The following is a 57671-nucleotide window of genomic DNA, read 5'->3' on the forward strand; positions in this document are numbered from 1 at the left end:
TGTAATGCGTCCGGCCCCGATCAGGGCGGTTGGTAGATATTGGCCAACCGAAACTGCGAATCCAATTGCCAGTGCGATTAACAGCGGGGTGAGCAACAGGGGCAGGCGAACGGACCAGAAGATCCGCCAATTGGAAACGCCAAGAGACGCTGCGACTTGCCCATATCTTGGGTCCAGATGATGCCATGGTCGGAGAAAGCTAGAAAGACATAAGGCAGCACGAAAACCAAGTGAGCCAGTGTGACGGCCAAGTACGTTCCACCAATGCCTAGCCATACGAACAGGACGTGGAGGCCGAATAGAAAACTGATTTGTGGAACGAGTAAAGGCACAAACAAAAGTCCCTTTACCGCCTTGCCTGTTGACCTTCGGCATCTGGTTTGGGCCTCCAGAAGCCAGAGCACCAGGGCAAGACAAGGAAGACTTGCGCCTAAGCCGACGGCTGCCGTTATCCATATGGTCATTGCGTTGTCTTCAATCGCCATACGCCAGTGAAAAAGTGTGAAAGTGTTGGGCAATGTGTCCGGGAACCACCAACCTCGGGCAACGGACCAGATCGCAAGGACCGTAAATCCGAACAAAAGTGCCACAAGAATGGTACCGATGAAGCCAAGGGTGAGCCAGCGCAAGCTGAAGTCCTGAACGGCCCTGTCACCGGTTGTAACCTGCCACCGATAGACCAAGCGCATGACGGTTTCAGCGCAGACCCAAAACAGCATGGCACTTGCTGTTACCACCACTTGCAAAAGTGCGGCTGCCGAAGCTTGCAGCCACATGGCGGGCGCAGGCTCAAAGAACCACTCCAGGATACGTGGTGCCAAGGGGGCAGGCGTTGTCGGCCCGAGGATGATAGCGACGTCCACAACGGAAGTTGAATAGGCAAGAACGGCAAATACAGGCAGGCGAATTTGAGGATAGAGCTGGGGAATAATGACGGCGAAAAAGCCCCTGATTGATCCATATCCAAGGTTGGCGGCAACGCGGGTCATCTCTCGCGCTTTGGTTTGCGGCATGGCTGCAAGGACCACGAGAAGAAGAAACGGAACCTCTTTCGCGACCAACCCCAGAACCATGGCAAGGCCAAGTGGGTCGTTGAGAATGAGCAGATCTGGAGGGCGGTCGTAACCTGTAGCCCAAGGCGATATCAGCCGCATCAGGAACCCGGAGGGCGCAACCAGAAACGCCAATCCGAAGGCTGCAGCTGCGTGTGGAACAGCAAGGAGTGGAGAGAGGACCCGGCTGACGGTCTGAAAAAGGGAAGTCCCGTACCAACTTGCGGTAAAAAACAGAACCAGCAGCAGCGAAAGTGCGGTGGCTGCCAGTCCGGTCCCGAAGCTCAGAAGAATTGATGTGCTCATGCCTGGCGCAGCAAGCGCATCCTGAAACGGCTTGAACGAAAGGTCAGTATGTCCAAGGGCTGGCAGATACCCAAGAGCAGGAAACAGGGTGCCGGCCAGACCAACGACAACGGGGATGCCGACAAAAAAGGCAATCATTGTCGTTGGCCATAAAATCAGGCGGGATGTTTGGGAAGCAGCCACATTTCCCTCTGACGCATCAGTTGCCGCCGTAACGCTCAACCCAGGCCTTTTCCAATGCGGTTACCCAACTGGGATGCGGCTCTGGCAAGGTGTTGCCTAATTGCTCTGGCGTCAAAGTGGCAATGCCCAGATCGAGTCTGTCGAATGCGGCTCGGTCATCTGCATCAAGGGACTTTAAATTCAACACAGTCGGGTCGCCCCAGTATGTCGGATCTTGCTTGCGGGCTTGCGCTTCCGGAGAAAGCAGGAAATTGGCGAGCACCATGGCACCTTCTTTGGCAGAACTGTTGTAAGGGATGGCAAGAAAGTGGGTGTTGCCGATAGTGCCCCCGTCAAACACAAACGTCCGGATCGTGTTGGGCAGTTCGTTGTTGGCAATGGCTGCAGAGGCGTCGCTTGGATTGAAGGAAAAAGCCACATCCAACTCGCCATCGGCCAATAAAAGGCGCAGCTGTGCGGCGTTCTTCGGGAAAACCTCGCCGCCACGCCACAGGTTTTTGTGCAGCTCGTCGAGATATGCGAACAACGGGCGTGTTTCGGCTTCAAAGGTGTCCGCGTTGACCGGTTTGGACAATTTGTCCGGATCAACGATCAGATTGATCAGTGCTTGCTTGAGAAAAGTTGTTCCATAAAAGCTGGGCGGTTGTGGGTAGGTGAACCGGCCTGGTTGGCGCTCTGTCAGGGCAGCAAGAGCTTCAAGACTGCGCGGCGGTTCACTCAAAACGCGTGTGTCATACATAAAGACCAGCTGCGCCATGCCCCAGGGGCTTTCTTGCCCATCGGTTGGAACCGTGAAGTCATTGAGGACTGTCGGCTTGCCCTCCGCATCCACATATTTCCAGTTTGGGAGTGACTGTGCCCAACCGGGTGCTGACAGCAGCCCCTGTGATTTTAGGGTGGCGAAGTTCTCACCGTTGATCCACACCAGATCAACGCTGCCGCCTTTATCCCTACCTGCGGTTTTCTCGCCTACGACTTGACTGACCACAGCACCGGTCTCGCTGACTTTTACGTGTTCTACCGTCACGCCGTATCGCTGTTCTATTTCCTTCGCTGCCCAATCAATATAGGCGTTGATCCGCTGTTCTCCGCCCCATGCATGAAAATACACCGTTTGTCCGCGCGCGGCGTCCAGTGTGTCATCGGTCCAAGCGTCAGCATTTGCAGAGCCGAGGCTTGTTGCAAATGAAAAACAAAGTGCTGCTGATGCGAGCAAGGACTTGAGCGAAGTAGGTCTCATGAGGGCCTCGGTAAAGTGAAACACTGGAATCGTTAGGCGTCAGAACAACCGTAAGGTCAAGACAAGCCTTTGTGAATTATTGTCATCTTTGTCACGGTGACAGTTTGCATAGGGGGGCTGACCCTGGGGCCTTTTACCCTGTCAAACAGGCAGGATGTGAGTTTCCTTTAGCTCTTCCATGACTGGGTAGGTGTGTGTTTCTCGCACCCCGGGAAGCGTCAGAACTACGTCTGACAAAAATTTGCGGTATGTATCCATATCAGACACGCGCGCCTTGATCAGATAATCAAAGCCTCCTGCCACCATATGACATTCCAGAATGTCGCTTGAGCGCTCGATGGCACGTTTGAAGCCATCGAAGATCTCTGACGATGTTCTGTCCAGCTTGATCTCCACAAACACAAGCAATTCCCGCCCCACTTTTTCGGGGGAGAGCACAGCCGAGAAGTGTTGGATGTATCCTTCTCGGACAAGGCGTTTGAAACGCTCGCTGGTTGCATTGGCAGACAAGCCAATCTTGTCAGCAAGATCGGTGTTGCTGATCCGGCCATCCGCTTGAATGGCCTTGAGAATTTTGCGGTCTATGGCGTCAAGAGAGGTGGTGGACACGGAAATGGGCCTTTTGCACCGAAGGAATCCACCAAACATTGGCATAAATTTGGTGAAAAATCATCTTCAACTCAAGGCAAGATGCAAAATCTTTTGTGCCTGTTGGCCTCTTCCAGGGAGACGGGAATGCCCACTTCTGCAACTGCATATACCACAGCGCTTGATAAATCCACCCTGCCACCATTCCGCGCAGAATATGCGCTGGATGATACACAGCTTGTTCGAAAGCTTCTGGCGGAGGTCTCGTTAAGTGATGCGCAAGAAAGGCGGATCGACGAGCAGGCCTCCGGCTACATCCACGCCATGCGCAATGCACCGACAGGGCTTGGAGGTGTAGAAGACTTCATGCGGGAATTTGGTCTGACCACGCGAGAGGGTCTCGCGATGATGGTATTGGCCGAGGCTCTCTTGCGCGTTCCCGATGCCACGACTGCAGACAAGCTGATTGAAGACAAGTTGGCAGCAGCTCGTTTTGATGAGCCAAGCCAACCAAAGTCAGACACATGGCTGGTATCTGCATCGTCCTGGGCGCTGGGCATTACATCCCGCTTGCTTCACCCGGGTGATACGCCAACGTCCATTTTGTCATCCCTTGTGAAGCGTATGGGCATGCCTGCCGTAAGAACCGCGACCCGCAAGGCCATGCGTCTGCTCGGGCACCAGTTTGTATTGGGTGAAACCATCGGCAAGGCTCTGGACAGGGCAAAGGCGCAGGAAGCAAAAGGCTACCGCTATTCCTACGACATGCTGGGCGAAGGGGCCCGGACAATGGAAGACGCCGAGCGCTACTTCCAGTCGTATGCCAATGCCATTGAGGAAATAGGAAAGTCAGCCGGGACCAGAGAGCTGCCGGATCGCCCGGGCATTTCCGTCAAACTGTCAGCTTTGCATCCCCGCTATCAAGCCATGAACGGCGAACGTGTTCGGGGCGAAGTTGTTCCAAAACTGCTCAAACTTGTTGCGGCCGCTCGTAAGCATGAGTTGAATTTCACCGTTGATGCAGAAGAAGCGGACCGCCTCGAAATCTCACTCGATGTGATTGCAGCCGTATTGGCAGACCCTGTGACCGAAGGGTGGGATGGGTTCGGCCTTGCGGTGCAGGCCTATCAAAAACGCTCTATCCACGTCATAGACTGGCTGGTGGCGGCAGCGCGAAAACACGATCGCCGCTTGATGGTCCGCCTTGTGAAGGGCGCCTATTGGGACACGGAAATCAAACATGCACAGGAAATGGGAACGGAAGACTATCCGGTCTTTACCCGCAAGGCTGCAACCGACCTATCCTATCTGGCCTGTGCTCAACGCATGCTGGCGGCCCGTGATGTTCTTTATCCGCAATTTGCGACACACAATGCGCTGACGGTTGCCCAGATTGCCGAGCTGGCTGGTGACAAGAAAGGCTACGAGTTTCAGCGTTTGCATGGCATGGGCGAGAGCCTGTTCAAGGCAGTGAGTGAAACAGACAAATATCCTTGCCGGATTTATGCGCCGGTTGGCGGCCACAAGGATCTGCTCGCCTATCTGGTGCGCCGACTGTTGGAAAACGGTGCCAACTCCTCATTCGTGACAATCGTTGGGGACAGTTCGGTTCCTGTTGCACATTTGCTCAAACGTCCGGATGAAATCCTTAAAAATGGAGATCACTCTCGGAATAACTCGATCCCGTTGCCGCTGGACCTCTACGGGGAAAGCCGCAAAAACTCCAAGGGGTTGGAACTTGGGTGCGCGAAGGATCGCACCGAACTGGTGACCGCGATTGAGAATATCGAGTTTCCAGCTGTGGAGGCAAAGCCGCTTATTCCGGGAGCTAAAGCGTTCGGTGTCACCGAAGACGTTGTTTCCCCGGTCGACGGCAAAATCGTTGCCGGAAAGGTCACTCTGGCCTCTGTCCAGAATGTCGAAGACGCGATGACTGCCGGACGTGTCGGCTTTAAGAGCTGGTCACGGTGGCCCGTTGAAGACCGAGCAGCTGCCCTCGAAAAAATGGCTGATTTGATGGAGGCGGATTTCGATCGCCTGATGGCCATCTTGTGCGTTGAAGGCGGCAAGACCCTGACCGACGGAATCGCTGAAATCCGAGAGGCGGTCGATTTCTGCCGGTATTACGCGGCAGAGGCAAAGTCCTTGTTCGGGGCGGGGCGGTTGCTGCCGGGGCCAACAGGAGAAGAGGACCGGTATCGTTTCCGAGGCCGTGGCGTATTCGTCTGCATTTCACCTTGGAACTTCCCGTTGGCGATTTTCCTCGGCCAAGTGTCCGCGGCTTTGGTGGCGGGAAATGCCGTCATCGCAAAACCGGCAAAACAAACGCCTTTGATTGCTCATGAGGCGGTGCGGATGATGCATAAGGCCGGTGTGCCGGAGGATGCGCTTTTGTATGTACCGGGCGATGGTGAAATCGGTGCGGCGCTGACCAGCCATCCAAAGGTAGCCGGTGTGGCCTTTACAGGTTCCACGGAAACAGCCTGGGCGATCAACCGCACATTGGCTGCAAAGAACGGACCGATTGTCCCGCTGATCGCCGAGACCGGTGGACTAAACGCCATGTTGGTTGATGCAACGGCCTTGCCGGAACAGGTGTGTGATGATGTGGTCAACTCAGCCTTCCAGTCCGCAGGTCAACGCTGTTCCGCACTTCGGTTGTTGTTCCTGCAGGACGATATTGCAGACGCGCAGTTGAAGATGCTGGAAGGGGCCGCCAAGGAACTCAGCCTTGGTGACCCGAAAAAGCCGTCAACCGATATCGGACCGGTGATCGATACTGAGGCCCGTGATGGCATTTTGGCACATGTCGAAAAGATGAGATCCTCTCAAAAGGTCCGGTACGTAGGTGAAACGCCACAGGGCGAATATGCAAACGGCACATGGGTTGCGCCGCATATCATCGAGCTGGATCGACCAGAAGCGCTGGAGCGGGAAATCTTTGGCCCGATCCTTCACGTCGTTCGCTACAAGGCGCAGGAGCTCGACAAGGTGCTCGATGCTATTGAAGAGACTGGTTATGGCCTGACCCTTGGTGTTCACAGTCGGATTGACGCGCTGGTTGAGAAAGTCGTCGACCGTTTGGCGGTGGGTAATGTCTATGTGAACCGCAATACGATTGGCGCCGTTGTCGGCACGCAGCCCTTCGGCGGATCGGGCCTGTCCGGCACAGGACCGAAAGCAGGTGGCCCGAACTATCTCGTCCGTTTTGCTCTGGAACAGGTTGTCTCGATCAACACGGCTGCAGCTGGCGGAAACGCAAGCCTTGTCGCGGCGTCTGACGAGTAAATCTAATTTAAAAAACTCGCCCGGCGCTGCTGAGCTTGTGCCGGGTGGGAACCTAAGTTTTGGTTTAGTCTGATCGTTCAAGCGGGGCGTTTTCATTCCCTGCTTCGCCGAATGTATAGGCAGCGGCAGCGTCTTCTGCTGCTTTCATCAACAAGGTCTGCGAGACTGTTTCGCTGGTCCCAGGTGCAAGACGGGCGGCATTGTAGAAGTCGTATTTCAATTGCTCTGGTTCGCCAAAAGGAATGTACCCGGTCTTGCGCCGCCAAGTAGCGCTTTTGCGAAGGGATGGCGTGCTGTCGCGCAGTCTTTTCTGGAATTCCCGGTAGTCGGCTTCTGACAAGGCAAAAGGACCTCGCTCGATGCGCCCTTGATCGATGATCTCGGCAACAATCGGAGCGACGGCTGTAAGGCCGAGGTCTGCTATGATATTGAGCCAACTGATCCAAACCGGATCTTCTGGAGAGGTCGTCATCTGATCAGGCAACGCCTTGAGCGTCTTCGCAGCGGCTGATCGAGGCACAGTTCCATTGAGGACAAAATAAGCCCAAGCCTTGAAGAAGGCGTCTCGGATCAGCCAGTCAGCTGGGGCTGAAGCCGCAAACTGCCAAATCACGTCGGGATCATTGGCCCCAAGAGCCATCAGCATGCGGGGCAGGGTTTCGCCGATAGCGGCATCTCCCATCATCCGGTCGGCTTCCTCCCGGTGGTTTTCAAGCAAATGAATCAGGTCAGGGAGGGACGCATGGGCCTTCTGCGCGGCCAGCACATGCAAACCATAAAAAAGGGCCCGCTCTTCTTCCTCAGACAGCCGTGATCCAGAGCTTATCCGTTTGAGAAACGGGAGGAAGATCGCAGCTGTGCGAGCGGGATCATCCAGACATGCAGACAGTGCGTCCCATGGCAATCTGTTGCGGCCAGCCAGCTCGGATATGATGTGCGTGCGATCCATGCGCTAACACTAACCTATAATTGCGGTGACAACCAAGAGTACTGCCTGCGGGTTTCACGTTCGGTTGGAGGTTTTTGTTCGCCGCGTGGCTGCCGCTGTGGTGGGATCATCCGGCCAAGGGTGTTTCGGATATCGACCTCGCATATCCGCTTTTACATCCGCCCAGGACCCTGACCAAAAGCCCGGCAAATCCTTGGTGATCTGGATCGGGCGCTGGGCTGGGGAAAGCAGTTCAAGAGCGAGAGGCAGGCGTCCGCCGCACACACTTGGATGCGTGGTCAGGCCAAAAAGTTCTTGAACGCGAACCGATAAGGTCGGACCGATTTCACGATCATAATCAATTGGAAGACGCGAACCGGTTGGGGCGGTGAAGTGTGAGGGAGCAGCCTCTTCAATGCGTGTAGAAACATCATGCGGGATAAGCACCGCCAGCGCATTTCCAAGCACTTCAGTTGTTATGTCTCCATAACTGCTCGTCCCGGGGAGGAAGGGGATGAGCCAGTCCTCGAGCGTCTCTTGCAAATGTGCATCAGAAAGGTCTGGCATGTCCGGCTCGCCAGACCGCTGGACAAAGGCGACCCGGCCTCGAAGGCGAAGCTGGTCAGCGCTCCATGGCAGCCGATCAACTCCCTTGCGCCGGACTTCACCAATCAGCGCAGTCGTGATTACTTCAGGGGATGGGTTGGAGATAATCCGGCTGTCGAGCACCACACGCCCAAATTTCCGAAGTCGGCGCGCTTTCAGCTTTCCGTTCGGTTCGAGCGAGACTTCCTCAACTTCGGCAATGTGGTCTGCAAAGAGGTCTTCAATGTCAGCCTGTGTCAGTGGCGCGGCAAGTGCGACCCGTCCATTCGCGGCTTTTCCCTGAATATCGGCGATTGTCAGAAAGCGTTCGGCACTTAGTGGATGGCTGTCGTCCAGTTCAGCGCCCCGGCCATTGGCGAGCCGATATCGCCCCGCCTTTCCGCGCGCTTCGGCCACCCGGTCAGGGTAAGCCAAGGCGAGCAGGGCTCCGGACGTCTCTGGACGAATGTCTCGCTTCTTTCCGACTGCAAGCGATAACCAGCGTTCGGCAAGCTTTCGCGCATCCCGCGCTCGTGGGCTTCCATCGCTAACCAGTCGCGTGAGGCGAACCCTCAAGTCTGTATCCCGCCCTCCTAAGCCGGGCTCAGAGACGACAGCCCCAATAAGTGCGGCTGTCCAGCCTTCGCCTTGGTCTGAAGCTTTCAAAATCATATGAGCGAGTCGAGGGTGAAGAGGGAGGCGGGCAAGGTCTCGGCCCTGTTTGGTTATTCGGCCATTGTCGTCCAAAGCATCCAGCGATTTCAGCAATGACACAGCCTCGGCCCAAGCCGGTGCAGGCGGTGGATCGGGAAATGTAAGCTGGGACGGATCAAGGGTTCCCCAACTTGCAAGGTCCAGAACCAGCGAGCACAAATCCGCTTCCAGAATTTCTGGTGCCTCATTGGCAGGGAGCGAACTTGTTTGCACTTCGTCCCAAAGTCGATAACACACGCCGGGTTCGATTCGACCAGCTCGCCCACGCCGCTGGTCTGCCGAGGCTTTGGATACTCGAACAGTTTCAAGCCGGGTTAGCCCGGTCTGCGGCTCAAAGCGGGGAACGCGTGCAAGCCCGCTGTCAATGACGACACGAATGCCCTCAATTGTCAGAGAGGTTTGCGCAATGGCGCTGGCCAAAACCACTTTGCGCTCGCCTTCGCCTACCGGTTTGATCGCCTTGTCCTGCTGCTTTGGATCAAGCGCGCCATAAAGAGGCGCAAGACCTGTCTTAGTGGGAAGTTTGCTTTTCAAAAGGTCAGCGGTTCGTAAGATCTCTTTTTGCCCAGGCAAAAAGACCAAAACGGAACCGGTCTCATCTGAAAGCGCTGTCAGTACGGCCCGTGCTGTTACGTCTTCGATCCGATCCTTTGGGCGGCGGCCAAGATAACGCGTGTCGACCGGAAAACTGCGCCCTTTGCTCTCAATGATGGGGGCCCCGCCGAGGGCTTCCGACACCTTCGCCGCATCAAGTGTTGCAGACATGGGAACAAGGCGCAGGTCATCACGAAGCGCTGCTTGGACATCAAGCGAAAGCGCGAGGCCGAGATCGCCGTCCAATGACCGTTCGTGGAATTCGTCAAACAGGACAGCGGCAACACCGGTGAGTTCCGGGTCATCCAGGATCATGCGGGTGAAGACACCCTCAGTGACGACCTCAATGCGCGTAACTGCTGAGACCTTGCTGTCCATGCGCACGCGATACCCAACCCGCTCTCCAACCTTTTCGCCAAGCTCTAAGGCCATTCGCCGGGCTGCTGCACGTGCGGCTAATCGGCGGGGTTCCAGCAAGATGATTTTGCCATCGCCGCGCCAGGAGGCATTCAACAGCGCTAGTGGAACACGTGTAGTCTTACCTGCGCCCGGCTCAGCCACCAGAACAACGTTGTTGTGCGTTTCAAGACTGGCCGTCAGTTCGTCAAGGACAGCATCAATGGGAAGTGGGAACGGAAAAGCCGGGTGCGATGCCATGGGTTTAACCGGCCAGAGCTGTCCCTTCACGCCCTTGCGATACCCAGGATCGATCGGCAATATCGACGGCAAACCGGTCCGGGTGATGGGCGAAGGCAGAAAGCCCCTTAAGAGCTGGATTAGGGTGGCGGACGATGAAGGTTGGGATGGACTTCATCAGGTTTTCGTGTGGGGCCTTGGCTTCAAAAGCAGCGCGAAAATGGCCGTCCATCAAGAAGGCATCGATCCGGGGTGTGACACCGCCGGTCAGGTAGACGCCACCACGTGCAAGCAGGCTGAGTGCAAAATCACCTGCAACACGGCCAAGCGCCCGCGCAAAGACATGAAGGGTTTCCACAGCAATGGGATCATTGCTCGCCGCTGCGCCCGTTACATCCGCAGCGGTTTGAAACGTCGGCTCACTGCCACGGCTCTTCGCAACCGCTGCCGCAAGACGGGGCAGTCCACTGCCGCTCAAAATATTCTCTGCTCCAATTCGCCCGCCCAGCCGTTCAATATGTGGCCAGATGGCTTCGTCATCCGCGCTGACAGGCCCGATCTCCACATGCCCCCCTTCACCGGGGACCGGGATCCAGGTATTGGCTGCATTGATCATTGCAGCTGCGCCCAATCCGGTTCCTGGACCAAGCACAAACTTGCTGGAGGCGGGACGCACGGCGCCACCGCCGATTTGTTCGATCTCGTCCCCAGAAAGCTCCGGGAGCGCGAGCGCTTGTGCCTCAAAATCGTTGATAATAACGACCTGATCGAGCTTCAGCTCTGCAAGCACTTTTCTCGGTTCGATAATCCACGGAGCATTGGTCAACGGGATGACGTCACTGGTGACAGGGCCTGCAACAGCAGCAATCAGTGTTTTTGGCTCTGGGCCTTCAACGCCAGCAAGACTATCCTTTGCGGCTTCGATCAAACCGGTGTGGTTGCCAGTTCCCTGCGAGGGACAATGCACCGTGTCGGACACTGGACCATCAATCCGAGCGAAACGCGCATTGGTTCCACCGATGTCAGCGACAAGGACAGGGTACTCGAACCGATTGGCGGCGGATGAGACGAGAGAGTCAGGCACTTGTTACTTCCGGAATGTCAGACGTGGTCTTGAGCCCGGCGAGCCGAGCCGAGCGCAGCAATATTTCCGCTGTGGCAAGATTAAGTGCCATCGGGATATCATACACAACGGCGAGACGCATCAGGGCTTTGACATCAACATCGTGTGGCATCGGGCTAAGCGGATCGACAAAAAAGATCAGCGCGCTCATCTTCCGATCACACATCATCGCGCCAATCTGCTGGTCGCCGCCAAGCGGGCCACTTTTCAGACGGGTGATGGCAAGAGACGGACAGGCCTCCAATATGCGCCCACCGGTCGTGCCAGTTGCAACCAGACTGAAATCTTTGAGTTTCGCCTCATGACGTTCAACGAAGGAAACCATCATCTCCTTTTTCGCGTCATGGGCAACAAGGGCAAGTGTGAGGCGGTCGGTCATCAAACGGCATCCGCAATTGAGGCTTGACGTCACAGACTGACGCCGCGGTTGCGGGCAGATAAAACGCGATCCGATTTGAAGTCAATCAACAGAGCCGCTTATCAGCAACATATCGGCAGAGCGAGGCAAGAAACTCGCTCTGCTACGATGTGCCAGCCATTTTTCAGTCAAACATGTTGCAACGGATGGGTTCGCGCATCTTGACCTTATGAATGTGGCTTTGCGGGAAGGTCAAACCGGCAATCTCCATGACCAGCTTCATGCGGATGGCATCCGCAAACCCTTCCTTCGACCTCACTGGAATGGCAAATGAGCCGGGTCCGCCAATGACACAATCTTCGTAATAGTGGTCGAGATTGAGCATTGCCTGCCAGGTGTTGGTCTTGGCCTTCATCATGAGGGGCAGTCCATTGATCACGATGCCGGAGGTGAGCAAGTTGTCGCGGACCTCCGTGACAGAACCACCTTGATTGTTAGGACCGTCTCCGGAAATGTCTATGACCTGCCGAAGACCCATGTATTGGTTGTCCTGAACCATGGAAACAGACTTTTTCAGCGCGGAACTGATCGACGTGCGCTGAACTTGCCGGAGAGGGGCTTCTGCGATGATGCTTGCAAAAGATTCCGCGGATCGTTTGTCTTCAATAACGGTCCAATCGGCAACAATGAAGTGCTCTTCAACGCCGCCCCATTCCATGTAGGTGACGGCTATTCGGCCAATCGGCCCCATCTCAATGGCTTCAAGAAACTCTTTGGAAGTGAGGGCTGAGACATATCCCGCGCGCTGAACTTCCTGTTCCTCTGTGTCCATGGATTGTGAAATATCGACGGCCAAAACCAATTCCACGTCGACCTCGTTGGCCGGGTCATAGGAAAAGGCTGGCGCGGCAGCGCCGATGGGGTTGATGTTTGCGGCCTGTACAACGCTGGCTTGGATACTCAAACCGAAACTCAGACCGAACAGTGTTGTGCACAGTGTTTTGACTGCTCTGGTAGTGCCGAGACGCATTTTTTTCTCCTTCTAGGCCAGAAGGCCTGGTCAGAACGTCTCCCAAGCTGTTTTTTTATTATGTTAGACTCGAATTTATTATCTATTCGTTCCTCGTGAATTTAGACAACTACTCAATATTTACGTTTAGGATCTTACTCCAGTACATTGGGGCATCTTTAAATCATGCCTGATTCTTGAATCTACATCAAAATCAAAGTGCACGTAGTGCACACAATGTTGAAGGACGAAAAACGAGCGTTTGCCGTGAAAAAAGGTCTACCCCTCTTGACGATGCATATTCGAAGTGATCGAAATTAATGCTGAAATTGCATAGCCTTAGAGAATAGCAGTTTTAACTAGGTAGCCTAATTCTTCCGTGTTTGCCTTTTGAGTTCTTGACGTCTGTGCTCAGTTCGATAAAAAATGAAGAAAAAATCAGTGAGTGAATAAAATTTCACTTCCGGCGAAGTCGGGATGAGGGGCGCTTCAGTTTTGTACTGAAGGTCCGCGGCAAAGCTCATATTGGGCCATGCCGTATTGGGGAGCAGCAGAGCGTCATGCGTACGCGCGATGATGATTGGACCAAATATCTGGCTATTCGGGCGGCTTGGTTGTCGTTCGTCGGAGGGCGGACTCAAGGCGAAATTGCCGATCAGTTAGGCGTCTCCGCGGCCAAAGTTCATCGTTTGATTGCGCATGCCCAAAAAACTGGAATGGTGAAGTTCCGGATCGAAGGGCGGCCCCTTGAGTGTCTCGAGCTGGAGGATACTCTGACCCGTAACTTCGAGTTGGGCAGCTGCATTGTAGCGCCGGACTTGGGGGTGGCAGATCAGGAAACCTCTATCCGCGCAATTGCAGGCATTGCGGCTGAAGTTCTGACAAACTTTCTAACGTCCGAGGCGATTGGCCGTGTCGGGGTTGGTATGGGGCGAACTCTGAAAGCGGCTGTAGAAGAACTTCCAAAAATCTCGCGCCCGGAACTTGAAATTATCTCAATCAGTGGTTCTCTCACCCGGAACCTTGCAGCAAACCCTTATGACGTGGTTCAGAAGGTGCAGGAGCGTACCGGTGGGGTAGGCTATTACCTTCCAGTTCCCTATTTTGCTGAATCTCCGGCGGAAAAGTCTGTCTTTTTGGGGCAAAGCAGCGTGCAGGGTCTTCTGGATCGCGCGCGCGGCTCGGATCTCTTCGTGGTCGGCATTGGCTCGATTGAGAACGAAGGGCACCTGATTGAACGGGGCATTATCTCAAAGGATGAACAGGCCGATCTGATCAAGATCGGTGCAGTATCTGACCTGATGGGGCGCTTCCTCGACAAGAACGGGGTGCAGGCACCGGTTCAACTCGGTGACTGCGCGGTCGGGTTGCATTATGAAGATGTGCGCGGTGCGCGCATTCTCGCGTTGGCCGGCGGTGCAAGCAAAGCCAGCGCAACATTGGCCGCGCTCAGGACCGGGGTGATCACCGACCTGATCGTAGATGAAAATTTGGCCAGAGCAGTCGCCAATGAGGCTGGTCTGCAAACTCAGTGTTCTGCGGCGCGCCAAAGAACAGCCTGAGGGGAAATCCGAAGCGGATCGGCATGTTGCCGGTCGTTCAATGGAGGACAAGAGAGTGAAAAAACTACTCATGATTGGGGCCGCAGCAGCAACCATGCTGATGTCGGCGGGTGCAATGGCAGAGGACATCAAACCGGCTCTGCTCTATGATCTGGGCGGCAAGTTCGACAAGTCGTTCAATGAGGCGGCTCACACCGGCGCTGAAAAATTCACCAGCGACACCGGCATTGCATATCGTGACTTTGAAATCCAGAACGACAGCCAGCGCGAACAGGCTCTGCGCAATTTTGCAAAGCGCGGCATGAGCCCGATCGTTGCGATCGGTTTCTCGCAGGCAAACGCTGTCGAGAAGGTTGCCAAGGAGTTTCCAGATCTGAAATTCGCAATTGTCGATATGGTCGTTGACCTGCCGAACGTGCGTTCAATCGTCTTCAAGGAACATGAAGGTTCCTACATCGTTGGCAAGCTGGCAGCGATGGCTTCTGAAACCGGTAAAGTTGGTTTCGTGGGCGGTATGGACATTCCGCTGATTCGCAGATTCGCCTGTGGCTACAAGCAAGGTGCTTTGGCTGCAAACGAAAAAGTGGAAGTCTTTGAAAACATGACCGGCACCACAGGCGCTGCCTGGAACGACCCGGTTAAGGGCGGCGAGCTGGCCAAGTCCCAGTTCGATCGCGGTGCGGATGTTGTCTACCATGCTGCTGGCGGCACAGGCATCGGCGTTCTTCAGGCTGCTGCGGACGCTGACAAGCTCGGCATTGGTGTCGATTCCAACCAGAATGGCCTGCATCCGGGCAAGGTTCTGACCTCCATGCTGAAGCGCGTTGATGTTGCTGTTTACCAAGCCTTTGAAGACGCCAAGAATGACAACTGGAGCTCAGGCTTCTCCGTTCTTGGTCTTGCTGAAGGTGGCGTTGACTGGGCTCTGGATGACAACAACAAAGAGCTGATTACGGCTGGCATGCAAAAGGCTGTCGAAACAGCAACCGCAGACATCGTATCCGGCAAGGTGGTCGTTCATGACTACATGTCCGACGAAAGCTGCCCGTTCTAATCATATTCAAACCTGAAATTGGCGCCCCCGTTGCGATGGGGGCGCCGCCATTCGAAATTGAATTCCTTGCAAACTGTCGGATGGGGGACACCATGAAACGATGGATGATAGCGCCAGCCTTTGCGCTGCTGGTTATACAGGCGGCGGGGCTAAGTGCTGCGGCGGCACCGGCGATTGTCTATTCCGTCGGTGGAAAGTTTGATGGGTCTTTTAACGAAAGCGCATATGCTGGTGTAACTCGTTACAAAGAGGAAACCGGCAAGACAGTCCGAGAGTTTGAAATCGAACGCGCCGCGCAAAGCCTTCAGGCACTGAGAAACTTCGCTACGCGAAATCACGCTCCTATTGTCGCCATCGGCTTTAATCAGGCGTCAGCGGTTGGTGAAGCTGCAAAGGCGTTTCCGGATAAATCCTTTGCCATTATCGATATGGTGGTCGATGCGCCAAACGTCGCCTCCTACGTCTTCAAAGAACATGAAGGTGCCTATATCGCCGGAGTACTGGCGGCCAAAGCGAGTGAAAGCGGCGTCATCGGATTTGTCGGCGGCATGGATATCCCGATCATCCGACGGTTCCTGTGCGGTTATCAGGAAGGGGCGCTCGCGACCAATCCGGACATCAAAGTGCTTTACAATATGGCGGGCGACACGCCTGCCGCCTTTGCTGATCCGGTGCGCGGAGCCGAACTTGCGCGCGGTCAAATTGATGCTGGTGCCGATGTGATCATTCAGGCTGCAGGGGGAACGGGCATTGGAGTCCTGCAAGCGGCTGCAGATGCAGATGTTTTGGGGATAGGCACAGACTCCAACCAGAATGGCATGCATCCCGGAAAAGTTCTGACCTCCATTCGCAAACGGGTGGACAACGCTGTCTACGACAGCTTTACCGCTGCGGCCAATGGATCATTTGAACCGGGCGTGCGCGTTCTCGGTTTGGCTGAGGGCGGTATGGATTGGGTGTTGGATGATCATAATCGAGCGCTCATCTCCGATGATATGAAGTCTGCTGCCGCCAGCGCGGTCTCAGCTATCTCCGATGGTTCTCTGAAAGTGCATGACGTCCTGACAGACGGTCCGTGCCCGCATTCCTAAATCCGGTTTTCTTCGTAAAGGCGTGGTGCTGAAGTCATGAACAAGCCGAATATGTCCCAAGGGTTGGATACGTCCACCCAGCCAGCCATTGAGCTGCGCAAGATCAACAAGAGTTTCGGCCCCGTCCACGCCAACAAGGACATTGATCTCTTGGTCAAAAAGGGGTCAATCCACGGAATTATCGGCGAAAATGGTGCTGGCAAGTCGACATTGATGTCGATCCTCTACGGCTTCTATACGGCCGACGATGGTGATATTCTCGTTGATGGGAAGACTGTCACGATCCCGGACTCCAAAACGGCGATTTCTCTTGGAATTGGCATGGTCCACCAGCATTTTATGTTGGTCGACAATTTCTCGGTTCTGGAAAATGTGGTGCTCGGCGCTGAAGGTGGGGCTAGCCTGTCGGGCGGATTAGGTCGGGCGAAATCAGAACTCCAGCGTCTTGAAGACGAATACGAACTGAAAGTGGATCCGGATGCTCTGATCGAGGATTTGCCGGTCGGTCTTCAGCAGAGGGTCGAAATTCTGAAGGCGCTATTCCGGGGGGCAGAAATCCTCATTCTGGATGAGCCGACAGGTGTGTTGACTCCGTCGGAAGCGGACCATCTTTTCAAAATTCTCGATGTCCTGAAAAATCAGGGCAAGACCATCCTGCTCATCACACACAAACTGCGCGAAATCATGGCCATCACCGACACTGTCTCGGTGATGCGGCGTGGTGAAATGGTCGCCACCCGCAAAACGTCTGAAACAAGCATGTCTGAACTCGCCGAGCTGATGGTTGGGCGAAGCGTTCTGTTGAATGTCGATAAAAAACCGGCGGAGCCAAAAGAGCGCGTTCTGGAAGTGAATAATCTGAGCGTGGTCGACAGCCGGGGCGTGAAGGTCGTCAAGGACGTGTCCTTCAATGTTCGAGCGGGTGAAATTGTCGGCATTGCAGGTGTATCTGGAAACGGGCAGTCGGAACTTCTTGAGACAATTGCCGGCATTCGCCGCGCCGATCAGGGCACGCTCTGGATTGACGGTGATGAGATCGACCTGCGGGCCAAGCCGCTTGACCCAGCGGAAATGCGCGAAAAGAGCCTGGGGCATGTGCCGGAAGACCGCCACCGGATGGGGCTGGTGACCAAGTTTGCCGAGTATGAGAACTCCATCCTTGGCTATCACACGGACGCGATTTACTCCAAGGGCCCATTGCTGGATATCGCAAAGATCAAGCAGCTTGCGGAGGTCGAGATTGAAAAATACGATATTCGCCCCCCAAGTCCTCTTTTGAAAACCGCCAATTTTTCCGGCGGAAACCAGCAGAAAATCGTTCTTGCGCGAGAAATCGAGCGCGACCCAACCGTTCTTCTGGTCGGGCAGCCAACCCGGGGTGTGGACATTGGAGCCATCGAATTCATTCACAAGCGGATTGTTGAACTTCGTGATGCTGGCAAGGGCATTTTGCTTGTGTCGGTCGAGCTCGACGAAATCCGCTCTCTGGCGGACAGGATCCTTGTCATGTTCGATGGAAAGATTGTTGGTGAACGCACACCAGATGCGGACGAAGGCGAACTTGGTCTGCTGATGGCCGGTGTTGAGGGAGAAGCGAAATGAGTGCCGGACAACTCCCGCGCTGGGTCGACTATGGCCTGATCCCGGTTCTGAACTTGGCCGCCGCCTTTCTCGTTTCCGGTCTTGTTGTGATCCTGATCGGTGAAAACCCGATTGACGCGGTAAAAATCCTGCTCTGGGGATCGCTCGGTTATGGGGAAGGGGTCGGCTTTACCCTGTTCTTTGCCACCAACTTTATCTTCACCGGGCTGGCCGTTGCTGTCGCTTTCCATGCGGGCATGTTCAACATTGGCGGTGAAGGACAAGCCTATCTCGGTGGATTGGGTGTTGCGATGGCCTGTCTGGCCATGGACCAATATGTTCCATGGTGGGTGACGCTCCCTTTTGCGGTACTCGGGTCCGCACTTATGGGGGCGGCCTGGGCCTTTATTCCAGCCTGGCTTCAGGCCAGGCGCGGCAGCCATGTCGTGATCACAACGATCATGTTCAATTTCATCGCAGCGTCGCTGATGGTCTATCTTCTGAACAACGTCTTGAAGAAAGCCGGATCGATGCAGTCCGAAACCCGGACCTTTGAAGATGGCGGACGCCTGCCATTCCTCAATGACATCTTTCCCGGGTTTGGCTTCGACTATGCCCCGGTGAATCTCTCCCTGTTTGTTGCGTTGCTAGCCTGCGTTCTGGTTTGGCTTTTGATCTGGCGCACCAAACTTGGCTTCGAGATCCGCTCTTTTGGAGCCAATCCAACGGCAGCTGTTTATGCCGGCATCAGCCCGGTTCGGACCATTATCGTCACCATGCTGATCTCCGGAGGTCTGGCAGGCATGATGGCGATCAACGAAATCATGGGCTCGCAGCACAGGCTTTTGATCGACTATGTGGCCGGGTACGGATTTGTCGGTATCGCTGTTGCTCTAATGGGGCGCAGTCACCCTGTTGGCATCGTATTGGCGGCCATTTTGTTTGGCATGCTCTATCAGGGCGGCGCCGAACTTTCCTTCGAGATGCCCGCGATCACCCGGGACATGATTGTTGTCATTCAGGGTCTGGTCATCCTGTTCGCCGGAGCGCTTGAGTATATGTTCCGGCCAGCTCTCATCCGCCTTTTTGCATCGGGCACCGGCCCGTCCGCTCAAGCCGCTTAAGGAGGACGGAGCATGTTTGACATCCTGATCCAAATTCTCGATTCAACGGTTCGCCTGTCGACGCCGCTTCTCCTGGCCTGTCTGGCGGGTCTTTATTCAGAACGTTCTGGCGTTGTTGATATCGGTCTTGAAGGCAAAATGCTGGGCGCGGCGTTTGGGGCAGGTGCAGTTGGCTACATTACAGGCAGCGCATGGCTTGGCCTTTTGGCCGGTATTGGGGTGGCATGTGGATTAGCCCTCATTCATGGCCTTGCTTCCATTACTAACCGTGGCAACCAGATCGTTTCCGGTGTTGCGATCAATTTCCTCGCCATCGGATTGACCGGCTTGTTGGGGCAAACCTGGTTCAGGCAAGGAGGCAGAACCCCGGCTTTGCCCGAAGGCGGTCGCTTTGAAAACATCGACTTGCCATTTGTAGACGCCTTGAGTGGGGTGCCGGTTCTTGGGCCGATCTACTCAGAGCTTTTGTCAGGCCATAACATTTTGGTCTATGTGGCGTTTGCAGCTGTTCCGCTGACATGGTGGGTGCTGTTCCGCACACGGTTTGGATTGCGCCTTCGGGCCGTTGGTGAAAATCCTGCCGCCGTCGACACAGCCGGTATTGGCGTGATCTGGCTGCGGTACCGAGCAGTTGTCATCTGCGGGATATTGTGCGGCATCGCCGGGGCGTATCTGTCGATTGCGCAGTCGTCCGGCTTCATCAAGGAAATGACCGCCGGTAAGGGCTTCATAGCACTGGCTGCATTGATCTTCGCCAAATGGCGTCCGGGCAATGCAATGCTTGCCTGCCTCCTCTTTGGCTTCCTTGACGCGGTCGCGATCCGTCTACAGGGGCAGGAAATTCCCGGTATTGGCGAAGTGCCAGTCCAGTTCTTCCAGGCGCTTCCCTATATTCTGACGGTTATCCTGCTGGCCGGGTTTATTGGCAAGGCCATACCACCAAAGACTTCCGGCATTCCTTATCTTAAGGAGCGCACATGAGCCCGCTCACGCAGCTTTTTGAAACGGCAAAGTCCGCGCGCGAGCGGGCTTATGCGCCTTACTCCAAGTTTCAGGTGGGCGCTGCCATCCGCACCAAGGGCGGCAAGATTATCGCAGGCTGCAACGTTGAAAACGCGGCTTTTCCCGAAGGTGTGTGTGCAGAAGGCGGTGCGATCAGCGCCATGGTATTGGCCGGCGAAACCGAAATCGCCGAAGTGCTTGTCATAGCTGACGCGGAGCACTGCTCACCTTGTGGTGGATGTCGCCAGAAAATTCGCGAATTCGCCGGTGATGATGTGTTGGTTCACATCGCGGATCTCAATGAAGTGAAAAAGACATACACAATGGCCGACCTTCTTCCGGCCGGTTTTGAATTAAAGAAAAAGGTCTGAAGACTGATGAGTGGTTTTGGTCGTGAATGCGCAGATATTGTCCGCGCAGCCCGTGATGGTTCCTACAAGGTTGGCATGATCCTTGGGTCCGGTCTTGGCTCTTTGGCAGAGGAAGTCGAGGATGCTGTCCATATTCCCTACTCGCATTTGACCGAGTTTCCCGTGTCCACGGTCACCTCCCATTCCAGCGAGTTGGTCGCAGGAACCATGGGCGATGTTCCGGTCGTGATCTTGTCGGGCCGTGCGCACTATTATGAAAGTGGCGACCCAGCCGTCATGCGCACGCCGGTGGAAACCTTGAAAGAGCTGGGCTGCGAGATCTTGCTGGCAACCAACGCTGCAGGTTCTTTGCGTGAAGAGGTGGCTCCGGGCAAGCCAATGATTCTGTCCGATCACATCAATTGGTCTGGTAAAAACCCTTTGATCGGCGAAGAAGATGAGAGCCGGTTTCTGGATATGAGCGCAGCCTATGATCCAGAGCTGCGTGCGGCGCTGAAAAAGGTGGCCGAGGAAACCGGTGATCCGGTTGCTGAAGGTGTTTACATGTGGTTCTCCGGCCCGTCGTTCGAAACACCGGCGGAAATTCGCATGGCGAAGACCTTGGGCGCGGATGCAGTGGGCATGTCCACCGTCCCGGAAGTCATCATGGCCAGGTTCCTCGGGATGCGTGTTGCTGCCATGTCCATCATCACAAACTACGGCGCGGGCATTCAGTCTCACGCACTTTCCCATGACGAAACGAAGTCGGTCGCCAAACTGGGCATGGACCGAATGAAACAGCTGGTGCGCGGTTTTGTGAAGGAGGTTGGCAATGAGTGATCTTTCGCAAAAGGATATTGCCAAACGAGCCCTTGGTCTCGTTGATCTCACCAACCTCAATGATGATTGCACGGAAGCGGATGTTTCGGCTCTGACGTCTCGAACCGTGACTGATCATGGCTCGGTTGCGGCCGTCTGCATTTGGCCAAAGTTTGTCGCGCAAGCTGTTCGCGAGCTTTCGGGAACCGGCGTGAAAGTGGCAACGGTCGTCAATTTCCCTGCGGGCGGAACAGAGACAACGGCTGTTGTCGCCGAAACAAAAAAGGCAATTGAGGACGGAGCCGACGAGATCGATCTGGTGATGCCTTATCGCGGTTTCATGGAAGGGCGAAAAGGGTTTGCGGAAGAGCAGATCATCCGTGTGAAAGAGGTCATTCCTGCTCCAGCGAAACTTAAAGTCATTCTGGAGACCGGCGAGATCAAGGATCCGCTTCTTATCCATCTGGCATCCGAGATTGCCATCGGCGCTGGTGCGGACTTCATCAAGACCTCTACCGGCAAGGTGCCGGTCAACGCGACGCTTGAAGCAGCCGAAATCATGCTGACCGCCATTGAGGAAGCGCGGCGCGATCACCAGAAAGATGTTGGTTTCAAACCGGCTGGCGGCATTCGCACAGTCGATGATGCCGCCGCCTATCTGGCGCTGGCCGACAAGATCATGGGGCACAATTGGGTGTCAGCGTCGACATTCCGGTTCGGCGCCAGCGGACTGCTGGATGCCTTGATCGGTGAAATCGAAGGCTCAGGAGCAACCGCGGGCGAAGGATACTAACCATGTTGCCTCAGGAAATCGTGCGCAAAAAACGCGACGGGCAAACGTTGTCTTCCGAAGAGGTTGCGTTCTTCGTGAAAGGTCTGGCCGATGAAAGCATCACAGAAGGTCAGGTCGCAGCCTTTGCCATGGCAGTCTTTTTCAAGGGCCTGACAATCGACGAACGTGTTGCTCTAACACTGGGGATGCGTGACAGCGGCGATGTGATGGACTGGTCCGACATCGAAGCACCAGTTCTCGACAAGCACTCGACTGGCGGTGTGGGCGACAATGTTTCGTTGATGCTTGCTCCCGCACTGGCAGCTTGCGGAGCAGCCGTTCCGATGATCTCAGGCCGTGGACTGGGACATACCGGAGGCACGCTCGATAAATTCGACAGCATTCCAGGCTATCAGACACAACCGGATAACGCCCTCTTCAAAAAGGTCGTAAAGGAAGTGGGCTGTGCCGTGATCGGGCAAACCGGCAATCTGGCACCTGCCGACAAGCGCTTCTACGCCATTCGCGATGTTACGGCGACAGTAGAAAGCCTTGACCTTATCACCGCGTCGATTTTGTCGAAAAAGCTGGCCGCGGGACTACAAGGGCTTGTTCTGGATGTGAAATGGGGCACCGGTGCATTCATGGCTGAACTTGATGAGGCGCGTGCGCTGGCACAAAGTCTGGTCAAGGTCGCCAATGGCGCAGGGCTCAAGACAACAGCTTTGTTGACCGACATGAATGAACCGCTGGCTTCAGCTGCAGGTAATGCAGTTGAAGTTCAGAACGCCGTCGATTTCCTTAAAGGCACAGCCGTCGACAACCGCTTGTGGGATATCACGGTTGCGCAAGGCGGTGAATTGCTTGCAACCGGCGGGCTGGCAGCAGATGGTGAAGATGGCGCGGCAAAAATGCGAGCTGCCTTTGAAAGTGGCCGTGCCGCTGAAGTGTTTGCCAAAATGGTCAGTGCTCTTTATGGACCGACCGACTTTATGGAGAAGTCCGAACTCTATTTGGCCACGGCGCCGATCGAAGCACCGATCTACGCGGAACAAAGCGGGACTGTGACGGGTGTAAATGCTCGTGAGGTTGGTCTCGCTGTGGTTGCGCTTAAGGGTGGGCGGACTTTTGCCGCACAGGAAATTGACCCTGCTGTCGGTCTGACAAGTCTTGCCGGTATAGGCAACACAGTCGATGCAGATGCTCCGCTGGCCATTGTTCATGCGCAAACTCAAGAACAGGTGGAACAAGCGACAGCTATGGTGCGCGCAGCCTACCAAATCGGTGAAGCCCGAGACGTTCCAGATCACCCGCCGGTGGTTGAGCGGATAGCTTCCTGAGCACAGGGACCGCAACGAAGAAGCTCCTGCCAATAGGCTGGCAACAAAAGGACAGGCGTATGCCACGAGCGATACTGTGCGTTTTGGACAGCTTCGGAATTGGCGGTGCCGCTGATGCAGATGCATTTGGCGACGCTGGTTCCGACACGCTGGGCCATATTGCAGATCATTGTGCTGCCGGAAAGGCCGATAAAGCCGGTCTCCGGAAGGGGCCGTTATACGTGCCAAACATGGACCGGTTGGGTCTTGGCGCTGCCTCTCTCTCCTCCAATGGCAAGGCAGCTCCGGGGCTGGACTTTGCCGGTGAGCCGGAAGGTTTGTGGGGTTATGCAGCAGAGGTTTCAAACGGCAAGGACACGCCTTCCGGTCACTGGGAAATCGCCGGTGTGCCGGTGCGTTTCGACTGGGGTTATTTCCCGCAAACCGTCCCGACCTTCCCCGATGAGCTGATTGAGGGCATCATACAAAAGGCCGGGATCGCGGGTGTTCTGGGCAACAAACATGCTTCGGGAACGGTAATCATTGAAGAACTTGGCGAAGAGCACCTGCGCACCGGACTGCCGATTTTCTATACCTCCGCGGATAGTGTCATTCAGATTGCCGCTCACGAGGAAACATTTGGCCTGGAAAAGCTTTATGAGCTCTGCGAAGTCACGCGCGAATTTGCGGACTCTTACAATATTGGCAGGGTGATTGCGCGGCCTTTTGCCGGGTCGGACAAAACGACGTTCGAGCGGACCGCCAACCGGCGGGATTATTCCGTCTTGCCGCCAGAACCGACCATCCTCGACCGCTTGAGCGAAGCTGGGCGGACAGTCGTCGGGGTTGGCAAGATTTCTGATATTTTTGCTCATCAGGGCGTGGCAAAGGTTCTAAAAGGCGCTGGAAACGACCAGCTGTTTGATCGGACGCTGGAAGCGATGGAAATGGCAGAAGATGGTGATCTCGTATTTGCTAACTTCATCGATTTTGATTCCCTTTTCGGGCACCGCCGCGATGTTGCCGGGTATGCAGCCGCGCTTGAGCGGTTCGACGGCCGGTTACCGGAACTGATCGCAAAGTTGAAAGAAGGTGACCTTCTGATCCTGACGGCTGATCATGGCTGTGATCCCACTTGGCCGGGGACAGACCACACGCGCGAGCACGTCCCCGTTTTGGCAACCGGTCCGGGTTTTTCCGGTCGCCGCATCGGCGGGCGCAAAACCTTTGCTGATATCGGGGAAAGCATCGCCGATCATTTGGGAATTGCGGCTGGCGCTCATGGCACCAGTTTCCTAAGGTAGTCTGAGCTGGAAGGATGCTCATGAGCGAACATGTGACGGTGCCAAAGGCAGAGCTTCACTGCCATATAGAGGGAGCTGCGGCGCCGTCCTTGGTCGCTCGCCTTGCCGATCACTACCAGATCGACGTCTCGGCGATAATAGATGGCAACGGCAAATATGTCTGGTCTGATTTCACCAGCTTTCTGGAAACCTATGATCTGGCAAGCAATGTTTTCAAGACGCCTGCTGACTACTCGCTGTTAAGCGAGACCTATTTTCGCATGTTGGCAGCTGAAGGAGCAATCTACGGGGAAGTCTTCATCTCCCCGGACCATGCGCAATCAGCGGGCCTTTCCTATGCATCTTATGTTGAAGGTCTGGCAGCCGGGATCGAACGGGCCAAGATCGACACCGGTATTGAAGGTCGCATGATCGCGATCGGAGTTCGGCATTTCGGAGCAGCGGCGGTCGAACGGGTCGCCAGAGAGGTCATCGCCAACCCGCATCCAATGGTAACCGGATTTGGGCTTGCCGGGGATGAACGAGATGGTCACCCGGCCAATTTTGCCAGAGCATTCCGGATGGCCGGGGAGGCAGGGCTTGGCCTGACCGCGCATGCTGGCGAATTTGGTGGTCCCGATAGCATTACAGCTGCCCTTGATTTTCTGCAGGTGAAGCGACTGGGCCATGGTGTGCGGGCAATTGAAGAGAAAGACCTCATCCGACGTCTGGTTGACGAGAAAATTGTTCTGGAAACGTGTCCAGGTTCCAATATTGCACTTGGTGTCTATTCTGTTCTGCGGTTCCATCCAGTCAATATTCTGCGTCAAGAAGGCGTTCGGATCACTCTAAACTCAGATGATCCTCCCTTTTTTGGAACCACCTTGGGTCGGGAATACAGCTCGGTTTCAAAGACCTTCGGATTAAGTGAAGCTGATCAGATTGCAATTACCCGCACAGCACTTGAAGCAGCTTTCTGCGACGAGGCAGCCCGTAATCGTTTGATGGTTCGTCTGGACAGTGCAGTCACCCCAGCTGTTTGACCCCAGTTGGGGTAAGTGAACTCTAATATGCAAAAAGAAACTGAGACCCGGATGGCCTCCGACACTTCGTCAAACCTGCTGGATCTTCTGACCGCAAGCCGCACACAACAAGAGTGTACTGCGGTTCTTGAACGGACTCGGAATTCCAAGTCCGGCGCAGTTGAGATTGACTTCGACAAGCTCGACGACGTTGCGCAGCTGGTGAGAGCCGCACTTGAAACGGCCTACCCTGACTTTCAGATACCGCCAGCAGGCTTTTGGCGTGTATTGGAAAACGATGGCATTGACCGATGGGATGGTCTGGCGTCAGCACGTGGGTTCTCATCACCAGAAGATCTGCTTCGCGTCGCCGGTGATCTCGCCATATTGGCCGGAGCATGCCAAGTTCCGACTGCTCAAGGCTGGGTGTTTAAGGGCAGCGTCAGCGGCCAGGAAGTCAAGGGGCAGACAGCGCTTGGGCTGGCACTCTTCTCCATGTTTCAAAGCGGTGTTTTTTCGGCATCTCCAACAGACCCGTTACGCGTTGATGTGGACGCGCTTTTGCGCCTGAGCGAAGAGGAAGTTTCGGCGGGTCTCGCGCTGGGCAGCAGTGTCCACGGCGAATGGATTGGAAAATTCGCAGCCCATCTCCGACGGTTTGGAGAAACGGTCGGCATGCGCCCCGAAGTCTTTGGCGACAAAGTAGACCTTCGTCCGGGCAATCTGTTGGTAAAAGCGATCAATGAACGAAACGCGCCGCATGTCGAGCTGCCTGAACTTTTCAATCAGATATCAGACGCTCTTGCGCCGCTCTGGAATGGTGCTGCCCAAGAGGGTGATTTCATTCTGGGGGATTGCTGGAGGCTGGGAGAGGGCGATGCGGAGACCTTCGTTCCGCTTCACCATACAGTTCTGTTTATAACTCACAGCTTGATCGAGCCTATTGTCTGGGCAGGTATCGAAGTTCAGGGTTTTGATGATGTGCCCGGCCCATCAGACAGCCTTCATGCGCATCTTTTCATGGATCAGGGCGTGATCACGCTTGATCATCATGCAGACACGCATGACGGCATGGTGAGCGTTCGGGCAGTGACTTCGGCCCTCCTGCCTTATGTGGCTGAACGGGTGCGTTCTGATCTTGAAGCTGACCGTGAAAGCCTTCCGATACCATGTTTGATTGAAGGCGGGACGATGAGAGCAGCGCAAAATCTGGCAATGGAAAAACCTGAGGCTTTCACAAAGATTCAAAAAATCATTTCATCCGGGTCTGTTTTTTGGGAGCCAATCGGGGCATAGCGTCCTAAAGTGGTCCAAAATTCTAACCCAAATACATCAGGCTCGACGCGGCGTCGGGCCCAACGCTAAGAGGCAGCTATGTCCGGAGCTAACGTCATCAGTCACCCGCTTGTTCAGCACAAGCTTTCCATCATGCGCGACAAGTCCACTTCCACACAGGGGTTTCGTCGTCTCCTTCGCGAAATCTCAACGCTCCTTTGTTATGAAGTGACCCGTGATCTGCCGTTGGTGCGGCAGACGATTGAGACACCGTTGGCCGAAATGCAGGCCCCGATGCTTGCCGGCAAAAAGCTGGTTTTTGCATCGGTTTTGCGTGCTGGTAACGGGCTTTTGGAAGGCATGCTGGACCTTGTTCCCTCTGCCCGTGTCGCCCATGTTGGCCTGTACCGTGATCCGGAAACGCTTCAGCCGGTCGAATACTATTTCAAAGCCCCGGAAGATCTGAACGAGCGGTTGGTCATCGTTGTTGATCCGATGTTGGCAACAGCCAATTCAGCCATTGCAGCGGTACAGAAGCTGAAAGAGCGCGGCGCGAACAACATCCGTTTCCTGTGCCTGTTGGCCGCTCCCGAAGGCGTTCAGAATTTCAATGAATGCCATCCGGATATCCCGATCTACACAGCTAGCATTGACGAGCGCCTGAATGAAAAGGGCTACATCGTTCCCGGTCTAGGGGATGCCGGCGACCGGATGTATGGCACCAAGTAAGGCGAACAGGAAGAAATAGGCACGGCGATGATCACTGTTTTTGGGTCTATCAATCTTGATCTTGTCGTGTCTGTTCCGCGACTGCCGGGTCCCGGCGAGACTGTAAGCGGTCCAGATCACCAAAGCTTCGCAGGTGGAAAAGGCGCCAATCAGGCTCTTGCAGCACGTCGGGCTGGTGCAGATGTGCATATGGTCGGTGCTGTTGGAACGGACGCCTTCGCCGAGCTTGCTCTTTCAAATCTGAAGTCGGCTGGTGTTGACCTTTCAACTGTTCGCAATTTGGACGGCGCAACGGGGCTAGCTCTCATTGGTGTCGAGGCGAGCGGCGAAAATCAGATCATTGTGGCAAGTGGGGCCAATGCGCGCGTTGAAGCCGCGTGGTTGGATCAGGTCATAGCACCTAAAAGCCTCCTTGTTCTCCAAGGAGAAGTTCCCGCAAATGTGGCCCTTGATGCCATGAAGGCGGCGCAATTGGCCGGAGCAAAGGTTTTTTACAATCCAGCACCCGTTCCCAGAATGATGATCGAAGAACTGGTCTCTGCAACAGACATCCTCGTCGTGAATGAAACGGAAGCAGAAGAAGTAGGTCGCGTGTTCGGCGTGTCGGGTGATCCGGATGACTTTTGCGCCAAACTGGCGACAGATGACCGGCTGGTGGTCGTCACATTGGGGGCGCAAGGCATTGTCGCCTGGCAAAAGGACAGGGTTATTCGTTTAAGGCCACCGACAGTGGATGTCGTTGATACCACAGGAGCGGGCGACGCATTTTGTGGCGCGTTGGCTGCAGCGCTGGATAATGGCAGGGAACTTGAAACAGCCTTGAAATATGGAGTTGCTGCTGGCTCCCTAGCTTGCACGGTGACGGGCGCTCAGACCAGTGCTCCAACCGCTGAGCAGATCGCGGTCATGTCAGAAAAAGTCGAAAATATCGGCGCTTTCACCACCTGATAAGACTGACAGGTTACTGTGACGACCACATTGATTAGAGGTCGACATGTGGCGCTTTATCCTGATCGCTTTTGCCCTGGCATTCGCCGTCCCCTTCCTGCCGGGGCTGATCCAGCCTTATCTGGACGCTCAAAAGGCGGAGCAGATGGAGGAGGGAGAAGCTGCAGAAGCAGCGCGGGGCTCTGGCCGTACGTTTAAAATTCCGCTTGGTCCGCATGGTCAGTATTTGACAGAAGGCAGACTGAATGGCCGAACGATTGAAATGCTGGTCGATACAGGGGCAAGCAAAGTGGCTGTGCCTGAAAATGTTGCGCGAAAGATTGGCATTTTCCCAAAACCCGCCGATTACACCGTGCCGATCAATACGGCGAACGGCGTCACAACGGGCGCGCGGGCAACCATTCGAAATATGAAACTTGGTTCCATCCGCCTTCGTAATATTGATGCAATAATCATGAAGGATGGGCAACTGGGGATCACGCTGCTCGGCATGTCTGCGCTGAACAAGCTCGACCGCTTCGACTTTTCAAATGACACGCTCGTGCTGGTCCAATAAGGTCCCCGAGATACATCCGCCCCCCGCGCAATTCTGCGCTTTGATTTATCCAATCAGAGGTTTTCATGTTCCCGAAACCCGTGCCTTTCCTGCAATCCAACACATATGAGTTTGAATCCGGTCCGATGGTAAAGCCGACCGGTTTCCGGGAATACGATGCACGGTGGTTGTTTGAAAAGGAAATCAACCTCATGGGCATGCAGGCGCTGGGTATGGGGATCGGCACACTGATCCACGAGCGCGGTGTCCGTCCGGATATCGTCGTCGGGCATGATTTTCGCGGATACTCTGCATCGATCAAGATGGCTGTCGTCAACGGTCTTTTGGCCGCCGGCATCAATGTGCATGATATCGGACTGGCGCTTTCGCCCATGGCCTATTTCGCACAGTTCGCGCTGGATGTGCCTGCGGTGGCCATGATCACGGCCTCTCATAACGACAATGGATGGACCGGTGTGAAAATGGGCATCGACCGCCCTCTCACATTCGGACCGGACGAAATGAGCCGCCTGAAGGATATTGTTCTAGACGCGAAGTTCGACCTGAAGGGGGGCGGCAGCTATCGATTTGTCGAAAACTTCCCGGAAACTTATATCAAGGACCTGACGGACCGACCAAAGTTGAAGCGTCCAATCAAGGTTGTCGCCGCGTGCGGCAATGGAACGGCGGGGGCGTTCGCTCCAGCTGTTCTTGAGGCATTGGGCGCTGAAGTGATTCCGCTCGACACAGAACTGGACCACACCTTCCCACGTTACAATCCAAATCCCGAAGACATGAAAATGCTTCATGCGCTGCGTGACAAGGTCATGGAAACTGGAGCAGAAGTCGGCCTTGGATTTGACGGTGACGGCGACCGATGCGGTGTCGTTGACAATGAAGGCGAAGAGATTTTTGCCGACAAGGTTGGGGTAATGCTGGCGCGGGATATTTCAGCGCTCCATCCCAACAGCCAGTTTGTCGTCGACGTGAAGTCCACTGGCCTGTTCAATACCGATCCGGTCTTGAAAGCCAATGGGGCCAAAACGGATTATTTCAAAACCGGGCACTCCTATATTAAACGGCGCGTTACGGAACTTGAAGCCATCGTCGGGTTTGAAAAGTCTGGACACTATTTCTTCAATGCGCCGATCGGGCGTGGTTATGATGATGGATTGGTATCTGCTATCGCCATTCTCGATATGCTTGACCGCAATCCGGACAAGACCATGGCAGACCTTCGGCGCGCCCTGCCAAAAACATGGGGCTCGCCGACCATGTCGCCGCATTGTGATGATGAAACGAAATACGGCGTTGTTGATAAGGTTGTTGCCCGTTTCAAGGATATGCATGCCAAAGGCGAGAAGGTCGGTGGACACGCGATTACCGACCTGATCACGGTCAATGGGGTGCGTGTTGTCACAGACGACGGCACTTGGGGCCTGGTGCGGGCCTCCTCCAACAAGCCAGAGCTTGTCGTGGTTGTAGAAAGCCCTGCCTCAGAAGCCCGACTGCACGAAATGTTCAAGGCCGTCGATGCGGTCTTGCGCGAAAATGCGGAAGTTGGCGAATACAATCAGACCATCTGATTTCTAATCCAACCTAATGCGTCCGGTGAGAATTCTTCCGGACGCCCCCTCTTTTTTAGTTTAGATTTGGCCACCGGAAATGATTGAAGATTTTGGCCAGTTGCCGGATGGAACACCAGTCCAGCGCATTAACCTGAGAAAAGGATCGCTCGAAGCATTAGTCCTGACCTTTGGGGCGATCATACAGGACCTGAAATTCAACGGGCAAAGGGTTGTTTTGGGATATCCCGATCTGGCAGGTTATCTGTCGGATCACAACTATATGGGTGCCGTTGTGGGGCGATGCGCCAATCGGGTTTCCGGCGGAGTTGCTGTCATTGATGGCAAGGCCCATCAACTCACCTTGAATTGCGACAATCGCGATCACCTTCATGGGGGAACAACCGGCTTTTCAGCGCGCAACTGGTCGATTGAACAACATGACAAGGCCAGTGTTCTTCTGAAACTGGTGTCTGAAGATGGCGATGAAGGGTATCCGGGCCGAGCAGAAGTTTTGCTTCGATACACTTTGACTGGGGGTGGTGCATTGCGGGTCAAGATGACCGCGACCACAGACAAGGCAACGCTCGTCAATCTCACACAGCATTCCTATTTCAATCTGGATGGCAGTGCGACAATTGCAGATCATTCGCTTGAAGTAACAGCGGAGCGGTATTTGCCCTTGAACGACGATCTGGTGCCAACCGGAAACATTCGAAATGTGGCGTGGACCGCTTTCGATTTTCAGGATGGGCGCAAGATTGGGGCGTCTCAGGCACACGATTTGAACTATTGCCTTGCCGACAATCCGCGAGATTCAGTTGAGTTTGCTGCTGCCCTTGAAGACGCAGCAGGTGACATGCGAATGGAAGTTTGGACCACGGAGCCCGGCTTGCAACTCTACGATGGCGGGCAAATGCAAAGTTCTTCGGTTGGGCATGGCGGAACGTCTTACGGGCCTAAGGCAGGGGTTTGTCTGGAGGCCCAACGTTGGCCCGATGGTATCAACAATGAAGGCTTTCCAAATGTGATCTTGCGCCCCGGAGAGACCTATACGCACATCACCGAGTTTCGTTTTTCCTGAGTGCTCTTTGGAGGTCGCCCGTGAAAACTGTTTTTGCCGACACGCAGTTGCTGCATGCTCCGCGTCATGAAATCTCTGACGGAGAATTAAAGCCTGCTGTCGAAATCCCGAGCCGCGCAGAATTCGTTCTCAAGGCAATCAGCGATCGGAAACTGGGTGAGATCATTGCGCCCGAAGACTTTGGTCTTGCTCCCCTGCAAAAGGTTCACGATGCAGGGTATTTGGAGTTTCTGGAGAGATTTTGGGAAAAGTGGCAAGCAGCAGGCCGTACGTCTGAAGCTTTTCCCTTTGTCTGGCCAGTGCGGTCCCTGCGGGCTGATCCAGTGCCAAACCATATTGACGGGCAGTTGGGGCGCTACTCGATGGATGCGGGAACGCCGCTTGGTGAAAACACTTGGCTTGCGGCAAAAGCCTCAGCGCACACGGCTCTTGCAGCCGCAAAAATCGTGAACGAGGGCGCGGCGTCTGCTTTCGGTCTTTGCCGCCCACCAGGCCATCACGCTGGTAGTGATTTCTATGGCGGCTATTGTTTTTTGAACAACGCTGCAATTGCCGCTCAATGGCTGCGTGACAATGGCGCTGAACGTGTTGCCATTCTGGATGTTGATTGTCATCACGGCAATGGAACCCAATCGATCTTTTATGACCGTTCAGACGTCCTGTTTCTGTCAATCCATGCAGATCCTCGCGAAGAGTATCCCTATTTTCTGGGCCATGCGGATGAGACGGGAACTAAGGGTGGCAAGGGATATACGCGAAATTGGCCACTTGCGCTTGGAACAGACTGGGCAGGGTATGCTCCGGTTCTGGACGAAGCCTGTCATTGGCTGAAAGTCTTTAATCCAGATTACCTCGTTGTGTCTCTAGGGCTGGATTGTTTTGAGAATGACCCGATTTCAGGGCTTAAGTTCAAGACTGAAGACTTTAGCAAGCTCGGCAAGCGTCTGGCCCAAGCAGAGGTTCCAACTGTTTTCCTAATGGAAGGGGGTTACGCAGTCGATGCCTTAGGCACTAACTGCGTGAACGTTCTTGAGGCCTTTGAGGCGGTTTGAGCCCACCCTAAACTGAGAAACCGAGCGCGGTAAGGTCAGCTGCCAGCCGTTCTGGCGTTGTAAAATGAAGACCGGTCATTCCAAGTGAATTAGCCGTTTCGACGTTTGCCGGACTGTCATCAATAAAGATGCAGTCGCTGGTGTCCAAAGTGTTGCGCTCAATGAGGATCTGATAAATCTTTGGATCAGGTTTAAGCAGTTCAACTTCACCCGACACCACAATATCGCGGAAAGAGTTGGCCAGAAAAGGAAACCGGCTTTTGCACTCCTCCAGCTTTTCAACCGAGAAGTTGGTGATTGCATAAAGTGGTGTTTTTTGGGCCTTGAGAGTCTCAAGGATTCTCACACTGCCATCAATCGCTCCAGGAACCGTTTCGTGCCAGTGGTCATGAAACGCGCGGATTAAGTCTTCCTTGTCCGGGTGCTCGGCAACCAACTCTGAAACAGCGTCATTCCACGGGCGTCCTCGGTCTTGCTCCATATTCCATTCAGGAGAGCAGATTTGAGTCAGAAAATGCTGTCTCTCGTTCTCGTTTGCGATCAGTTTTTCGTATAGAAAATTGGGATCCCAACGAAGAAGGACGTTTCCAAAGTCAAAAATAACTGTTTTTGGGCTGACTGCCATGAAGACACCGGATTGTTAAGGGACTGTCGATACTAGAAAGTGAAATCACCACGAATCATGGAGCTATGGCAACTTGATGACGCACATCCGGTTCTTGTTTGCCTTTGTTGCAATCATGCTCTTGGCCAGCACGGCTGTTCAGTATGCCGCTGCTGATGATGACTTGGCTCGTTTTCGTGTTGGTATTGCAATCGGAACCGATGAGAATGTCCGTGAACGGATGGAACCGTTTCGGGTTGTGCTTGAAGAGATCGTTGACCGACCTGTCGACCTATACCTGATTGATACCATGGGCGGGGTGGTTGAAGCGCTTGCTGCCGGTGAAATTGATTATGCCAGACTGTCCCCTGCAGCTTATGGCGCAGCAGATGCCGTCTGTGGCTGTGTTGAACCCCTGGTCTCGGCCCGCCCAGATGAAGACACCGAACGGTTTCACGCCATCGTTGTGGCTCCTCGAAAAGAAGAGCTGACAACACTCGATGACCTCAAGGGGCAAAGCCTCGGTGTTGAAGACACGCGGTCGATTGCCGGATACCGCGTTCCGCTGGCCAACCTGAAGCATGAAGGGGTTGATCCTTGGAGCCATTTCCGCGCTCTTATTCAGGTAGCTGATGGCGTGGAAGGCATTCAGGCGGTTCTTGATGGGCGCCTTGGCGCAACATTGGCATGGTCCACAATGACCGGGGATCGCGACAAGGGATATTCCGCAGGCTCACTGACCGAGATCCATAAAGCAAACCGAAACAGCATCAGCAAACTGGCTGTGGTCTGGCAATCGCAGGGCATCCCGTTCTCAGCCCATGTTGTGCCTGGAAAACTCCCTGACGAATTGAAACGCAACCTGCGTGCTGGCTTGATGGAACTTCAAGAGACGTCCGGGGCGGCTTATGCGGAAATTGAACCGGGCCTGCCGGGTGGGTTTATGCCGGTTGTCCATTCCGATTTTCGCGCTGTCATGCGAACTTTCGAGCCAGAGCTTCAGGTGGTTTTTGGCCGTTAGGCGTAGCTCGCCAATAGCTCACTCGTATGTCGGCGGATCATTTCCTCTTCATTGGTCGGTATGACCAGAACCCGTACGTGGCTTTGCGGGGTTGAAATAATCTCGGCATGAATTGCGTTGAGCGTCTTGTTGATGGAAAGTTCTAGCCAGTCTTGATTGGAGCAAATTTCCTCTCGGATCTGAGCTGCGTTTTCACCGATGCCGCCCGTGAAGACCAAGGTTTCAACACCGTTGAGCACCGCCGCCATTGCACCGATTTCTCGACGAATGCGGAATACATAATAGTCTATTGCTTGTCGGGCTTCGATGGATGAACTGGACAACAGTGTCCGCATATCCTGACTTTCTCCAGAAAGCCCCTTCAGGCCGCTTTCTTTGTAAAGAAGGTTGGAGACCTCATCGGAAGACATGCCCTTACTGATTAGGAGATAGAGCAAAACGCCCGGGTCCAGCTGCCCGCATCGTGTACCCATCGGCAAGCCATCTAATGCTGTAAATCCCATCGTAGAGCCAATGCTCTTGCCATCACGAATGGCGCACATGGACGCGCCATTGCCCAGATGCGCAACAACCAGTTTTCCCGAAAAAGTATCGGGATGAAAGGTTTTGAGGTGGTCGCAAATATACTCGTAGGACAGGCCGTGAAAGCCGTAGCGCCGCACACCCTCTTCATAAAGGTTTCGGGGAAGCGCGAAAGTATCATTGACCCACGGGTGCCCCCGATGAAACGCGGTGTCAAAACACGCAACCTGAACGGCATTTGGAAACGCTCTGGTCGCAGCGTCTATACCGGATAGATTATGTGGTTGGTGCAAGGGGGCCAGAGGCGTCAGGTCCTCCAACGCACACCGCACGTTTTTGTCTAATTTAAACGGTTTGGAATGCAAAGCACCTCCGTGAACCACTCGATGACCAACGGCGGTTACATCCGAGATATCGACTTCGCCTTTCAATAGCGGGAGCAAGTGTTGGAGGGCTGCTTCATGGTTGGCTGCTTGCTGCGAGAGCTCGCAATCAACGTTTTTGCCAGTCGATCCAACCTTGAAGGACATGCGGGGAGAGGCACCTAGTCCGGATACTTGCCCGGACACTTGTGAGTTTTTACCTTCATAGAAATTGAATTTGATCGAGGATGATCCGGAGTTGAGGACCAAAATGGTGTCCGCTTTGGTCACGATGCGGCCTCGGCCTTGAGAAGGTCCGGAACAGGGCTGCCGTTGATTAGCCAATAATCATAAAGGGCAGCTAGCGCACATGATGCGAGGCGTGCGCGGGAATTGTCGGCGCGGCTGGTCAGCATGATGGGTACTTTTGCGCCTACCACGAGACCGGCGGCTTCGGCGTGAGCGATGAAGGTGAGTTCTTTTGCCAGCATATTGCCGGATTCCAGGTTTGGTACGATCAGAACTTCCGCATGACCGGCTACAAGAGAGTTGATCCCTTTGGTTCTGGCGGCTTGAACATCAATCGCGTTGTCCATGGCGAGTGGGCCGTCAACAACGCCTCCCTTGATTTGTCCGCGCTCCGCCATCTTGGACAAAATCGCGCCGTCAAGACTGGAGGGAATAGCGGGATTGACAGTTTCAATTGCCGATAGAACCCCAACCTTGGGCGCCTCAAGCCCAACTGATAGAGCCACATTGATGGCGTTTTGGGTGATGTCGACCTTGGCATTCAGGTCCGGAGAGATGTTAATGGCAGCGTCGGAAATGAGGACGGGCGTTTTTCGTCCAGGGATGTCCATTGCAAAAACATGGCTGATCCGACGTTTCGTGCGCAACCCGCCGTCGCGTTTGATAATGTGATGGAGAAGGTCGTCCGAGTGGATGTGACCCTTCATGATTGCCTTGGCTTGTTGTTCGTGAACAAGCTCAACTGCACGTGCTGCTGCTGAACCTGCATCTTCCGTTTCAATAAGGCGATATGGCTTTAGAGACACACCCAAATCGGCGGCAGTTTTCTCCATGCGTACTTTGGAGCCAATCAGGATCGGGTCGATCAAGCCAGCATCCGCTGCGGCCAACGCGCCCTCAAGTGCCGTTTTTTCTATCGGCGACACGACCGCAGTCGGTAGGGCGGGGAGCGTTTCGGCAGCTCTGATCATCCGGTTGAAGTGCCGGTGGCGTTCTATCAAAATGCCGGGAAGATCAGAGGCGTCAAACTCGATTGTGCGTGTTGGTGCGATAACTTCTGCTCGGCCATCTGAAATCATCTCATCAGTATCTGTTTGCGTGACCGAAACATCTAATGAGAGCCGATTTTCTGGTAATTTTTCAACCACGGTAACCGCCACCTCAAGCTGATCTCCAACAGCGACGCGTCCGTGGAATGAAAAGGACTGTGACAGGTAAGTGGTGCCGGGACCGGGAAGAATATTGCCCAGCACTGCCGAAACGAGTGCACCGATCCACATGGAAGGCGCGATCGGAGCGTCCACCTTGCCATCTCCGGTCCAGTCCGTATCAGGCAAATGAAGGGGATTTCTGTTTCCGGAAGCGTGAGCGAAGATCAATAGGTCATTGGCCGTGCAGACCCTTGAGATCTGAGCCCGATCACCGACCGAAATCTGTTCATAGGTTTTGTTCGTCGCCATATGTCGCCCCGAGAACTAAGTAGAGAACTGGCACATTCTGCCAGCGGGGCGACCCTATCGCTTTGATATGACGAAACAAATACGTGAATTCAGTTATTTCAACTTCTTATGCCCGATCTGTATCTTCTTCATTCCATAGTCAGGAGCAATCAGGACACTCAACTTCATCGGCTTGGCGGGGGTAAAAGAAATAGGTCTCTTCCATCTCGATAGATTTAGCCCGAGGCATGATGGTTTGAGCAAGTGAGGCGAATGTCGGCTTGTAGTTGTATTCAGCTCTTCCAACAATCAAAAAAGAATCCTTCACCTTAAGCTCGTCCGGAATAGTGAAGCTTGGCTTTGACCCTTTAGAGTACGGGGCAGAGTTTTTGCTGTCATAGCTCCAGGCGACCTTTGCCACGGCCTTGTCATCCAATTGAATGCCGACAAGGACGACGTACAATGAGGTGGTTGGGTGCGGAGACATCAGCGAATTTGCGCCTTTAAAATAGGCCCTCAGATCGTTTTTTCTGATGGTCTCGCCTTTTTGGGCTGCTAAATCGCTCATTGTCGAAGCGATTTGGTTTAGCTTCCTGTTGACACTGAGGCCCTCGGTGGTCTCAGCCATCCCAATCAGCATGATAAGCAACAAAGGCAATATCAACGCAAACTCAACGGCGGCGACGCCTTTGCGGTCGCGCGAGAAGGTGCCGAGCTTGGTCCATTCAAATTTCGAGCGTCTCATAACAACCGCCTACCAAGGTTCGGTTTGGAAAATATGGGCGGAGAATAGATTTCGCTTTCCTGAGGTGTCGCCGTCACCCAAGTTCAGATATGCTGAAAACATGGGCCACTGATAGAGCACTCGCACAACAACAACTTCCTGACGATTGATTTTCGGCGGATAGGAATCGTCGGTAGGTTCATCATCATCGTCCAAAAGGGGAGGGAGCGTGCTGTAATTGTCACCGGCTCCCGAGAAGTCTGTCAGCTTGTCGACCTTGATGACCATTCGGTTATGAACGCAAAAGATCGAGGGCATGTTTGCGCAAAGGGCATTGCGAAACTTCGTGTCATTGAAGTCTTTTGCCTGTCCTGTGCGGACCAAGCGCGCTGTCTCCAGTACGGCGTTATCAACGATCCGATTGACGAAGAACGCCAGTCCAAATTCCAGAATACCAAAAATCAACATAAAGAAGGGGGTGCCGACAATCGCAAATTCAATTGCCGTCACACCTTGGTCGTTCCGCGTATAACGCCGCAGTAGGCGACCTATAACTGAATAGAACATGTGGCCCTACACTTGGGTACCTAAATCGACTGGTTTGAAACCGGATATGACCAGACTTACTGGCCACCCGCACCGCCACCACCGGCTGCATTCACAGCCAGACTGTTGCGTTGTGTTGCCTGTTCTGCAACTGCAGCAAAACTCTCCGACTGGTCCCCAAGTCTGAGCGTCGGCTCGCATTCTGGAGCACAGGAATAGGATTGTCTGGCGGTATTGCGATGGACAAACACAGTGCCCTCATCTGAAGCCTTTACAGTGATGACTTCGTCAATAATTGGCTCATTGTTGTCATCAAGAATGACCAGATTGGTGCTGCCATACGATTTGCCGGTGATGACCACCGTACTCGCATCATGCATGGCCACATCAGCAATGAAAGGATTGCCCACGATAACGGTGCTGGCAGGTTCCTGAATTCGGAATACCTTTGCTCTATCCACCATAACGGTGACCGGTCCCTCTTGTGCAATCGCACTGGAACCTACAGCCGTAGTTATGGCAGCGATGGCAAGTGCAGTTTTAAGTCCAACAGAGAAACGCATGTCTAACTCCAAGAGTGCGGTTTGAGGCATTAGGCCAAAACATGGTGAAAGATTTGCTAACAACCGATTTGAAAACTGTCGCAGCGGCAGAAAGTTGGAAGTACGGTAAATTATGAGAGCGCTTTTGAAGTGTGCCCAATAGTGAGAAATAGATTTGTGCGCGCAATAAGTGCAATGAATGCATGAGGTGGAATGCTGAGCTTTCATTTTAACAATATGAATGCGATGTATAAATGCTCACAAAATTGGAATGAAAAAAGTGAAGTAGATATCCAATTTTGAATTCTTGTAATATTAATGTGGCTTTGAGATTAGAAGATTATATTCGAGTGTTATAGTGAATGACTCTAGGTAATTTTTCTGTCGACTTTGCGGAAAATTATCGAGTGTTAATCCATTGGCAAGATGGGCCTGTTATAACTGCCGATGAACTCGCCTCAACGAGGCTGAAGACGCGGGCAGTGCGTAGAGTGAAGTCGGGGAGCACGAAATGAAGAACCTCTTGGTTCGCCTTCTAAAGGACGAAGCGGGCACCACTTCTATCGAATACGCGCTTATCGGTGTTTTATTGTCCATCATTATGATCGGGGCGGTCACTATGATGGGTACAAGCTTGAACTCAATGTTCGAAGGTGTTGAGTCCGGATTGAGCATCGGTTCCAGCTCTTAATCACATATTTCACTGTGAGTTTATCGCGCATCACCTTGTGTGAATAGTGCAGCCGTCGATACAGCAACTCTGATGAGAGTGTCGGGTCATCTGTGACGGCCTACCGGCTCCACGTTGTCATTTTATTTCCAAGGTCCAGCTTTCAATCTTCTGACGGCGTTCCAGCATGACGGCTAAGCATTGTCTGAGCTCGAGAGAGTGATGAAACTGAATTCATATAAAGCGATACGTTATAGACCTCTTTTGTTGCCAGTTCGGCCGCGGTGCTTTGCGGCTGCGTCCCAATCGTTCTCAATTGCAAATTCCGGTTCTTCTTATCAGGTCTCATGAGGCGATTTTGCTCGTTTGGCTCAGGTCACTCGCTCATCTAATTTCTTATCATTGACAGATCTTTTTTGTGATGCCGCCGAAAAACCGTAGTCCGGCAATCAGACCGATAAATTGCAGCCGCACGGAAAATGCGATTGATGGAAGCAAGAGCGTCATCTGAGGCTGAGTGACCTGGGCTGAATTGTGTCGCTTGAGAGAACCAGTTCCGGCGAACCTCCGAAAACTAGCAGGACAAGCAAGCAGGTTGATGCGGCGAGCATCTGTCTCTTGTGCGTATTCAGGAGTCTGCAGGTCACTCCACAGGGTGATCCTCGGGAAAAATAACGAGGAGCAGCAGGGCGATGGGGTTTTGTCCGGCGATTTTCACAGTGTGCAAAGAAAAAATCAGGTAGTGGCAAGTATAGTGAATAAATTACTAATAAAAAAATGCTGAATAAAAATAAAGTTGTACTAAGCTGAATTCTTCAATGATTAACAATCCTGGATTGATTTTTGAGCGTGCTATGGACTTGCACCTGCGATAATCGAGATAAACATCATGAGATATACAGAAGAAATACAGGAGGTGATCGTGAGTTTTGATTATTATATTAATAACCTAGCGTAAATATCTTCAGGGCAGATGTTCTGGTGAGTAAATATTTCTACTTCTTCATAATGTAAATTTGTATTTTGTGGATGGTCACTGAGGGTGAGTAAAGGTGTGTCTGTTCGAATTAATGGATTGGAAAGAGGTTAAATGTAGAACTTACCTCGAGTTCGGTTGGAGAAAAACAAGAACAAGCGAACCAAATAAAGCTGTCAAATCAAGTGGAACTAGGAGCACACCATGAAAAACGTAATTTCCCGCTTCGCGAAAGACGAATCTGGCGCAACTGCAATCGAATACGGCCTAATTGCTGGCCTTATCTCCATCACCATCATCGGTGTTGTGACTGCAGTTGGTACAAACCTGAATTCTCTGTTCACAACGATCAGCTCTACTCTCGCTGGTGTTGGTTCTGCATCATAAGCGTAGAACAACTATGATGCTCATCGAGCATCAAAAGTAAGTAAAGAAGGCTGCCTCTTTGAGAGGTTGCCTTTTTTATTTGGCAAAAAGGGCTGAAATCCAAGTAGTGCTCCATATGAATTTAGAAAGCATGGATTTCATCGAAACGACGCCAAAAGTTATTGATATAAGAAAATCATCATTTAAGTAGTTCGCGCTGAAAAACCCCTTAACTGATTGAAGAGTATGGATACCCATTGGGTTTTGGATGTGTGAATATGCCGGTTAGTTGATCCGAAGCACGCATTTTCTGGCATATTCTCATGAGACCTTCAAAACGCAACAAACGGTGTGGCGATCTGTTCAAGGAACGCCTGGCCGCAATCATCGATATGAACCATTCGTTGGTGCGGCTGTCTGGTCTGATGCCTTGGGATGAATTTGATGCGGAGTTCGGCAGGCATTATCGCCCCTTGGGACGACCGGCCAAACCAACGCGTCTGATGGCCGGGCTGCACTTTCTCAAGCACATGTACGATCTTTCCGATGAAGAGACGGTTGAGCGTTGGGTTGAAAACCCCTACTGGCAGTCTTTCTGCGGTTTTGAGTTTTTCCAGCACCAATTCCCCATTGATCCCTCAACCATGACCCGCTGGCGCAAACGGATTGGTCCTGAGGGAATGGAAAAGCTTCTTTCTGCTACGGTAGGTGTTGCGATTGAGAGCGGGACGATCAAGAAGAGCAGCCTTGAGCGGGTCTTGGTTGATACGACCGTTCAACCCAAAGCCATTGCCCATCCCACCGATAGCCGTCTTTATCACAAGGCCTTGCAGCTTCTGGTGCGCCAGGCCAAGAGGGCCGGCATCATCTTGCGTCGCAGCCATACCAGAGTTGCCAAAAAGGCGGCCTTGATGGCGGGCCGTTATGCCCATGCCAAACAGTTCAAGCGGATGCGCCGGGAACTCAAAAAGCTGAAGACCTATCTGGGCCGGGTCTATCGCGACATCTCCCGCAAGATCGCAGGCAACGAAGGTCTTGAGCACCGGTTCTCCCGTCTGCTGGGACTGGTGGAGCGGCTTCTGGCCCAGACCCCCAAGGACAAAAACAAGATTTATTCCATGCATGCGCCGGAAGTGGCCTGTATTGCCAAGGGCAAGGCGCGAACACCTTACGAGTTCGGGGCCAAGGTTGGCATTGCCACGACCAATCGGGAAGGATTGGTTCTTGCGGCGAGGGCTTTTGAGGGCAATCCCTATGATGGGCACACCTTGAATGACACCATCAGTCAGGCTGAGAAAGTCTGCGGCACCAAAGCTGAGCGTGTCTATGTGGACCGTGGCTATCGGGGGCATGATTATGAGGGCGACGCCAAGGTCATGATCTCCGGCCAGAAGCGCGGGCTGACGGCACAGATGAAGCGTGAGCTGAAACGACGATCAGCGATCGAGGCCACCATCGGCCACATGAAAACAGATGGACGACTTGACCGGAACTTCCTCAATGGCAAAAATGGCGATGCCATCAACGCCCTGCTGGCCGCAGCCGGTCATAACCTGCGTCTGATCCTCAATGCACTGATCATTTTGCTGCTCTGGATCACAAACCCCATCCCCAAACCGGTCAAATCGAATATTTGCGTATTGCTTCGGCCACGCGCAACATCAATGGCTTAGACGTTGTTCAGGGCGGACTAAGTATTATGAGCGTCAAAGTGGTTTGCCAACTGGTGAACTTCCACTACATGTCGCTTCCATTTTCCGACTATTTACCGCACGATCAGCGATAATCGAGATATTGGCTCTGTGACACAGAGGCTTGTATTCGCGATGTATTCTAAAAGTAATGGGTCTGTAAAAAAATAAATATTACATTTACCAAGAAAATTCGTGCCTTGGGGTTAGACAACTTTACCGAGCGAGTTAACCGCTCAGAAAGGGCCTCAAACTACCTCTTGTCATCGGGTTTAGGCGGTTGTGCTGCTGACCTGCCTGTTGGAAAAGTTGTCTTATAAGAGATAGTTAGGAGCGAGAAATGAAAAACGTTTTTGCACGTTTCGCAAAAGATGAATCCGGTGCCACAGCAATCGAGTACGGCCTGATCGCCGGTTTGATCGCGGTGGTTATCATTGGTACCGTAACAACACTTGGTACTACGCTGAATGGTATTTTCGAAACAATTAATACTGATTTGACTACGAGCTAAGCCGAATTAGCAAAGGTCAGCCGATCTTTCTGCTGATTCTTAATATGTTATAGGAAGCCTCGCAGCAGTGCGGGGCTTTTTCTCATATGTTGGCATTTTCTGCATGGTTCAATAGAGGATTTTAATACTTCTTCGGTAGACAAGTGGTTTCGACACCAGGTCGATCCAGTTTAGTTCGGAGTTTTCAGATGCTTGCCATCATGTCACTGGCGTTTCCCTTTCTGGTCATTCGCGCTGCGGTGTCCGACCTTTTGACCATGACAATCCCGAACAAGATCTCCATTGTTTTATGTGTTTTGTTTGCGCTCTATGCCCCTATTGTTGGGTTGGGTTGGCAAGATATAGGATTGCACCTTGCAGGTGGGGCAGTCGTCTTCGTTGTTTGTTTCTGCATGTTCGCCATGAACTGGATGGGCGGAGGGGACGCAAAATTGCTGACGGCTGTGGCTTTGTGGTTCGGTTGGTCAGCAGACTTGCTCAACTTTCTTTTCGCCACAGCTGTTTTTGGGATGCTGCTTACCCTGTTCCTGATTTTGATCCGGCCTGTTTTGGTTCTGCCCGAACGTCTTGCTCGGATCGAATGGCTGACACATCTTCTTCATCCCAAAACGGGTATTCCTTATGGTCTGGCGATTGCCGCTGGCGCATTGTTGGTTTACCCAACGTCTCCTTTGTACGGCGCTCTAAACCTTCCGTAACTTTGAAAGAGTAAATAGTCGGATTAACTTGCAAAGTTGACTTGATTCAAATTTATTAATTTTAGTTTACCAAATAATATCACTACAAATTAACCATGTTTTGACGATTACCTTGGCAATATCGTTGGTGAACAGGTGCACATGCGCCGAAGACCACGGATATTGTATCATGAAGTACGCACGATTGGCGATTTTGGGAGTTGCAGTGGGTGCTGGCCTATTGGCCGCCCGCCTTGTGTCAACATCCGCACCCGAGCCAGAGCCCGTTGCGGAAGTAACTGCTCCAACGATCGAGAAAACCGAGGTGCTTGTTGCCTCGTCCGATATCACTCTTGGCAGCAAGTTGGGGGGTAGTGATTTCACATGGGCGTCTTGGCCCACGGAAGCTCTGCCTGCCGGCGTCCTTACCAAGGATGATGATCCTGAGGCCATGGAGAGGCTTGTCGGACAAGTCACGCGGACGCCGATCTTCTCCGGCGAGCCAATTCGCGAAGAACGGCTTATCCGGACGGACAAGGGCTTTATGGCGGCAATCCTTCCAAAAGGAATGCGCGCCATCGCTGTTAGTGTTGAGGCGGAAACCACTGCTGGTGGCTTCATCCTTCCCGGCGACAAGGTCGATGTTATTCTTACAAAAGCAAGTGGTGAAACTGGATCTGCAGTTTCGAACACAATCCTTGAGAATGTACGGGTGCTCGCAATTGATGCTGTAACGGCAGGTGATCAGGACGAGAAAAACGTTTCGCCGGACCGCACTGCGACACTTGAGCTCAACCTGCCTCAATCCGAGATCATCTCTCAGGCCCAACAGGTTGGCACAATTTCTCTGGCCTTGCGCAGCGCTCAGGACTCTGCGGACAACGCGGAGCAGACTGTACGCCGCAAGCGGGCCGTCAACTTCGTGAAATACGGACTTACAAGCCAGGCAGCATCGCAATGAGAACCTTGAACATGCAAAACATCGTCGGTGCTCGAAAGCACACCGGACTGGTCAGCATTGCAGCCAAGGTGTGCGCTGGCATCGCTTTAGTCCTCTCCCTCGCAGGTGTTCCAGAGCCTGCTGCAGCGCAAGGCGCCTTCGAGAAAAGAGTTCATGTCGCCTCTGGCGAACGTGTATCCAGTCGCCTCTTGAGTGTGGGCGTAGGCCGGTCAGTCATCATTGACACCGCTGAAGCCGTTGCAGACGTTCTGGTCTCCAACCCCGGCGTAGCAGATGCTGTCGTTCGCACACCCAACCGGATCTTCGTCCTTGGCAACAAGGCAGGGCAAGCCAATCTGGTTCTCTTCAGCCGCACCGGCCGGGAATTGGCCAGCTTTAACCTGCGCGTAGAGCCAGATACATCGGACCTCGTTCGGTTCATCCAAAAATACGTACCTGGTTCCAACATCGAAGCTCAATCGCTTAACGGCAACATCATCCTGTCGGGTACCGCTGCCAACGCTGCTGATGCGCAACGGGCTGCTGATCTGGCTGCTCGTTATGCCGGAGATGGCAAAAAGGCGACCGACATCCTGAACATGATCACCGTTGATGGCGAAGATCAGGTGCACTTGAAAGTCACGGTTGCCGAAGTCGACCGCGAAGTGATCAAGCAGCTTGGTGTACAGCTGAACGGCGAGATAAAAATTGGTAATTTTGGGTTCGGATTTGCCAACGATACGTCCTTTAATGCGGGAACGTCAGTCGCGCAGCAAACGACACGATTAGCGGGGGAGCTTGTCTCGGGCGGAACCACAATCGGCGCCGAAGTCAAGGCGTTGCAACGTGAAGGCATTGTTAAAACGCTTGCCGAGCCGACGCTGACTGCAATTTCAGGCGAAAATGCAAGCTTCCTTGCTGGTGGTGAGTTCCCGATCCCGATATCGCAAGACGGCAACGAGGTCACCGTCGAGTTCAAGAAATTCGGTGTCGGTCTCGACTTTACCCCGATAGTTCTATCGGGCGGGCGTATCAGCCTGAAGATTACCACAGAGGTCAGTGAACTCAGCTCGGACGGTGCCGTCAACATCGGTACTCTGACGATCCCGGCTTTGAAAGTCCGCCGCGCGGAATCCACCTTGGAACTGCCATCCGGTGGCACCTTGGTCATGGCCGGTCTGCTGCAGGAAAGCTATCGGCAATCCGTCAACGGTGTTCCCGGTCTGATGAACCTGCCTGTGCTCGGGTCATTGTTCAAAAGTCGTGACTTCTTGCGCAGCCAGACCGAGTTGGTGGTGTTCGTTACCCCCTACATTGTCAATCCGATCGCAGCCTCAAAGGTTCAGCGCCCGGACAAAAACCTGGCCCCCGCCAACGATTCCGAAACACTCTTCTTGAACCGGTTGAACAAGATTTACCGGGCCAACGGGCAGAACGCCCAAGCTCCGTATCACGGTCAAGTCGGCTTCATCTACAAGTAAGGGCGGACGAGAAAATGGTAATGAATATGACATCCCGATCTCGCACGGCCATTGGCGCCACATTCTTCGTGTCTCTCCTTCTGGCCGGGTGTAACTCCCAGACAGTTGGTCAAAACAACAGCAACCTGGCTGCCACAAACTACCAGCTTCGGCACCCAATTGTTGTAACCGAACAGCCAGAAGTTCTGGACTTACCGATTGGTGCCCATATGCGGAACCTCAATGGACCGCTGCGCGGAACGGTGAAAGCCTTTGGTGCGGACTCTCGCAAAAAAGGAAATGGAAGGGTGGAGATCCTTGTGCCCTCCGGTGGACGGAATGAAGCGGCTGTCCATGCGCTAGTTCCCCAGATCCGCAGCTCTCTAAAAGCGGGCGGTCTCTCAGGTGGTGCGATATCGACCCGCAGCTATGCGGTTGATAACCCATCCGCAGATGCTCCAATCCGTCTGTCTTATCCGCGCATTCAGGCCACCGCTGGCCCTTGCGGAACCTGGAACGGCGATATCGGCAGAACTTTTGATCGAAATGTCGATTACGAAAACTATGGCTGCGCGACACAGTCCAATCTGGCTGCAATGGTTGAGAACCCCTCGGATCTTCTGACACCTCGTGCGTCTGCTCCCGCTGACCGCATGCGTCGTGCAAACGTGGTTGAGAAATACCGCGCAGGAGAGGCAACAGCCAGTAGTGTTCAGGAGGGTCTAGGTACCCAGGTATCGGATCAGTGAGGGTGACATGAGTACAAACGCCAACACAACATTAGCTACCATGGAGGCATCGGAGCCACAAGTCGGCACTCCATCCTCTATTCCTGAGAATTCTTATCTGGCTCCCGTGCCGCGTGTTTCAATCCAGGCCTTTTGTTTGAACGAGCAAACGGCTCGGACCCTGGAAGCTGCTGGTGAAGACCGCCGTATGGCCAAAGCGCATACAAAGGTTCACCTGGGGGGGATCAAGGCTGCGATCGAACATTTTTCGCAAGCCCCGACACCCAATCTCATTGTGATCGAGGTTGCCGCGCAATCGGGCGACGTGTTGGCCCAGCTCGACATGTTGGCCGAGTATTGTGATGCCGGAACACGGGTTATCGTGATCGGTGATCTGAACGACGTTAAGCTGTATCGGGATTTGGTGCAGGCAGGTGTCAGTGATTATCTTGTGACACCAGTGGACATCTATCAATTGATCGGGTCGGTCAGCAATCTATATGCCGATCCAACGGCCGAACCCCTTGGCCGTGCGGTTGCCTTCTTCGGAGTGAAGGGCGGCTGCGGCTCCTCGACAGTTGCTCACAACACAGGCTGGTCAATCTCTCGCCAGTTTCAACACGATGTTGTAGTTGCCGATTTGGACCTTCCGTTTGGAACAGCTGGCCTTGATTTCAATCAGGATCCTATTCAGGGAATTCATGAAGCGATTTCGGCGCCGGACCGTTTGGATCAGACACTTTTGGACCGCATCCTTGCCAAGTGCTCGGAGCACTTGAGCCTGCTTGCAGCACCGGCGACACTCGACAAAACATATGATCATGGCGAAGCAGCGTTTGAGATCCTGCTAGACGTCATGCGCGCTTCTACACCATCGATTGTTCTAGACGTGCCACATGTTTGGAACGGATGGACCAGAAACGTTCTGACCACCGCCGATGAAGTAGTAATTGTTGCTGAGCCTGACTTGGCAAATCTTCGAAACGCAAAGAACGTGGTGGATGTTCTGTCCCAGCTGCGTCCAAACGACAACGCGCCGAGGTTGGTGATCAACCGCGTCAACGTTCCAAAACGACCGGAGATTAAACCGGATGAGTTTGCAGCCGCGCTGGGGCTGGAGCTGGCGGCAGAAATTCCGTTTGAGCCACAGCTTTTTGGGACGGCAGCAAACAACGGTCAGATGATTTCGGAGATCAACGGCAAACACGCCATTTCTGAGACATTTTCTGATTTGGCAAACACAGTTCTCGGCAAGGCTGTTCCGACGAAGTCAAAAAAGTCTGCGCTTAGCAGCCTGATGGCGAAACTCGGAAAGTAATTTAGGGCCAAAGGTCGTAATAGCAGGGGTTTTTGACGACATGTTCGGAAGACGTGGGACAACTCAAGGGCGGGCGGAGCAGGGAGGGCAAATTCCAGCTCCTGTCATGCCGCAAGCCGAGCCTGCCCCGGTTGCTGCCGCAGCGCCAAGCCCGGCGCCCGCGGCACCAGAGCCCGTCCAGAAAGCGGCGCCACCACCACCGCCGGCCCCTGAACCTGCACCGGCCAAAGAGAAGAACAACGAGTACTACCAGACAAAGGCTCAAATCTTCAACGCGCTTGTTGAGGCAATCGATCTGTCTCAGCTTGGACGGCTTGATGCTGATGAGGCTCGGGACGAAATCCGGGACGTCATCAACGACATCATTTCGCTCAAGAACCTCGTTATGTCGATCTCCGAGCAGGAAGACTTGCTCGAGGATATCTGTAACGATGTTTTGGGTTACGGGCCTCTGGAACCGTTGCTGGCTCGTGATGACATCGCCGATATTATGGTGAATGGTGCTCATACCGTCTACATTGAGACATTGGGCAAAACCAACATCACCAACATCAAGTTTCGCGATAACGCGCAGCTTATGAACATATGCCAGCGGATTGTGAGCCAGGTCGGTCGTCGTGTTGATGACTCCAGTCCGATTTGTGACGCTCGTCTTCCGGACGGGTCACGTGTGAATGTTATCGCACCGCCGCTATCGATCGATGGCCCTGCGCTTACAATTCGTAAGTTTAAGAAAGACAAGTTGACCCTTGATCAGCTTGTCCGCTTTGGTGCGATTACACCGGAAGGCGCAGCCGTGCTGCAGATCATTGGGCGAAGCCGATGCAACGTGTTGATTTCCGGCGGCACGGGTTCTGGTAAGACCACCCTCTTGAACTGTTTGACTGCATACATCGAAAGTGATGAGCGCATCATCACTTGCGAAGATTCCGCGGAACTTCAGCTTCAGCAGCCCCACGTAGTCCGATTGGAAACACGGCCTCCGAACATCGAAGGCGAGGGGCAAATCACCATGACAGACCTCGTAAAGAACTGTCTGCGTATGCGCCCTGAACGCATCATCGTTGGTGAGGTTCGTGGCTCTGAGGCTTTCGACTTGCTTCAGGCCATGAACACAGGCCACGACGGTTCTATGGGCACGCTGCACGCCAACACACCGCGCGAGGCTCTTTCACGCCTGGAATCGATGATTACTATGGGGGGCTTTTCCCTCCCGTCCAGAACTTTGCGTGAAATGATCTGTTCATCGATTGATGTGATTGTGCAGGCATCTCGCCTTAGAGACGGGTCCCGTCGGATCACGCACATTACCGAGGTACTTGGTATGGAGGGCGACGTCATTATTACGCAAGACCTCTTCCTGTACGAAATGATGGGCGAAGACGCGAACGACAAAATCATCGGCCGACACAGGTCCACAGGGATTGGGCGACCGAAGTTTTGGGATAAGGCGCGGTATTACGGCGAGGAAGCACGTCTCGCGCAGGCGTTGGATGATGCGGCTGTGGCCGATTAACTTAGTGAGTATGAGTGGCCATGAATAGTCTGGATGCATTGATGACCGGTGATATGACTGCTTTGGCGGTTATGGGTTTGGTTATGCTCAGCATAGGTGGCGTTTTATTTGCGTTGCTTCAGCCGGCAATGAGTTCGGACAAACGACGCAGTCAGCGGATTTCGACGATCAAGGGTGTGGACGGCAAAACTCCTGGTCTTGCAATTCGCAACCGGGACGCAGACAAGCGTCGGAAATCCGTCAAAGACCAGCTTGATCAACTGGAGCAGCGCACGCAGCAAAAAAATGCGATGCGAGACAAACCATCGCTTCGCCTGCGCATTGAGCAGGCTGGATTGTCTTGGGATGTGAAACGGTTCATCCAGATCAGCATTGTTACTGGCGTACTGGCTACGGTTATCTTCTATTTCTTCTCCGGCAATGTGCTAATCGCCCTTTTGGGAGGGTTTGCAGGCGCGTTTGGTCTTCCTCGCTTTTACATCAACCGTCGCCGCAAAAAGCGGTTCACGGCCTTCATGGAAGAATTGCCGAATGGGGTGGACATCATCGTTCGCGGTGTCAAAGCAGGATTGCCTCTTGGAGACTGTGTTCGCGTTGTGTCAACAGAAGCAAAGGACCCAGTTTCAACTGAGTTTGCGAAAATTCTGGAAACACAGAAAATGGGTGTGTCCCTTGCGGAAGCCTTTATGAAGCTGCCCGAACGCGTTCCGCTCCCAGAAGCGAACTTTTTCGCAATTGTGGTTGCGATCCAGCAGTCATCTGGTGGTGGGCTTTCTGAAGCTCTAAACAACCTGTCCCGTGTTTTGCGTGGCCGGAAAGCCCTGAAACGCAAAATCGTTGCTTTGAGTTCTGAAGCGAAATCCTCCGCGGGGATCATCGGTGCCATGCCCGTTTTGATCTCGCTAGCGCTCTTCTTCATTGCTCCGGACTACATCAATATCCTGCTGACCACGACAGCGGGGCACATTGTCATTGCTGGCTGTATCACCTGGATGCTTATTGGCATCCTCGTCATGCGACAGATGATCAACTTCGATTTCTAGGGAGCCGTGAAAATGTCGTTCGCCGGAATGGACTTTACGCAGGTTATCACAGCGATCATGGCGATGATCTGTGTGAGCGGAACTCTCTATGTATTAATCATGCCTCTTTTTGAGCGTGATGGTCTCAAGAGCCGAATGAAAAGCGTTGCTCTTGAGCGGGATGAGATCCGCATGCGAGAGCGTGCGCGTCTGAACAATGCGGGAAAAGACGGACGGGGGTCATTGCGTGGCTCTCAGCCCACACAGCGCATGAAGGATTTGACCGAGCGCTTTAACCTGCAATCGGTGCTAACCGATAAAGAAGTCAAAATGAGGCTGGCACAAGCCGGCTTCCGGGGGCCGGGGCCTATTTATAAATATGCGCTTGGTCGGGTGTTCGCGCCGCCAGTTCTATTCGTTGTGTCCTTATTTTATGCCACCGCTGTCATGGGCTACGGGTTCTTGACAGGTTTGTTGGTTGGAGCCGCGTTCGCAGGACTTGGCTATTTCGTTCCAAACATTTATCTGCAAAACACGATTGAGAAACGTCAGAAAGCAATCGGTCGCGCATGGCCGGACGCACTGGATTTGATGCTAATCTGCGTCGAATCCGGCATGTCTATTGAAGTGGCAATGCAGAAGGTAGCCGATGAAATCGGGGTGCAATCCGCAGATCTTGCTGAGGAACTAACACTGACCACCGCAGAGCTCTCCTATTTGCAAGACAGGAGAATTGCTTTCGAAAATCTCGGCAACCGGACAGGAATGGACAACATCAAGAACGTTGTCATGGCCCTGATCCAGGCCGAGCGGTATGGTACGCCTGTCGCCAAGGCGCTTCGTGCAATGTCTGATGATACCCGGGATCAGCGGATGCAGGAGGCAGAGAAAAAAGCTGCCTCGTTGCCGCCGAAGCTCACCGTTCCCATGATCGTCTTCTTTCTACCGGTATTGTTTGCGGTCATTATGACACCGGCTATTCTTCAAATCATGGATGTCATGGGCGGTCGATAGAGCTTGCCGACGAAGAGAGTAATCCCAAACAAAAAAGAGAACCCGGGCTAACTTTAGCCCGGGTTCTTATCTTTGAAGATTTGGTATTACATTCATCCCCGGTTCTGGAGCATTGTTTTCAAGTAAGCGATATTGGCTTCGGCTTGTTTCGGATCCAACTCAGCCGTTGCGACTTTCTCAGCTTCTGAAAACTTGCCCTGCACACCAAGAACCAGAGCCAGATTTTGACGAACCCGACTATCGGCGGTTGGGAGCGCAGATGCTTTGCGAAGGGTGTATTCGGCTTCCGGGAGCTTGTTGGACAATAGGTAAGACAGACCCAGATTGTTGAGTAGGCTCGCGTCATCAGGGACGATTTTGAGAGCTTGCTGATACACTTGTCGGGCGTTTTCGTGCCTACCCATCTGATCAAGGACAGCTCCTTCGGCGGAGAGCAATTTCCAGTCTGGGTTTTGCGGATCCTGCGCCTGCTTTATGACGCTGAGTGCTTCAGGAAGTTCGCCGTTCATTGCGAGCACTTTCCCGTAGGCGCTGGCAATTTCCTTGTCCCTCGGATTGGCTATCACACCACTGCGGAGCACGGCCTTGGCCTGCGGAAATTGTTCATTTGCACTCAAGGCTTCTGAGTAGCCCAAGATGGCTCGGCGGTTTTTCCGGTCTTTCTCATAGGCTTGCGCCCAATAAGCGACTGCCTGTCGAGCCTCGGAGGTTCCCGGTCGAGCATTCACGTTTTGTGTTGCTGAAGAATGCGTTCCGACATTGCCCCGATTGGATGAAGCGCACCCGCCGAGAATGGTAAGGGCGGAAATCAGAGCTGTTATACCAACCGTCAAAATTCAGAACCGATGGGCCCAATCTCGCATTCCGATGGACATGATGGTCCATGGTTGTTCAATTAACCTGTTCCATGCGCGGCAACAGATATCGATGATTTGTTCGTAGGATTTGAAGACCCGGTTTGACAGCCAGTTATCCCTGATGAACTGCCATAGGTTCTCGACCGGGTTCAATTCGGGAGACCTCGGTGGCAATGGGAGAAGGGTAATGTTGTTGGGAATGTCGAGTTTGCCAGATGTGTGCCAGCCAGCCTGGTCAAGGATGACAACGGCGTGGGCTCCCGGAGCGACTTGCGACGAGATTTCCTGAAGATGCATTTGCATGGCCATGATGTTGCACTTGGGAAGGACGAGCGCAGCACCGACACCCCGTTCCGGGCAGATGGCCCCAAATATCCATGCTGACTTTGTCCGCTGATCCTTGGGGGCCCGCGGCCTTGTCCCGCGTTTTGCCCATCGCCTTGTGATCTTGGTCTTTTGACCCACACGCGCCTCGTCCTGAAACCAAACCTCTATCGGGGTGCCGCTTTCAAGCTGATTGCCGATTTCCGCCAGTTCGGCTGGGAAGCTTTTTTAAAATCCTCGACGGCAAACTCGTTTTGCGCCGGATGCTGCGGCCGGGCCGTCAGACGCCGATAACCCGCATTCTTCAGCTCCCGCGATACGGTACGCTCGTCAACGACAATGCCAAATTCAGACAGGATCCACGCAGCGAGATCCTTCAAGCGCCAACGTACCACTGCATCCACCGATGGATACGGGCCTCGTTCGACAATCTCGATCAACGCACGACGCTGCTGCTCGTCAAGTTTTGAGGGGCGACCTGACTTGGGCGTATCCTTCAGACCATTGGGACCAGAAGCATTGAAACGCAGCACCCAATCGCGAATGATTTGGAGCGTCACTCCGCCAATATGAGCTGCGTCCGAACGGCTCCCCCCATCATAGATCACCGCCAATGACAAAAGGCGACGGGTCTGTTTGGCGTCCCGGCACACCCTCGCCAACCGGCGAAGGGTACAACCGTCAAAGTCATCTCGAAGCGGTATCGCGGCTCCCATGGCAAACTCCCATCGTTTGCCATCTGGAATCATATTCGCAACAAAACCGGAAGCCCAAATATGAGTCACTTCATCTGACGTTTGGTATTACTGCCAATAGGCGGCGGCGGCGCTTTGAAGCGGATACGGAAGCTGACCTGTCCATGGCTTAATCCTCGAGCAAAATTGCATTCTGAAGATCTAGCAATAGGTTATTAACCCTAATTGTTGGTTAAGCGTTCCGCTACGGCGATGTTTGTACCGATTGCAATGGTCTAAGTGAGAGCGTAAGTCTCCAATCAAAATCTGAAACACCGATCCGCAGGAGGTCATCGTGCCCGAGAACCTGATCCGTAGTGCACAGGCTGAAAATGCCGTGGCAATTGTACCAGTTAACAATGCCAGCTTGGACACGGTTGTAGAAGATTTGGGGGCGGCAGCAAAAAATCTGGTAGAGTTGCATAGTTTCAAGCCGGTGCAGGGCAAAGCAATCGCAGTGCCTTCGGCAAAAGACGGTGAGATTGTGATCCTGTTGGGCGCGGAACTGGAACCAGGTGTCTCGTCATTTGCAATGGGAGCTGCACTCGCAAGCCTTCCGGCCCATGATTATGTGTTGCCGAGTGATCAAGAAAATACGATTGAAATTGCGCTCGGCTTTGTACTTTCCGTTTACACTTTTGATCGTTATCGGCAGGCCCCGACAAAACGCCCCCAACTGGTGGTTCCAGACGATGCCGACATTTCAAAGGTCACGGCTATTCAAAACGGCGTTTACCTAGCGCGTGATCTGATCAACACACCAGCCAGCGATCTTGGTCCGCAGGAGTTGGCCGCTGCAGTTGCCGATCTCTTTGAGCAATTCGGTGGCACGGGTAGAACCGTCGTAGGAGACGCGTTGCTTGAAGAGAACTATCCAATGGTTCACGCCGTTGGCCGGGCCAGTTCCCGTGAGCCGCGTCTGGTGGATTTCGCCTGGGGAGACCCGAACGCTCCGAAGGTGACGCTTGTTGGGAAAGGTGTCATCTTTGATACCGGCGGACTGGATATCAAGCCGGCAAGCGCAATGACCTTGATGAAAAAGGACATGGGCGGCGCTGCTAATGTATTGGGCTTGGCATCCATGATTATGGAAGCAGACTTGCCGGTACGCCTGCGGGTGATTATCCCTTGCGTTGAGAATGCAATCTCCGGCAACGCCTTCCGTCCCGGCGATGTTCTGAACAGCCGAAAAGGCCTGACGGTTGAAATCGGCAACACGGATGCGGAAGGACGTTTGGTTCTCGTTGACGCCTTGGCACTGGCGGATGAGGAAACGCCTGACCTGCTGATTGATATGGCAACTCTCACGGGCGCAGCACGTGTTGCTCTAGGGCCGGACCTCCCACCCTTCTACACCGATGATGATGAGTTGGCTGAAGACATCGCCTTGATGGCTGAAGCAGCTAATGACCCTTTGTGGCGCATGCCGCTTTGGAAGTCCTACCTCAGATACATGTCGAGCCCGGTTGCAGACATCAATCACATCAACACAAGCGGCGCTGGTTTTGCCGGTTCAGTAACCGCGGCGCTCTTTTTGTCGAAGTTTGTCGAAAACACCAAGTCTTGGGCACATTTCGATATTTATGGTTGGACCCCTTCTGATCTGCCCGGAAAGCCATCTGGTGGTGAAGCGCAGGGGATCCGGGGTCTTTTTGACCTGATCAGTGATCGCTACACATCCAAAATGTAACGGAAGCGAAACAGGTTTTGGATAAACTCTACGCGAATCAACCGGGTAGAGAGACCAGACATGCCGGTGGATCTGAGGCCGTCCCAGGCCTTACGGCTTATGCAGGAAGTGAATTTGTCCCTTGTTCGCGACAGTGAACAGGACCTTTCTGCACGGCAGCTGACGATCCTTCTGACTGTCTATCTTGAGCCGCCGCCACATACGGTGCGTGGACTGGCTGCAAAACTGAAAGTGACAAAGCCTGCAATCACGCGGGCTTTGGATACTTTGGGCAGCATGCGTCTGCTCTCGCGCAAGCGTGATGAAGCCGACAAGCGCAATGTCATCATCTCAAGAACGGTTGAAGGTTCGCTTTATCTGGAGCAACTTGGCGATCTGGTGGCGGAAAAAGCCAAAACGCTGCCACGGTAAAGAGCAAAGGCCCCCAATGACCACACAGTTTGACCGTCGCCGCCATCCCGTTCGCAAAGACCTTGCAGCGCGCGCTTATGAGGGGCGGGTTGAAGCTGATCGATTTGTAGACGGCAAGAAGAAAACCATCGTTAGGAGTGTGCTGGATTTTCGCAAAGACCCTCGAATGGACCAGTCCGTTGATACCCAAGGGCTTTTTGGAGAGGTGGTTACGGTCTTCGAGGAAGCTTCCGATGGCTGGGCTTGGGTGCAACTGGAAACCGATGGTTATGTTGGATGGGTCTCAGCTGACGCGCTGGCCGACCCGGTTGAGCCAACCCATCGAGTGACCGCACTGAACAGCTTTCGCTATTCCGGACCGGACTTAAAGCTTCCGCGCGTGGGTGCGCTTTCCATTGGAAGCAGGATCAGTGTGATTGGAGAGAAAACCACGCGCGACCTTCTCTATTGTCAGCTCTCCGACCATTCATACGTTGTTGCTCGCCACGTAGCCCCCCTTTCGGAGGAAGGTCACCAAGATTGGGTGGCCGTGGCCGAACAATTTCTGAACGTTCCTTATCTTTGGGGAGGTCGAAGTGGGGCAGGGCTGGATTGTTCTGCTCTTGTCCACCTGGCCCTAGCAGAAGGCGGCGTGCAAATCCCCCGGGACAGCGACATGCAGGAGGCCGAGGTCGGCCATCGTCTTCCGCTCGATACGCCCCTTGAGAGCCTTAAACGTGGTGACCTGATATTTTGGAAAGGCCACGTTGGCATTGTCCAAGGCCACAATCAGTTGCTTCACGCCAACGGCCATACGATGACCGTTGCAAGTGAAGCTCTTGATGAAGCGGTCCGGCGCATTGGTGAAAACGAGTTCGGCGCTGTAACCGCCGTCAAAAGGCTCTATTAAAAGCTCACCGCGACAGCGCTGTTGGCGGAGCAGGAGAAACAGGAGAAGCCGCGCCTTCACTGTTCTCCGCTTCTCCCAGATCCAAATCTTCGATTTTTCGGCTGCGTTTGCTGATCTTTTCCGTCGAGATCAGGATCTGATCAATGTCCTTGTTCGCTTGGGCAAAATGCGTCTGCAGCTTGCCAACGCGATCATTAAGCCGAGTGACGTCATCGATCAGGTGGCCAACTTCCGCCTGAATAAGGTGCGCCTGTTCGCGCATCTTTGCGTCACGCAAGACTGCCTGAATAACCTGTATGGAAAGCATCAAGAGAGAGGGAGAGACAATCACCACCCGCGCGCGATGAGATTTCTGGACAATATCCTCGAACTGCTCGTTGAGCTCGGCAAAGATGCTTTCTGAGGGAACGAAGAGAAAAGCTGTGTCTTGGGTCTCGCCGGATATCAGATACTTTTCCTTCACATCTTGAATGTGTTTGGTGAAGTCCCGGCGAAACTGGGCATTGGCCGCTTTCACTTCTTCATCCGTTTCGGCACGCCGAATGAGATTAAAGGCTTCCAGAGGAAACTTTGCATCAATTGCAAGCGGCGGCGCGCCGTTGGGCATGTGGATCAGGCAATCCGGACGGCTGTTGTTCGATAGGGTTGCCTGAAATGCATAGCCACTTGGAGCTAGCTGATCCTGAATGATGGCCTCCATGCGGCCTTGACCGAAGGCCCCACGGGTTTGCTTGTTTGACAAGATCGCCTGAAGGTCGCTGACCTGTGTGGAGAGATCGGTAATGGTATGGCGGGCGCGGTCAATCACGGCCAGCCGTTCGTGGAGCTGGCGTAATCCTTCATGAGTTTGCTTGTTTGTATCGGCCATTGAGAGGCCAAGTTTGTGCCCCATGCCATCCAGACGTTCATTCAACGAGCGCATCAGGTCCGACTGCCGGGAGCCAAAGACTTCGGCCATGGTTTGCATTCGGCCGGTCATTTCCCCTTGGGATTTCAGGACTTCAGACAGGTGGCTTTCAAGCTCGTGAATGCGCTCCCGTGCCGCTGTTTCGTTTTCCGCTGTTTTCCGCATCTGGCCAAGGGTTCGAAACCCGAGC

General features: G+C 53.7%; 54 protein-coding genes (1 of these 54 running past the window's edge). 36 read left to right on the top strand and 18 right to left on the bottom strand.

Annotation, left to right across the window (positions count from 1 at the left end; all coding sequences use genetic code 11):
- The 4 genes from TRICHSKD4_RS32250 to TRICHSKD4_RS07545 all read right to left on the bottom strand — a co-directional run.
- Positions 1-123: hypothetical protein (locus TRICHSKD4_RS32250; RefSeq protein WP_371256718.1), on the bottom strand; the 123-nt coding region annotated here is incomplete at its 3' end.
- Positions 78-1541 carry an ABC transporter permease gene (locus TRICHSKD4_RS31625; RefSeq protein ID WP_247642789.1) on the bottom strand — a complete coding sequence of 488 codons (1464 nt, stop codon included), beginning with the start codon at positions 1539-1541 and terminating at the stop codon, positions 78-80. The genes TRICHSKD4_RS32250 and TRICHSKD4_RS31625, both read right to left, overlap by 46 nt.
- A 16-nt stretch (positions 1542-1557) precedes the next feature.
- Entirely contained in the window at positions 1558-2781 is a 1224-nt protein-coding gene (locus TRICHSKD4_RS07540) for an ABC transporter substrate-binding protein (protein ID WP_009466906.1), read from the bottom strand.
- Between the two features lie 141 nt (positions 2782-2922).
- Positions 2923-3435 (bottom strand): Lrp/AsnC ligand binding domain-containing protein, encoded by a 513-nt coding sequence (locus TRICHSKD4_RS07545; protein WP_009466907.1) that lies wholly within the window; start codon positions 3433-3435, stop codon positions 2923-2925.
- Positions 3436-3516: 81 nt separating this feature from the next.
- On the opposite strand from TRICHSKD4_RS07545, the gene putA reads away from it, so the two are divergent.
- Positions 3517-6657 (top strand): bifunctional proline dehydrogenase/L-glutamate gamma-semialdehyde dehydrogenase PutA, encoded by a 3141-nt coding sequence (gene putA / locus TRICHSKD4_RS07550; RefSeq protein WP_040616557.1) that lies wholly within the window; start codon positions 3517-3519, stop codon positions 6655-6657.
- A gap of 64 nt (positions 6658-6721) precedes the next feature.
- Here putA and TRICHSKD4_RS07555 read toward each other — a convergent pair whose 3' ends face one another.
- The 5 genes from TRICHSKD4_RS07555 to TRICHSKD4_RS07575 all read right to left on the bottom strand — a co-directional run bounded on the left by TRICHSKD4_RS07555 (position 6722) and on the right by TRICHSKD4_RS07575 (position 12625).
- Positions 6722-7606, bottom strand: coding sequence for a hypothetical protein (locus TRICHSKD4_RS07555; protein WP_009466909.1), 885 nt, complete (start codon positions 7604-7606; stop codon positions 6722-6724).
- 54 nt (positions 7607-7660) lie between these two features.
- Complete coding sequence (gene hrpB / locus TRICHSKD4_RS07560; protein WP_009466910.1) at positions 7661-10135, bottom strand: ATP-dependent helicase HrpB; 2475 nt, start codon at positions 10133-10135, stop codon at positions 7661-7663.
- Between the two features lie 4 nt (positions 10136-10139).
- Complete coding sequence (locus TRICHSKD4_RS07565) at positions 10140-11198, bottom strand: glucokinase (protein ID WP_009466911.1); 1059 nt, start codon at positions 11196-11198, stop codon at positions 10140-10142.
- Positions 11191-11616, bottom strand: a complete 426-nt coding sequence (locus tag TRICHSKD4_RS07570) for a methylglyoxal synthase (protein WP_009466912.1) — start codon at positions 11614-11616, stop codon at positions 11191-11193. Before TRICHSKD4_RS07570 ends, TRICHSKD4_RS07565 begins: the two co-directional genes overlap by 8 nt.
- Before the next feature lie 163 nt (positions 11617-11779).
- Positions 11780-12625, bottom strand: a complete 846-nt coding sequence (locus TRICHSKD4_RS07575) for a DUF1194 domain-containing protein (protein ID WP_009466913.1) — start codon at positions 12623-12625, stop codon at positions 11780-11782.
- 539 nt (positions 12626-13164) lie between these two features.
- Between TRICHSKD4_RS07575 and TRICHSKD4_RS07580 the strand changes: the two genes are divergently transcribed.
- From TRICHSKD4_RS07580 to TRICHSKD4_RS07670, 19 genes are all read left to right on the top strand, one after another.
- Positions 13165-14166 carry a sugar-binding transcriptional regulator gene (locus tag TRICHSKD4_RS07580; RefSeq protein WP_009466915.1) on the top strand — a complete coding sequence of 334 codons (1002 nt, stop codon included), beginning with the start codon at positions 13165-13167 and terminating at the stop codon, positions 14164-14166.
- A 70-nt stretch (positions 14167-14236) separates the two neighbouring features.
- The gene (locus tag TRICHSKD4_RS07585; RefSeq protein WP_009466916.1) at positions 14237-15220 is read left to right on the top strand and encodes a BMP family protein; all 984 of its coding nucleotides are present in this window, start codon (positions 14237-14239) and stop codon (positions 15218-15220) included.
- 92 nt (positions 15221-15312) lie between these two features.
- Positions 15313-16311 (top strand): BMP family protein, encoded by a 999-nt coding sequence (locus TRICHSKD4_RS07590; RefSeq protein WP_009466917.1) that lies wholly within the window; start codon positions 15313-15315, stop codon positions 16309-16311.
- Positions 16312-16347: 36 nt separating this feature from the next.
- On the top strand, positions 16348-17913 hold the full coding sequence (locus TRICHSKD4_RS07595) for an ABC transporter ATP-binding protein (RefSeq protein ID WP_009466918.1): 1566 nt from the start codon (positions 16348-16350) through the stop codon (positions 17911-17913).
- Positions 17910-19016 (top strand): ABC transporter permease, encoded by a 1107-nt coding sequence (locus tag TRICHSKD4_RS07600; RefSeq protein WP_009466919.1) that lies wholly within the window; start codon positions 17910-17912, stop codon positions 19014-19016. Before TRICHSKD4_RS07595 ends, TRICHSKD4_RS07600 begins: the two co-directional genes overlap by 4 nt.
- Before the next feature lie 12 nt (positions 19017-19028).
- The gene (locus TRICHSKD4_RS07605; RefSeq protein ID WP_009466920.1) at positions 19029-19997 is read left to right on the top strand and encodes an ABC transporter permease; all 969 of its coding nucleotides are present in this window, start codon (positions 19029-19031) and stop codon (positions 19995-19997) included.
- Complete coding sequence (cdd, locus tag TRICHSKD4_RS07610; protein WP_009466921.1) at positions 19994-20389, top strand: cytidine deaminase; 396 nt, start codon at positions 19994-19996, stop codon at positions 20387-20389. Before TRICHSKD4_RS07605 ends, cdd begins: the two co-directional genes overlap by 4 nt.
- Positions 20390-20395: 6 nt before the next feature.
- Entirely contained in the window at positions 20396-21208 is an 813-nt protein-coding gene (locus tag TRICHSKD4_RS07615) for a purine-nucleoside phosphorylase (protein WP_009466922.1), read from the top strand.
- Entirely contained in the window at positions 21201-21980 is a 780-nt protein-coding gene (gene deoC / locus TRICHSKD4_RS07620) for a deoxyribose-phosphate aldolase (RefSeq protein WP_009466923.1), read from the top strand. The genes TRICHSKD4_RS07615 and deoC overlap by 8 nt, the downstream gene beginning before the upstream one ends.
- Before the next feature lie 2 nt (positions 21981-21982).
- Positions 21983-23299: a thymidine phosphorylase gene (deoA, locus tag TRICHSKD4_RS07625; RefSeq protein ID WP_009466924.1), complete on the top strand. Its 1317-nt coding sequence runs from the start codon at positions 21983-21985 to the stop codon at positions 23297-23299.
- A 59-nt stretch (positions 23300-23358) separates the two neighbouring features.
- Positions 23359-24582: a phosphopentomutase gene (locus TRICHSKD4_RS07630; protein WP_009466925.1), complete on the top strand. Its 1224-nt coding sequence runs from the start codon at positions 23359-23361 to the stop codon at positions 24580-24582.
- A 20-nt stretch (positions 24583-24602) separates the two neighbouring features.
- The gene (locus tag TRICHSKD4_RS07635) at positions 24603-25604 is read left to right on the top strand and encodes an adenosine deaminase (protein WP_009466926.1); all 1002 of its coding nucleotides are present in this window, start codon (positions 24603-24605) and stop codon (positions 25602-25604) included.
- A gap of 51 nt (positions 25605-25655) precedes the next feature.
- Positions 25656-26879: a DUF1688 family protein gene (locus TRICHSKD4_RS07640; RefSeq protein ID WP_168156988.1), complete on the top strand. Its 1224-nt coding sequence runs from the start codon at positions 25656-25658 to the stop codon at positions 26877-26879.
- A gap of 78 nt (positions 26880-26957) precedes the next feature.
- Positions 26958-27587, top strand: coding sequence for a uracil phosphoribosyltransferase (upp, locus tag TRICHSKD4_RS07645; protein ID WP_009466928.1), 630 nt, complete (start codon positions 26958-26960; stop codon positions 27585-27587).
- 27 nt (positions 27588-27614) lie between these two features.
- A complete protein-coding gene (locus TRICHSKD4_RS07650) occupies positions 27615-28535 on the top strand; it encodes a ribokinase (protein WP_040616497.1) in 921 nt (306 codons plus the stop codon).
- 46 nt (positions 28536-28581) lie between these two features.
- Entirely contained in the window at positions 28582-29091 is a 510-nt protein-coding gene (locus TRICHSKD4_RS07655; RefSeq protein ID WP_009466929.1) for a TIGR02281 family clan AA aspartic protease, read from the top strand.
- Between the two features lie 65 nt (positions 29092-29156).
- Positions 29157-30656, top strand: a complete 1500-nt coding sequence (locus TRICHSKD4_RS07660) for a phosphomannomutase/phosphoglucomutase (protein ID WP_009466930.1) — start codon at positions 29157-29159, stop codon at positions 30654-30656.
- A gap of 79 nt (positions 30657-30735) precedes the next feature.
- The gene (locus TRICHSKD4_RS07665) at positions 30736-31719 is read left to right on the top strand and encodes an aldose epimerase family protein (protein WP_009466931.1); all 984 of its coding nucleotides are present in this window, start codon (positions 30736-30738) and stop codon (positions 31717-31719) included.
- Between the two features lie 20 nt (positions 31720-31739).
- Positions 31740-32771 (top strand): histone deacetylase family protein, encoded by a 1032-nt coding sequence (locus TRICHSKD4_RS07670; RefSeq protein ID WP_009466932.1) that lies wholly within the window; start codon positions 31740-31742, stop codon positions 32769-32771.
- Between the two features lie 7 nt (positions 32772-32778).
- On the opposite strand, the gene TRICHSKD4_RS07675 is transcribed toward TRICHSKD4_RS07670, so the two are convergent.
- Positions 32779-33396, bottom strand: a complete 618-nt coding sequence (locus tag TRICHSKD4_RS07675) for an HAD family phosphatase (RefSeq protein ID WP_009466933.1) — start codon at positions 33394-33396, stop codon at positions 32779-32781.
- A 76-nt stretch (positions 33397-33472) separates the two neighbouring features.
- Between TRICHSKD4_RS07675 and TRICHSKD4_RS07680 the strand changes: the two genes are divergently transcribed.
- Positions 33473-34396, top strand: a complete 924-nt coding sequence (locus tag TRICHSKD4_RS07680; RefSeq protein WP_009466934.1) for a phosphate/phosphite/phosphonate ABC transporter substrate-binding protein — start codon at positions 33473-33475, stop codon at positions 34394-34396.
- Here TRICHSKD4_RS07680 and TRICHSKD4_RS07685 read toward each other — a convergent pair.
- From TRICHSKD4_RS07685 to TRICHSKD4_RS07705, 5 genes are all read right to left on the bottom strand, one after another.
- Complete coding sequence (locus TRICHSKD4_RS07685) at positions 34393-35571, bottom strand: acetate/propionate family kinase (protein WP_009466935.1); 1179 nt, start codon at positions 35569-35571, stop codon at positions 34393-34395. The two genes, TRICHSKD4_RS07680 and TRICHSKD4_RS07685, sit on opposite strands and share 4 nt — an antisense overlap.
- Positions 35568-36989 (bottom strand): bifunctional enoyl-CoA hydratase/phosphate acetyltransferase, encoded by a 1422-nt coding sequence (locus TRICHSKD4_RS07690; RefSeq protein WP_009466936.1) that lies wholly within the window; start codon positions 36987-36989, stop codon positions 35568-35570. The genes TRICHSKD4_RS07685 and TRICHSKD4_RS07690 overlap by 4 nt, the downstream gene beginning before the upstream one ends.
- A 139-nt stretch (positions 36990-37128) precedes the next feature.
- The gene (locus TRICHSKD4_RS07695; RefSeq protein WP_009466937.1) at positions 37129-37713 is read right to left on the bottom strand and encodes a TadE/TadG family type IV pilus assembly protein; all 585 of its coding nucleotides are present in this window, start codon (positions 37711-37713) and stop codon (positions 37129-37131) included.
- Between the two features lie 9 nt (positions 37714-37722).
- The gene (locus tag TRICHSKD4_RS07700) at positions 37723-38202 is read right to left on the bottom strand and encodes a TadE/TadG family type IV pilus assembly protein (protein ID WP_168156989.1); all 480 of its coding nucleotides are present in this window, start codon (positions 38200-38202) and stop codon (positions 37723-37725) included.
- Positions 38203-38315: 113 nt separating this feature from the next.
- Entirely contained in the window at positions 38316-38801 is a 486-nt protein-coding gene (locus TRICHSKD4_RS07705; RefSeq protein ID WP_009466939.1) for a pilus assembly protein N-terminal domain-containing protein, read from the bottom strand.
- Between the two features lie 490 nt (positions 38802-39291).
- Here TRICHSKD4_RS07705 and TRICHSKD4_RS29150 point away from each other — a divergent pair, with 490 nt between their 5' ends.
- From TRICHSKD4_RS29150 to TRICHSKD4_RS07760, 12 genes are all read left to right on the top strand, one after another.
- On the top strand, positions 39292-39471 hold the full coding sequence (locus tag TRICHSKD4_RS29150) for a Flp family type IVb pilin (protein WP_009466940.1): 180 nt from the start codon (positions 39292-39294) through the stop codon (positions 39469-39471).
- A 1159-nt stretch (positions 39472-40630) separates the two neighbouring features.
- Entirely contained in the window at positions 40631-40813 is a 183-nt protein-coding gene (locus TRICHSKD4_RS07710; protein WP_009466942.1) for a Flp family type IVb pilin, read from the top strand.
- A gap of 302 nt (positions 40814-41115) precedes the next feature.
- Positions 41116-42465, top strand: a complete 1350-nt coding sequence (locus TRICHSKD4_RS07715) for an IS5 family transposase (protein ID WP_009465529.1) — start codon at positions 41116-41118, stop codon at positions 42463-42465.
- 358 nt (positions 42466-42823) lie between these two features.
- Positions 42824-42994: a Flp family type IVb pilin gene (locus TRICHSKD4_RS07720; RefSeq protein WP_009466943.1), complete on the top strand. Its 171-nt coding sequence runs from the start codon at positions 42824-42826 to the stop codon at positions 42992-42994.
- A gap of 188 nt (positions 42995-43182) precedes the next feature.
- On the top strand, positions 43183-43692 hold the full coding sequence (locus TRICHSKD4_RS07725; RefSeq protein ID WP_009466944.1) for a prepilin peptidase: 510 nt from the start codon (positions 43183-43185) through the stop codon (positions 43690-43692).
- A gap of 169 nt (positions 43693-43861) precedes the next feature.
- Positions 43862-44632 (top strand): Flp pilus assembly protein CpaB, encoded by a 771-nt coding sequence (cpaB, locus tag TRICHSKD4_RS07730; protein WP_009466945.1) that lies wholly within the window; start codon positions 43862-43864, stop codon positions 44630-44632.
- A gap of 11 nt (positions 44633-44643) precedes the next feature.
- Positions 44644-46092 carry a type II and III secretion system protein family protein gene (locus TRICHSKD4_RS07735; protein ID WP_009466946.1) on the top strand — a complete coding sequence of 483 codons (1449 nt, stop codon included), beginning with the start codon at positions 44644-44646 and terminating at the stop codon, positions 46090-46092.
- 20 nt (positions 46093-46112) lie between these two features.
- Positions 46113-46820, top strand: coding sequence for a CpaD family pilus assembly protein (locus TRICHSKD4_RS07740; protein WP_208993027.1), 708 nt, complete (start codon positions 46113-46115; stop codon positions 46818-46820).
- A 7-nt stretch (positions 46821-46827) separates the two neighbouring features.
- Positions 46828-48117, top strand: coding sequence for a CpaE family protein (locus TRICHSKD4_RS07745; RefSeq protein WP_009466948.1), 1290 nt, complete (start codon positions 46828-46830; stop codon positions 48115-48117).
- 40 nt (positions 48118-48157) lie between these two features.
- Positions 48158-49633, top strand: a complete 1476-nt coding sequence (locus tag TRICHSKD4_RS07750; protein WP_009466949.1) for a CpaF family protein — start codon at positions 48158-48160, stop codon at positions 49631-49633.
- A gap of 20 nt (positions 49634-49653) precedes the next feature.
- On the top strand, positions 49654-50676 hold the full coding sequence (locus TRICHSKD4_RS07755) for a type II secretion system F family protein (protein WP_009466950.1): 1023 nt from the start codon (positions 49654-49656) through the stop codon (positions 50674-50676).
- 12 nt (positions 50677-50688) lie between these two features.
- Positions 50689-51669 (top strand): type II secretion system F family protein, encoded by a 981-nt coding sequence (locus TRICHSKD4_RS07760; RefSeq protein ID WP_009466951.1) that lies wholly within the window; start codon positions 50689-50691, stop codon positions 51667-51669.
- Positions 51670-51761: 92 nt separating this feature from the next.
- Here TRICHSKD4_RS07760 and TRICHSKD4_RS07765 read toward each other — a convergent pair whose 3' ends face one another.
- Positions 51762-52502: a tetratricopeptide repeat protein gene (locus TRICHSKD4_RS07765; RefSeq protein WP_009466952.1), complete on the bottom strand. Its 741-nt coding sequence runs from the start codon at positions 52500-52502 to the stop codon at positions 51762-51764.
- A 3-nt stretch (positions 52503-52505) separates the two neighbouring features.
- Positions 52506-53566, bottom strand: a protein-coding gene (locus TRICHSKD4_RS29155) for an IS630 family transposase (RefSeq protein ID WP_085979595.1) whose coding sequence is annotated in 2 segments (ribosomal slippage) — positions 52506-53074 and positions 53074-53566 — 1062 coding nt in all. Because the reading frame shifts where the segments join, the coding sequence is not laid out codon by codon here.
- Between the two features lie 313 nt (positions 53567-53879).
- Between TRICHSKD4_RS29155 and TRICHSKD4_RS07780 the strand changes: the two genes are divergently transcribed.
- Genes TRICHSKD4_RS07780 through TRICHSKD4_RS07790 form a run of 3 tightly spaced genes read left to right on the top strand, consistent with a single transcriptional unit; the run spans position 53880 to position 56574 of the window.
- Positions 53880-55274, top strand: coding sequence for a M17 family metallopeptidase (locus tag TRICHSKD4_RS07780; protein ID WP_009466953.1), 1395 nt, complete (start codon positions 53880-53882; stop codon positions 55272-55274).
- A 60-nt stretch (positions 55275-55334) separates the two neighbouring features.
- The gene (locus tag TRICHSKD4_RS07785) at positions 55335-55685 is read left to right on the top strand and encodes a MarR family transcriptional regulator (protein ID WP_009466954.1); all 351 of its coding nucleotides are present in this window, start codon (positions 55335-55337) and stop codon (positions 55683-55685) included.
- Positions 55686-55701: 16 nt separating this feature from the next.
- A complete protein-coding gene (locus tag TRICHSKD4_RS07790; protein ID WP_009466955.1) occupies positions 55702-56574 on the top strand; it encodes a C40 family peptidase in 873 nt (290 codons plus the stop codon).
- Positions 56575-56578: 4 nt separating this feature from the next.
- Here TRICHSKD4_RS07790 and TRICHSKD4_RS07795 read toward each other — a convergent pair whose 3' ends face one another.
- A protein-coding gene (locus tag TRICHSKD4_RS07795) for a DNA recombination protein RmuC (RefSeq protein ID WP_050763375.1) crosses the window boundary here: on the bottom strand, positions 56579-57671 show its 3' portion. It continues 95 nt past the right edge of the window; 1093 of the gene's 1188 nt are visible here — the last part of the coding sequence; its start codon lies off the right edge, out of view; the stop codon is at positions 56579-56581.

Source organism: Roseibium sp. TrichSKD4, assembly GCF_000148725.1.
GTDB lineage: Bacteria > Pseudomonadota > Alphaproteobacteria > Rhizobiales > Stappiaceae > Roseibium.

Excerpts from the sequence above, each read along its gene's own strand:
- hrpB (WP_009466910.1), bottom strand. The coding sequence starts at position 10,135 with ATGGCATCGCACCCGGCTTTTCCGTTCCCACTTCCCATTGATGCTGTC.
- TRICHSKD4_RS07755 (WP_009466950.1), top strand. The coding sequence starts at position 49,654 with ATGAATAGTCTGGATGCATTGATGACCGGTGATATGACTGCTTTGGCG.
- TRICHSKD4_RS07655 (WP_009466929.1), top strand. The coding sequence starts at position 28,582 with ATGTGGCGCTTTATCCTGATCGCTTTTGCCCTGGCATTCGCCGTCCCC.
- TRICHSKD4_RS07790 (WP_009466955.1), top strand. The coding sequence starts at position 55,702 with ATGACCACACAGTTTGACCGTCGCCGCCATCCCGTTCGCAAAGACCTT.
- TRICHSKD4_RS07540 (WP_009466906.1), bottom strand. The coding sequence starts at position 2,781 with ATGAGACCTACTTCGCTCAAGTCCTTGCTCGCATCAGCAGCACTTTGT.
- TRICHSKD4_RS07590 (WP_009466917.1), top strand. The coding sequence starts at position 15,313 with ATGAAACGATGGATGATAGCGCCAGCCTTTGCGCTGCTGGTTATACAG.
- TRICHSKD4_RS07640 (WP_168156988.1), top strand. The coding sequence starts at position 25,656 with ATGGCCTCCGACACTTCGTCAAACCTGCTGGATCTTCTGACCGCAAGC.
- TRICHSKD4_RS07750 (WP_009466949.1), top strand. The coding sequence starts at position 48,158 with ATGTTCGGAAGACGTGGGACAACTCAAGGGCGGGCGGAGCAGGGAGGG.
- TRICHSKD4_RS07555 (WP_009466909.1), bottom strand. The coding sequence starts at position 7,606 with ATGGATCGCACGCACATCATATCCGAGCTGGCTGGCCGCAACAGATTG.
- TRICHSKD4_RS07545 (WP_009466907.1), bottom strand. The coding sequence starts at position 3,435 with ATGCCAATGTTTGGTGGATTCCTTCGGTGCAAAAGGCCCATTTCCGTG.
- TRICHSKD4_RS07575 (WP_009466913.1), bottom strand. The coding sequence starts at position 12,625 with ATGCGTCTCGGCACTACCAGAGCAGTCAAAACACTGTGCACAACACTG.
- TRICHSKD4_RS07580 (WP_009466915.1), top strand. The coding sequence starts at position 13,165 with ATGCGTACGCGCGATGATGATTGGACCAAATATCTGGCTATTCGGGCG.
- TRICHSKD4_RS07600 (WP_009466919.1), top strand. The coding sequence starts at position 17,910 with ATGAGTGCCGGACAACTCCCGCGCTGGGTCGACTATGGCCTGATCCCG.
- deoA (WP_009466924.1), top strand. The coding sequence starts at position 21,983 with ATGTTGCCTCAGGAAATCGTGCGCAAAAAACGCGACGGGCAAACGTTG.
- TRICHSKD4_RS07605 (WP_009466920.1), top strand. The coding sequence starts at position 19,029 with ATGTTTGACATCCTGATCCAAATTCTCGATTCAACGGTTCGCCTGTCG.
- TRICHSKD4_RS07675 (WP_009466933.1), bottom strand. The coding sequence starts at position 33,396 with ATGGCAGTCAGCCCAAAAACAGTTATTTTTGACTTTGGAAACGTCCTT.
- TRICHSKD4_RS07635 (WP_009466926.1), top strand. The coding sequence starts at position 24,603 with ATGAGCGAACATGTGACGGTGCCAAAGGCAGAGCTTCACTGCCATATA.
- putA (WP_040616557.1), top strand. The coding sequence starts at position 3,517 with ATGCCCACTTCTGCAACTGCATATACCACAGCGCTTGATAAATCCACC.
- TRICHSKD4_RS07595 (WP_009466918.1), top strand. The coding sequence starts at position 16,348 with ATGAACAAGCCGAATATGTCCCAAGGGTTGGATACGTCCACCCAGCCA.
- TRICHSKD4_RS07715 (WP_009465529.1), top strand. The coding sequence starts at position 41,116 with ATGAGACCTTCAAAACGCAACAAACGGTGTGGCGATCTGTTCAAGGAA.
- TRICHSKD4_RS07745 (WP_009466948.1), top strand. The coding sequence starts at position 46,828 with ATGAGTACAAACGCCAACACAACATTAGCTACCATGGAGGCATCGGAG.
- TRICHSKD4_RS07570 (WP_009466912.1), bottom strand. The coding sequence starts at position 11,616 with ATGACCGACCGCCTCACACTTGCCCTTGTTGCCCATGACGCGAAAAAG.
- TRICHSKD4_RS07660 (WP_009466930.1), top strand. The coding sequence starts at position 29,157 with ATGTTCCCGAAACCCGTGCCTTTCCTGCAATCCAACACATATGAGTTT.
- deoC (WP_009466923.1), top strand. The coding sequence starts at position 21,201 with ATGAGTGATCTTTCGCAAAAGGATATTGCCAAACGAGCCCTTGGTCTC.
- TRICHSKD4_RS29150 (WP_009466940.1), top strand. The coding sequence starts at position 39,292 with ATGAAGAACCTCTTGGTTCGCCTTCTAAAGGACGAAGCGGGCACCACT.
- upp (WP_009466928.1), top strand. The coding sequence starts at position 26,958 with ATGTCCGGAGCTAACGTCATCAGTCACCCGCTTGTTCAGCACAAGCTT.
- TRICHSKD4_RS07785 (WP_009466954.1), top strand. The coding sequence starts at position 55,335 with ATGCCGGTGGATCTGAGGCCGTCCCAGGCCTTACGGCTTATGCAGGAA.
- TRICHSKD4_RS07630 (WP_009466925.1), top strand. The coding sequence starts at position 23,359 with ATGCCACGAGCGATACTGTGCGTTTTGGACAGCTTCGGAATTGGCGGT.
- TRICHSKD4_RS07585 (WP_009466916.1), top strand. The coding sequence starts at position 14,237 with ATGATTGGGGCCGCAGCAGCAACCATGCTGATGTCGGCGGGTGCAATG.
- TRICHSKD4_RS07650 (WP_040616497.1), top strand. The coding sequence starts at position 27,615 with ATGATCACTGTTTTTGGGTCTATCAATCTTGATCTTGTCGTGTCTGTT.
- TRICHSKD4_RS07680 (WP_009466934.1), top strand. The coding sequence starts at position 33,473 with ATGACGCACATCCGGTTCTTGTTTGCCTTTGTTGCAATCATGCTCTTG.
- TRICHSKD4_RS07725 (WP_009466944.1), top strand. The coding sequence starts at position 43,183 with ATGCTTGCCATCATGTCACTGGCGTTTCCCTTTCTGGTCATTCGCGCT.
- TRICHSKD4_RS07720 (WP_009466943.1), top strand. The coding sequence starts at position 42,824 with ATGAAAAACGTTTTTGCACGTTTCGCAAAAGATGAATCCGGTGCCACA.
- TRICHSKD4_RS07705 (WP_009466939.1), bottom strand. The coding sequence starts at position 38,801 with ATGCGTTTCTCTGTTGGACTTAAAACTGCACTTGCCATCGCTGCCATA.
- TRICHSKD4_RS07710 (WP_009466942.1), top strand. The coding sequence starts at position 40,631 with ATGAAAAACGTAATTTCCCGCTTCGCGAAAGACGAATCTGGCGCAACT.
- TRICHSKD4_RS07740 (WP_208993027.1), top strand. The coding sequence starts at position 46,113 with ATGAATATGACATCCCGATCTCGCACGGCCATTGGCGCCACATTCTTC.
- TRICHSKD4_RS07695 (WP_009466937.1), bottom strand. The coding sequence starts at position 37,713 with ATGAGACGCTCGAAATTTGAATGGACCAAGCTCGGCACCTTCTCGCGC.
- TRICHSKD4_RS07735 (WP_009466946.1), top strand. The coding sequence starts at position 44,644 with ATGCAAAACATCGTCGGTGCTCGAAAGCACACCGGACTGGTCAGCATT.
- TRICHSKD4_RS07615 (WP_009466922.1), top strand. The coding sequence starts at position 20,396 with ATGAGTGGTTTTGGTCGTGAATGCGCAGATATTGTCCGCGCAGCCCGT.
- TRICHSKD4_RS07760 (WP_009466951.1), top strand. The coding sequence starts at position 50,689 with ATGTCGTTCGCCGGAATGGACTTTACGCAGGTTATCACAGCGATCATG.
- cdd (WP_009466921.1), top strand. The coding sequence starts at position 19,994 with ATGAGCCCGCTCACGCAGCTTTTTGAAACGGCAAAGTCCGCGCGCGAG.
- TRICHSKD4_RS07690 (WP_009466936.1), bottom strand. The coding sequence starts at position 36,989 with ATGGCGACGAACAAAACCTATGAACAGATTTCGGTCGGTGATCGGGCT.
- cpaB (WP_009466945.1), top strand. The coding sequence starts at position 43,862 with ATGAAGTACGCACGATTGGCGATTTTGGGAGTTGCAGTGGGTGCTGGC.
- TRICHSKD4_RS07665 (WP_009466931.1), top strand. The coding sequence starts at position 30,736 with ATGATTGAAGATTTTGGCCAGTTGCCGGATGGAACACCAGTCCAGCGC.